At 40.8% G+C, this 57,671-nt stretch carries 50 protein-coding genes (2 of these 50 running past the window's edge); 21 read left to right on the top strand and 29 right to left on the bottom strand.

Annotated elements, in window-relative coordinates:
• A protein-coding gene (locus AB669_RS07035; protein ID WP_047798601.1) for a DEAD/DEAH box helicase crosses the window boundary here: on the bottom strand, positions 1 to 1,706 show its 5' portion. 199 nt of this gene lie to the left of the window's left edge; 1,706 of the gene's 1,905 nt are visible here — the first part of the coding sequence; it begins with the start codon at positions 1,704 to 1,706; its stop codon lies beyond the left edge, outside the window.
• A 140-nt stretch (positions 1,707 to 1,846) separates the two neighbouring features.
• Positions 1,847 to 2,314, bottom strand: a complete 468-nt coding sequence (locus AB669_RS07030; RefSeq protein WP_047798600.1) for a DUF4293 domain-containing protein — start codon at positions 2,312 to 2,314, stop codon at positions 1,847 to 1,849.
• Between the two features lie 85 nt (positions 2,315 to 2,399).
• Here AB669_RS07030 and truA point away from each other — a divergent pair, with 85 nt between their 5' ends.
• From truA to AB669_RS07015, 3 genes are read left to right on the top strand one after another with little or no spacing between them, the layout of a single operon-like run.
• On the top strand, positions 2,400 to 3,152 hold the full coding sequence (gene truA, locus AB669_RS07025) for a tRNA pseudouridine(38-40) synthase TruA (RefSeq protein WP_047798599.1): 753 nt from the start codon (positions 2,400 to 2,402) through the stop codon (positions 3,150 to 3,152).
• Between the two features lie 44 nt (positions 3,153 to 3,196).
• Positions 3,197 to 4,960: an ABC transporter ATP-binding protein gene (locus AB669_RS07020; protein ID WP_047798598.1), complete on the top strand. Its 1,764-nt coding sequence runs from the start codon at positions 3,197 to 3,199 to the stop codon at positions 4,958 to 4,960.
• 50 nt (positions 4,961 to 5,010) lie between these two features.
• Positions 5,011 to 6,036 carry an isoaspartyl peptidase/L-asparaginase family protein gene (locus tag AB669_RS07015; RefSeq protein ID WP_231582640.1) on the top strand — a complete coding sequence of 342 codons (1,026 nt, stop codon included), beginning with the start codon at positions 5,011 to 5,013 and terminating at the stop codon, positions 6,034 to 6,036.
• Between the two features lie 47 nt (positions 6,037 to 6,083).
• Here AB669_RS07015 and AB669_RS07010 read toward each other — a convergent pair whose 3' ends face one another.
• The 3 genes from AB669_RS07010 to AB669_RS07000 form a co-directional block, all read right to left on the bottom strand.
• Positions 6,084 to 7,628, bottom strand: a complete 1,545-nt coding sequence (locus AB669_RS07010) for a RagB/SusD family nutrient uptake outer membrane protein (RefSeq protein ID WP_047798596.1) — start codon at positions 7,626 to 7,628, stop codon at positions 6,084 to 6,086.
• Between the two features lie 10 nt (positions 7,629 to 7,638).
• Complete coding sequence (locus AB669_RS07005) at positions 7,639 to 10,986, bottom strand: TonB-dependent receptor (protein WP_053058319.1); 3,348 nt, start codon at positions 10,984 to 10,986, stop codon at positions 7,639 to 7,641.
• A 224-nt stretch (positions 10,987 to 11,210) separates the two neighbouring features.
• The gene (locus tag AB669_RS07000; protein ID WP_053058318.1) at positions 11,211 to 12,401 is read right to left on the bottom strand and encodes a FecR family protein; all 1,191 of its coding nucleotides are present in this window, start codon (positions 12,399 to 12,401) and stop codon (positions 11,211 to 11,213) included.
• Positions 12,402 to 12,538: 137 nt separating this feature from the next.
• Between AB669_RS07000 and AB669_RS06995 the strand changes: the two genes are divergently transcribed.
• Positions 12,539 to 13,540, top strand: coding sequence for a hypothetical protein (locus tag AB669_RS06995; RefSeq protein WP_047798595.1), 1,002 nt, complete (start codon positions 12,539 to 12,541; stop codon positions 13,538 to 13,540).
• A gap of 2 nt (positions 13,541 to 13,542) precedes the next feature.
• On the opposite strand, the gene AB669_RS06990 is transcribed toward AB669_RS06995, so the two are convergent.
• Complete coding sequence (locus AB669_RS06990; protein WP_047798594.1) at positions 13,543 to 14,139, bottom strand: RNA polymerase sigma factor; 597 nt, start codon at positions 14,137 to 14,139, stop codon at positions 13,543 to 13,545.
• 186 nt (positions 14,140 to 14,325) lie between these two features.
• Here AB669_RS06990 and dctA point away from each other — a divergent pair, with 186 nt between their 5' ends.
• The 12 genes from dctA (at position 14,326) to fabG (ending at position 26,656) form a co-directional block, all read left to right on the top strand.
• On the top strand, positions 14,326 to 15,561 hold the full coding sequence (dctA, locus tag AB669_RS06985) for a C4-dicarboxylate transporter DctA (RefSeq protein WP_047798593.1): 1,236 nt from the start codon (positions 14,326 to 14,328) through the stop codon (positions 15,559 to 15,561).
• Positions 15,562 to 15,614: 53 nt separating this feature from the next.
• Positions 15,615 to 16,580, top strand: a complete 966-nt coding sequence (gene rlmF, locus AB669_RS06980) for a 23S rRNA (adenine(1618)-N(6))-methyltransferase RlmF (protein ID WP_047798592.1) — start codon at positions 15,615 to 15,617, stop codon at positions 16,578 to 16,580.
• Positions 16,581 to 16,699: 119 nt separating this feature from the next.
• On the top strand, positions 16,700 to 17,572 hold the full coding sequence (gene sucD, locus AB669_RS06975; protein ID WP_047798591.1) for a succinate--CoA ligase subunit alpha: 873 nt from the start codon (positions 16,700 to 16,702) through the stop codon (positions 17,570 to 17,572).
• A gap of 147 nt (positions 17,573 to 17,719) precedes the next feature.
• A complete protein-coding gene (locus AB669_RS06970) occupies positions 17,720 to 18,112 on the top strand; it encodes a GxxExxY protein (RefSeq protein ID WP_047798590.1) in 393 nt (130 codons plus the stop codon).
• 170 nt (positions 18,113 to 18,282) lie between these two features.
• On the top strand, positions 18,283 to 18,786 hold the full coding sequence (locus tag AB669_RS06965; RefSeq protein WP_053058317.1) for a methionine-R-sulfoxide reductase: 504 nt from the start codon (positions 18,283 to 18,285) through the stop codon (positions 18,784 to 18,786).
• A gap of 144 nt (positions 18,787 to 18,930) precedes the next feature.
• Positions 18,931 to 19,311 carry a septal ring lytic transglycosylase RlpA family protein gene (locus tag AB669_RS06960; RefSeq protein ID WP_047798589.1) on the top strand — a complete coding sequence of 127 codons (381 nt, stop codon included), beginning with the start codon at positions 18,931 to 18,933 and terminating at the stop codon, positions 19,309 to 19,311.
• 451 nt (positions 19,312 to 19,762) lie between these two features.
• The gene (locus AB669_RS06955) at positions 19,763 to 20,734 is read left to right on the top strand and encodes a ribonucleoside-diphosphate reductase small subunit (RefSeq protein WP_047799040.1); all 972 of its coding nucleotides are present in this window, start codon (positions 19,763 to 19,765) and stop codon (positions 20,732 to 20,734) included.
• A gap of 146 nt (positions 20,735 to 20,880) precedes the next feature.
• Positions 20,881 to 23,265, top strand: coding sequence for a ribonucleoside-diphosphate reductase subunit alpha (locus AB669_RS06950; protein ID WP_047798588.1), 2,385 nt, complete (start codon positions 20,881 to 20,883; stop codon positions 23,263 to 23,265).
• A 128-nt stretch (positions 23,266 to 23,393) separates the two neighbouring features.
• The gene (locus AB669_RS21775; RefSeq protein ID WP_082120610.1) at positions 23,394 to 23,615 is read left to right on the top strand and encodes a cysteine-rich CWC family protein; all 222 of its coding nucleotides are present in this window, start codon (positions 23,394 to 23,396) and stop codon (positions 23,613 to 23,615) included.
• 236 nt (positions 23,616 to 23,851) lie between these two features.
• Positions 23,852 to 24,727: a carbon-nitrogen hydrolase gene (locus AB669_RS06945; protein ID WP_047798587.1), complete on the top strand. Its 876-nt coding sequence runs from the start codon at positions 23,852 to 23,854 to the stop codon at positions 24,725 to 24,727.
• Between the two features lie 12 nt (positions 24,728 to 24,739).
• On the top strand, positions 24,740 to 25,816 hold the full coding sequence (locus tag AB669_RS06940) for an agmatine/peptidylarginine deiminase (protein WP_047798586.1): 1,077 nt from the start codon (positions 24,740 to 24,742) through the stop codon (positions 25,814 to 25,816).
• Between the two features lie 96 nt (positions 25,817 to 25,912).
• Positions 25,913 to 26,656 carry a 3-oxoacyl-[acyl-carrier-protein] reductase gene (gene fabG / locus AB669_RS06935; protein ID WP_010599469.1) on the top strand — a complete coding sequence of 248 codons (744 nt, stop codon included), beginning with the start codon at positions 25,913 to 25,915 and terminating at the stop codon, positions 26,654 to 26,656.
• Positions 26,657 to 26,711: 55 nt separating this feature from the next.
• Here the strand turns inward: fabG and AB669_RS06930 are convergent, their stop codons facing one another.
• Positions 26,712 to 27,446, bottom strand: a complete 735-nt coding sequence (locus AB669_RS06930) for a murein L,D-transpeptidase family protein (protein WP_053058316.1) — start codon at positions 27,444 to 27,446, stop codon at positions 26,712 to 26,714.
• A 150-nt stretch (positions 27,447 to 27,596) separates the two neighbouring features.
• Between AB669_RS06930 and AB669_RS06925 the strand changes: the two genes are divergently transcribed.
• Both AB669_RS06925 and AB669_RS06920 read left to right on the top strand, forming a co-directional pair.
• Positions 27,597 to 29,681 carry a hypothetical protein gene (locus AB669_RS06925; RefSeq protein ID WP_047798585.1) on the top strand — a complete coding sequence of 695 codons (2,085 nt, stop codon included), beginning with the start codon at positions 27,597 to 27,599 and terminating at the stop codon, positions 29,679 to 29,681.
• The gene (locus AB669_RS06920) at positions 29,668 to 30,288 is read left to right on the top strand and encodes a trimeric intracellular cation channel family protein (protein ID WP_047798584.1); all 621 of its coding nucleotides are present in this window, start codon (positions 29,668 to 29,670) and stop codon (positions 30,286 to 30,288) included. The genes AB669_RS06925 and AB669_RS06920 overlap by 14 nt, the downstream gene beginning before the upstream one ends.
• Here AB669_RS06920 and AB669_RS06915 read toward each other — a convergent pair whose 3' ends face one another.
• From AB669_RS06915 to AB669_RS06895, 5 genes are all read right to left on the bottom strand, one after another.
• Positions 30,289 to 30,588, bottom strand: coding sequence for a septum formation initiator family protein (locus AB669_RS06915; protein WP_047798583.1), 300 nt, complete (start codon positions 30,586 to 30,588; stop codon positions 30,289 to 30,291).
• Between the two features lie 203 nt (positions 30,589 to 30,791).
• Positions 30,792 to 32,087, bottom strand: a complete 1,296-nt coding sequence (eno, locus tag AB669_RS06910; protein WP_047798582.1) for a phosphopyruvate hydratase — start codon at positions 32,085 to 32,087, stop codon at positions 30,792 to 30,794.
• 250 nt (positions 32,088 to 32,337) lie between these two features.
• Positions 32,338 to 33,168: an alpha/beta hydrolase gene (locus AB669_RS06905; protein ID WP_156166698.1), complete on the bottom strand. Its 831-nt coding sequence runs from the start codon at positions 33,166 to 33,168 to the stop codon at positions 32,338 to 32,340.
• Positions 33,169 to 33,264: 96 nt separating this feature from the next.
• Positions 33,265 to 34,668: a D-alanyl-D-alanine carboxypeptidase/D-alanyl-D-alanine-endopeptidase gene (gene dacB / locus AB669_RS06900; protein WP_053058315.1), complete on the bottom strand. Its 1,404-nt coding sequence runs from the start codon at positions 34,666 to 34,668 to the stop codon at positions 33,265 to 33,267.
• A gap of 73 nt (positions 34,669 to 34,741) precedes the next feature.
• A complete protein-coding gene (locus tag AB669_RS06895; protein ID WP_047798580.1) occupies positions 34,742 to 35,731 on the bottom strand; it encodes an aspartate-semialdehyde dehydrogenase in 990 nt (329 codons plus the stop codon).
• A gap of 49 nt (positions 35,732 to 35,780) precedes the next feature.
• On the opposite strand from AB669_RS06895, the gene AB669_RS06890 reads away from it, so the two are divergent.
• On the top strand, positions 35,781 to 36,788 hold the full coding sequence (locus AB669_RS06890) for a lamin tail domain-containing protein (protein ID WP_047798579.1): 1,008 nt from the start codon (positions 35,781 to 35,783) through the stop codon (positions 36,786 to 36,788).
• Between the two features lie 69 nt (positions 36,789 to 36,857).
• Here the strand turns inward: AB669_RS06890 and AB669_RS06885 are convergent, their stop codons facing one another.
• From AB669_RS06885 to AB669_RS06815, 15 genes are all read right to left on the bottom strand, one after another.
• A complete protein-coding gene (locus AB669_RS06885) occupies positions 36,858 to 37,727 on the bottom strand; it encodes a sugar phosphate isomerase/epimerase (RefSeq protein ID WP_047798578.1) in 870 nt (289 codons plus the stop codon).
• Between the two features lie 5 nt (positions 37,728 to 37,732).
• Complete coding sequence (locus AB669_RS06880; protein WP_047798577.1) at positions 37,733 to 38,605, bottom strand: sugar phosphate isomerase/epimerase; 873 nt, start codon at positions 38,603 to 38,605, stop codon at positions 37,733 to 37,735.
• A 10-nt stretch (positions 38,606 to 38,615) separates the two neighbouring features.
• Positions 38,616 to 39,500 (bottom strand): hydroxypyruvate isomerase family protein, encoded by an 885-nt coding sequence (locus tag AB669_RS06875; protein ID WP_047798576.1) that lies wholly within the window; start codon positions 39,498 to 39,500, stop codon positions 38,616 to 38,618.
• 3 nt (positions 39,501 to 39,503) lie between these two features.
• Positions 39,504 to 40,739 (bottom strand): nucleoside permease, encoded by a 1,236-nt coding sequence (locus AB669_RS06870; protein ID WP_047798575.1) that lies wholly within the window; start codon positions 40,737 to 40,739, stop codon positions 39,504 to 39,506.
• A 53-nt stretch (positions 40,740 to 40,792) separates the two neighbouring features.
• Positions 40,793 to 41,473: a DUF1080 domain-containing protein gene (locus tag AB669_RS06865; RefSeq protein WP_047798574.1), complete on the bottom strand. Its 681-nt coding sequence runs from the start codon at positions 41,471 to 41,473 to the stop codon at positions 40,793 to 40,795.
• An 84-nt stretch (positions 41,474 to 41,557) separates the two neighbouring features.
• Positions 41,558 to 43,015: a Gfo/Idh/MocA family protein gene (locus AB669_RS06860; RefSeq protein WP_047798573.1), complete on the bottom strand. Its 1,458-nt coding sequence runs from the start codon at positions 43,013 to 43,015 to the stop codon at positions 41,558 to 41,560.
• A 32-nt stretch (positions 43,016 to 43,047) separates the two neighbouring features.
• Positions 43,048 to 43,431, bottom strand: coding sequence for a c-type cytochrome (locus AB669_RS06855; protein ID WP_047798572.1), 384 nt, complete (start codon positions 43,429 to 43,431; stop codon positions 43,048 to 43,050).
• A 31-nt stretch (positions 43,432 to 43,462) separates the two neighbouring features.
• The gene (locus tag AB669_RS06850) at positions 43,463 to 44,515 is read right to left on the bottom strand and encodes a sugar phosphate isomerase/epimerase (protein WP_047798571.1); all 1,053 of its coding nucleotides are present in this window, start codon (positions 44,513 to 44,515) and stop codon (positions 43,463 to 43,465) included.
• Positions 44,516 to 44,521: 6 nt separating this feature from the next.
• Positions 44,522 to 45,679: a Gfo/Idh/MocA family protein gene (locus AB669_RS06845; protein ID WP_047798570.1), complete on the bottom strand. Its 1,158-nt coding sequence runs from the start codon at positions 45,677 to 45,679 to the stop codon at positions 44,522 to 44,524.
• 84 nt (positions 45,680 to 45,763) lie between these two features.
• Positions 45,764 to 47,464, bottom strand: coding sequence for a GMC oxidoreductase (locus AB669_RS06840; protein ID WP_197082374.1), 1,701 nt, complete (start codon positions 47,462 to 47,464; stop codon positions 45,764 to 45,766).
• Between the two features lie 26 nt (positions 47,465 to 47,490).
• Complete coding sequence (locus AB669_RS06835; protein WP_047798568.1) at positions 47,491 to 48,075, bottom strand: gluconate 2-dehydrogenase subunit 3 family protein; 585 nt, start codon at positions 48,073 to 48,075, stop codon at positions 47,491 to 47,493.
• Between the two features lie 261 nt (positions 48,076 to 48,336).
• A complete protein-coding gene (locus AB669_RS06830; protein ID WP_231582639.1) occupies positions 48,337 to 49,245 on the bottom strand; it encodes a sugar phosphate isomerase/epimerase in 909 nt (302 codons plus the stop codon).
• Positions 49,246 to 49,289: 44 nt separating this feature from the next.
• Positions 49,290 to 52,220 (bottom strand): TonB-dependent receptor, encoded by a 2,931-nt coding sequence (locus AB669_RS06825; RefSeq protein WP_047798567.1) that lies wholly within the window; start codon positions 52,218 to 52,220, stop codon positions 49,290 to 49,292.
• 199 nt (positions 52,221 to 52,419) lie between these two features.
• Positions 52,420 to 53,433, bottom strand: coding sequence for a FecR family protein (locus AB669_RS06820; protein WP_053058314.1), 1,014 nt, complete (start codon positions 53,431 to 53,433; stop codon positions 52,420 to 52,422).
• Positions 53,434 to 53,537: 104 nt separating this feature from the next.
• On the bottom strand, positions 53,538 to 54,098 hold the full coding sequence (locus AB669_RS06815; RefSeq protein ID WP_047798566.1) for a sigma-70 family RNA polymerase sigma factor: 561 nt from the start codon (positions 54,096 to 54,098) through the stop codon (positions 53,538 to 53,540).
• A gap of 200 nt (positions 54,099 to 54,298) precedes the next feature.
• Here AB669_RS06815 and AB669_RS06810 point away from each other — a divergent pair, with 200 nt between their 5' ends.
• Together AB669_RS06810 and AB669_RS06805 are read left to right on the top strand one after the other, a co-directional pair.
• Positions 54,299 to 55,246 carry an NAD-dependent epimerase/dehydratase family protein gene (locus AB669_RS06810; RefSeq protein WP_047798565.1) on the top strand — a complete coding sequence of 316 codons (948 nt, stop codon included), beginning with the start codon at positions 54,299 to 54,301 and terminating at the stop codon, positions 55,244 to 55,246.
• 131 nt (positions 55,247 to 55,377) lie between these two features.
• Positions 55,378 to 56,106, top strand: a complete 729-nt coding sequence (locus tag AB669_RS06805) for a YebC/PmpR family DNA-binding transcriptional regulator (protein WP_047799035.1) — start codon at positions 55,378 to 55,380, stop codon at positions 56,104 to 56,106.
• Positions 56,107 to 56,150: 44 nt separating this feature from the next.
• Here the strand turns inward: AB669_RS06805 and AB669_RS06800 are convergent, their stop codons facing one another.
• Positions 56,151 to 56,930 (bottom strand): prolyl oligopeptidase family serine peptidase, encoded by a 780-nt coding sequence (locus AB669_RS06800; RefSeq protein WP_047798564.1) that lies wholly within the window; start codon positions 56,928 to 56,930, stop codon positions 56,151 to 56,153.
• Between the two features lie 78 nt (positions 56,931 to 57,008).
• Positions 57,009 to 57,671: the end of a beta-glucosidase BglX gene (gene bglX / locus AB669_RS06795; RefSeq protein WP_047798563.1), read on the bottom strand. It continues 1,635 nt past the right edge of the window; 663 of the gene's 2,298 nt are visible here — the last part of the coding sequence; the start codon falls outside the window, past its right edge; its stop codon occupies positions 57,009 to 57,011.

The following is a 57,671-nucleotide window of genomic DNA, read 5'->3' as shown; positions in this document are numbered from 1 at the left end:
CCGCTTCTGCGTTCACCGCCGAAACCACCGCTACGTCTTTCTCCGCCACCGCGTCTTTCGCCAGCGCCTTCACCACGACCACCGTCTCCGCTTTTCTCAATACGAACCTGACGGCCATTGAATTCTACAGATTTAAACCCTTCGAAAACTTTATCAGCAACATCATCTTCTACTTCAAAGAAAGAGAAAACACCTTTTAAGTCGATTTTACCAACGCTTTTGCCAGCAATTTTTCCGTTGTTACAGATAAATGATAACATATCGCCGCGGGTAAATTCATCTACTGAACCTAAGTTGATGAATAAACGGGTGTAACCTTCGCTACCACGTCCGCGTCTTTCACCACGCTCACCTCTTTCGCCACGATCATCGCCAACAGCTGCATTTAAATCAGGTGCTTTAGAATAGTAGTCTAGGAAACGGTTAAACTCTAATGAAGCAAAACGTTTAATTACATCCTCTTTAGATAAATCTTTAAATTCATCCATGATGCGGGGAATGTACTGATCAATTTGCTCCACATTAACTTCTACATTATGTACTTTATGTACTAAAGAGAATAATTGTTTTTCACAAACATCAAATCCTGTTGGAAGCTCAGCTTTGGTAAATTGTTTACCAATGATACGCTCTAACTGACGGATTTTTCCTAATTCTTTAGAGTTGATGATACAGATCGAGATACCGGTTTTACCAGCACGGCCGGTACGGCCAGAACGGTGGGTATAACTTTCAATTTCATCAGGTAAAGAATAGTTTACTACGTGTGTTACGTTGTTTACATCAATACCACGTGCGGCAACATCTGTAGCAATTAATAACTGCATGTTACGCTCACGGAAACGTTGCATCACCTTATCACGTTGTTGCTGCGATAAATCGCCGTGTAAAGCATCAGCATTGTAACCATCTTTGATTAAGTGCTCAGCAACATCCTGTGTATCCAGTTTGGTTTTACAGAATACTACTGCAAAAATTTCAGGGTTGAAATCTACAATACGTTTTAAGGCCGCATATTTATCGCGGGCACGAACAATATAATATTCGTGTTCGATGTTTACGTTACCAGTGTTTTTAGTGCCCATGGTTAATTCAACAGGCTCGTTCATGTATTTTTTAGCAATACGGCGAACTTCTGCCGGCATGGTTGCCGAGAATAACCAGGTTTTTTTGTCATCAGGTGTAGTTGATAAAATGTCGTTGATGTCATCCTGGAAACCCATGTTTAACATCTCGTCAGCTTCATCAAGCACAACATATTTGACATTAGAGAAATCAATAGCTTTACGGCCAATGATGTCTAACATACGGCCGGGCGTGGCCACTACGATTTGAACGCCTTGGCGTATTTCACGTAGCTGTTGCATAATGTTCGCGCCACCATAAACGGCAACAACGTGGGCATTAGCAACGTTTTTAGAAAAGTTTTTAAGGTCGTTAGCGATCTGCAAGCATAACTCACGTGTAGGGCATAAAATCAATGCCTGTGGTTTGTTTACTTTAAAATCGATTAGTTCTAACAGCGGCAAACCAAATGCGGCTGTTTTTCCTGTTCCTGTTTGGGCCAAACCAACAAAATCATTAGTGCCTTCTAACAGTACAGGAATACTTTGCTCCTGAATAGGCGTTGGATTTTCGAATCCAAGGTCCTTTACGGCATTAACGACGTCATCACTTATCCCCAATAATTGAAATGGGTTTGTCATTCGTCTTTTTATTTTTTAATTGAGCCGCAAAGGTAAGGTTAATAATCGGTATTTTACAGATTATCAAGTAAATAGTTTTTTCTGTTAATTGGTTGACAATAAGCATTGTTCGCTTTTAGAGCCAACCGCGTGATCCTCATTTACCTTAATCTTTCTGCAGAACGAATCAACCTTTCGTCTTTATTGATCCCGAAAATGGCAAGAACAATGAACAATATTGCCACCGCCGGAAGATATGCCCCAATACCAAAACTTGCACCCTCAATACCTTCAGGCAGTTTTTTGGCGTAAATACTGCACCAGAAAGCAAAGCCTGTAACCAACACAATCGATACAATGGCCATACGTTTCTGAAAGCTTCTTTTTCTGAAGTTGAAGATGTTGAAAAAACAGATGATAATTACTGCAAAATTGGTAATCAGTAAGGGTAAAAAAGATTCGATTTTAGTGTTTTCTGCACCCTTCGCAACTGCAGTTTGATATAAACCTGATGTATATATGCCGGTTTCAGTACCTGCTACCTCTTTGGTTGCGATGGGTAAAAACAGCATTAATATCAAAACTATTGCTGCTAAAAAAAGCCAGATGGATTGTATTCTTTGTATCATGTTAACTTAATAAATTGTACAAATATATATTTAATTCCATTTTTCAGTCTTATCTAATAAAAGGAAAAAGTATTTTTGCATCGCTTTGAGTAAAAAAAGGTATTTCATACAAATCGCTTACGACGGCAGCCTATATCATGGCTGGCAAATTCAACCCAATGCAGTTACGGTACAGGAACTGTTGGATAAAGCCATGTCTACTTACTACCGTCAGCCGGTAGAAACACTGGGCTGCGGCAGAACCGATACGGGCGTGCACGCTACAGATTTTTATGCCCATTTTGATGTGGTATACATTCCGGAAGAGAAAGTGCTTTTGGCTGTAGCGGGGATCAATGCCATGCTCCCTTATCAGATTGCCGCAAAAAGCATTATTCCTGTCGCCGATGATGCACATGCACGTTTTGACGCCACATCAAGGGCTTATAAATATTATGTACATTTTGAAAAAGACCCTTTTAAACTTAACCGTTCCTGGTTGGTGAAGGACAGACTTGATGTTGATTTGATGAACCAGGCAGCAGCCTTATTGTTTGATTATACAGATTTTTCGTGTTTCAGTAAATCCAATACCCAAACTTTTACCAATAACTGCAAAATCATGCAGGCATCTTTCGAAGAAAAGGATGGCAGTTTAATTTTTACCATACAGGCCGATCGTTTTTTACGTAATATGGTCAGGGCAATAATGGGAACGCTGGTTAGGATAGGGAAGCATGAAATCGGGCTGGAAGATTTTAAAACAATCATCGAAAGCAGAAACCGCAGCAATGCAGGGCAATCGGTACCCGCCTGCGGTTTGTATCTGGTAAAGGTTGAATACCCGTATATAACGTGATTGAATGATAGATTTTAAGATTCACGCATTCAAAACTAAAAAACATGGCAGTAACAGGCGACGTATATAATTCAGGATTGCTTAAACGTATTTTTAAATATGTGAAGCCATATCGTGCCGTATTTATCTGGTCGGTTATTTTAACAATCCTCCTTGCTGCGGTATCGCCCATCCGTCCATTTTTGATTGGCTATACACTTGATAAGTTTATTTTTACCAACGACTATGATGGTTTGTTGCGCATGACTTTTTTGATGGGCTTCGTACTGATCTTGCAAACCCTGATTCAATACAGTCAAACCCTACTAACCAATACGCTTGGACAATCGGTTATTCGTGATTTGCGGATCAGTGTATTTAACCACATTACAAAACTGAGGTTAAAATATTTCGATAAAACACCAATCGGTCAACTGATCACCAGAACAGTATCTGACCTGGAGACCATAGCTGATATATTTTCTGAAGGGTTAATATCCATGATTGGTGATTCACTTCAGGTAGTAGCTGTTGTCGGCTGGATGTTATATATCGACTGGAAAGTAACGCTGGTGGTGCTTATTCCGGTTCCCTTACTCGTTATTGCCACCAGGAAGTTTCAGAAATCCATAAAGGTTGCTTTCCAGGAAGTGAGGAGTGAGGTAACCAACCTGAACACCTTTTTACAGGAGCACATTACAGGGGTTTCCATTGTTCAGTATTTCGCCAGAGAGCGCCAGGAATACAAGAAATTCTATAATATCAATAAGCGCTACCGTGATGCCAATATTCGCTCAAACTGGTATTACTCCATATTTTTTCCGGTAGTGGAACTGATCTCAGCCATGTCGCTTGCGCTATTAATCTGGTATGGGGGGAAGAGTATTTTTAGCAGTTCCATCACACCTGGGCTGATTAATCAGTTTATCCTGTACCTGGCTATGGTATACACGCCCATTCGTCAGCTGGCCGATAAGTTTAATACCCTGCAAATGGGAATGGTTGGTGCTGAACGCGTTTTTAAGGTATTGGATACGGATGAAACCACTATTAACGAGGGCACCGAAAAGCCAGTAAGGCTGGAAGGAAACATCGATTTCAAAAATGTGTGGTTTGCCTATAACGACGATCAGTACGTTTTGAAGGATTTGACTTTTCATGTGAATGCCGGTGAAACGGTTGCACTGGTTGGGGCTACGGGAGCGGGAAAATCTTCCACCATTAATATTCTCAATCGCTTTTATGAAGTGGAAAAAGGTGATATCACCGTAGATAGCATTGCGATAAAAAATTTCGATCTGGATTATCTGCGGAGCAATATTGCTACTGTTTTGCAGGATGTGTTTTTGTTTTCTGATACCATTCTGAATAACATTACTTTAAATAATCCGGAGATAGGTATAGAACAAGTGGTAGACGCTGCCAAAAAGGTTGGTGCTCATGATTTTATTGAACGTTTACCCGGAGGTTACCAGTACAATGTGATGGAAAGAGGCGCAACGTTGTCGGCCGGACAGGCGCAGCTGATTTCTTTCATTCGTGCTTTAGTACATAATCCGGCTATTTTGGTTTTAGATGAGGCCACTTCTTCTGTAGACACGGAGACAGAATTGCTGATTCAAAAAGCCATCGACAACCTGATGGACGGACGCACTTCAATTGTAATTGCACACCGGTTGTCGACCATTCAAAAAGCCAACCAGATCATTGTGCTTGATAAGGGCGAGATTAAAGAGAAAGGCACCCACCAGGAATTGCTGAAGCTTGATGGCTATTACAAGAAACTTTACGACCTTCAGTTTTCTTCTGAAGGAATTGCCAAAGCGTAATCCTGTTTATCCGGCAGATTTTCTTAATTTAACATCTTCAAACAATGAAGATGAAAACACTTAAACTATTTGTCCTGATCCTGATCTCCCTGTATGCAGGAAACCTTTCTGCACAACAGCAAAAATACGTGATGGTGATTCATGGTGGTGCGGGTACCATCCTAAAAAGGAACATGACCCCTGAAAAGGAAGCGGCCTATATCGCGGTACTTACACAGGCACTTCAGGCAGGTTATGCAAAGATTAAGGCTGGGAAAAATAGTCTGGATGCAGTTGAAGCCACTATTCACGTTCTTGAAAATGATCCGCACTTCAACGCGGGTAAAGGCGCCGTATTCACTCATGATGGAAGAAACGAACTTGATGCTGCAATAATGGATGGAAAAACGCTGATGGCCGGATCGGTCGCAGGCGTTACCACCATTAAAAATCCGATATCAGCTGCAAGGGCGGTAATGGAGAAATCTGAACATGTGATGATGGTAGGAACGGGTGCGGAACAATTTGCCAAAGAAGTCGGCCTGGAGATTGTCGACCCTAAATATTTCTGGACCAAAGATCGCTGGGAAGGTTTGCAGAAAGCCATCAAAGAAGATTCGGTTAAGGCAGTATTGGATCATGGCAGCAAAAAATCTGAACTTTTTGGTACTAAAAATCACGATTACAAATTTGGTACTGTGGGTTGTGTAGCGCTGGATAAAGCGGGTAACCTGGCGGCTGGTACCTCAACTGGCGGTATGACCAACAAAAAATATGGCAGGGTGGGTGATGCCCCGATTATTGGTGCAGGTACTTACTGCAACAATGAAACCGCAGGGATATCCTGCACGGGCTGGGGCGAATTTTATATCCGCAATGTGGTGGCCAAAACCATTTCCGACCTGATGGAATATAAAAACTTGTCTGTAGCGGAGGCCTCGAAAATTGCGCTGGATAAGGTAAGGGAAATGGGAGGAGATGGTGGCTTAATTGCGCTGGATGCCAAAGGGAATATGACCATGCCCTTTAATACAGAAGGCATGTACCGCGGAGCGGTTACTGCTGATGGTAAAATTGAGGTGAGTATTTATAAATAGTAAACTAACCTAACAGGCTGCCAGGGCGACCTGTTAGGTTAGCGATATTATGGATTCTGATCTTCAGGTCCGATGGCTTTGTTAACGTCAATTTCATCTTGCGGAATTTTGTATTCCCAAAGATTGTTTTGAGATGCCCGGGCTTTAAACAAGGTATAAGCAATATCGGTATAGGTTACTGAGGTACTCACCCTTGGGTTGTCCATTCCATTTCTATCCATATCGCTATCCGTACGTTTCAAATCGTAAAAACGGAAGCCTTCACCCCATAATTCTATCCGGCGTTGTACCATGATGTCATCAATCAAAGCCGAACCGGTTTTTGTAGATAATACGTAAGCAGGGTTTCTGTTTACAGCTAAAGGGTACAGGGCTGCAGCTGCAGCAGCGTTCTGTCCGCTCCGTGCTAACGCTTCAGCTTCAATTAGATACATTTCGGCAACCCTCATAAATGGAATATCTCCTGCCCGGCTGGTAACATCCTGTACCTTGAATTTCCTGTGCATGTATTTGATTACTTTAACACCTGATGCAGCAGTACCTGTAGCAGCATCAATAGCACCAGGAAAGTTTGCTTTATCCGCAGTGGTTCCATCCCACCACAATTTTTTACGGATATCAGTAGCCGCAATTTTGGCATACAACACCGAATTAATCATTTTAGGTTCAAGTCTGTTCCATGATGAATTGAAATTTCCTGATACATACGAATAGAAAGACCCATAAGTCGGCACCTGATCGGCGAGCTGGTTAGCTCCCCACATCCATTCTGCATTTGAGATAACCGTAAAACCACTTAGGTAATCGCTGTTTGTCATGAGTGAGAATCCTGTTCTGGCTTCTTTTGCATATTTAATCGCAGTGGTATAGTTTTGCATGGTGAGCGCTACCCTTGCTTTAAAACCCTTCGCAACGTTCACATTCACATGTGTTTTTGCCGATCTCGCTGTTGCGGTTTCCAATAAAGACATAGACTCGTCAAGGTCTTTGTTGATCTGACCATATACTGCTTCTACACTAGACCTGGGTTGATCTACACCATCTGTTGAAATGATGATGGGGATACCTGGCTGGGTATTTTGTTTTCCTGCCTCGTAACGTTTGCCATAAAGCTGAACAAGATTGAAGTGGCACCAGGCCCTCATTGCTAAACATTCCCCTTTAATGGCGGCCTTATCGTTAGCCGCACCATCTATTTTGTCAATGTTATCAATAATCATATTCGCATTACTGTTGATTCTGTAATACAGGATGTATGGGAATGATGACAATGCACTCGATGCACTTCGGTGATCTACCCACCTCAAAGCAGGTTTAAAGTAGGTATAAGTATTTCCTGACCATACAAAATCTTCACCCATTGCATCCATATTGAGCATCATGGCACCGTGTGCATCCTGCGACTGGTTGGAGATTTGCAGATACATTAATCGGTACATTCCGTTTACTGCGAGTTTTGCATTGGCAATCGATTCAAAAGCTGTGGTTTGCGCTACCTGATCGGTAGGGAAAGTTTCAAGGAAATCTTTTTTGCATGAAGTAAACAATGCTATGATAAGCATGAATACTGAAGTTATTTTACAATTTTTCATGTTTATTTTTTTAAAGCGTTACGTTTAAACCTAAAGAAATTACACGGTTCGGTGCATATGTATAACTCGAGTTTCCATTGTAGGCCTGTGAGGGGTCAAAGCCTTTACGGTACGACTTCATAAAAAGGTTTTCACCGGTAGCAAAAATCCGCGCATTGGTTATGGATAGCTTTTTAGTGAAGGCTTTTGGAAGATTATAATTGAAGTTTGCCGCTCTTAGATAAAGATAAGATGCATCGACTAACCAACGGTCACTGTCGTACATGGTACCTCCAATCGTTCTTTTTGGTACATTGGTCATGTCGCCGGGGTTTTGCCAGCGGTTCAGGGCATCAATATGTAAAGCCCTGCCATAAGTTCCATTGTACATTAATGATTGATAATCGCCGTCGAATGATTTGCCGCCAACCTGATAGATGAACCTGAAATCCAGTGAGAAGTTTTTATAGGTGAAGGTATTGTTGATTGATCCATAAAAGTCGGGAATGGACGAGCCAGCATAGTGGTAAAGGGCACCGCTTCCGCTGGTGGTTACCACGGTTCCGTCGGGCATGGTTTTAGTATTTGTTGCAGCAGGACCAGCCACGAACAGTTCACTACCATTATCAGGATCAATGCCGTAATAATCCCGCAACCAATAGTCGTAACGCGACTGGCCAACCATATATTTCTTTGTGCCATCGATAAATTCATCGTAAGGCAGTTTTGAAATTTTGTTGGTAAAGGTGGTCCAGTTTATACCCACATCCCATTTAAAGTTTTTCGATTTGATTGGTGTTCCGTCCAGCTGAATTTCAACACCGCGATTGTATAAGCTACCGAAATTCTGGTTCTGTGAGGTTAAACCTGATGATAAGGCCAGCTGAACATTAAATAATAAATTATCAGTATAACGATTGAAATATTCAATGTTACCAGAAATACGGTTTTTTAAGAAACCAAACTCAAGAGCAATATCCATGCTGTTGGTTGATTCCCATTGTATATCCTGATTTCCCAATATCAATGATTGTTTGATTCCTGCCTCATTTCCGTTTTTGAAACCTGTATCGTAGAAAGTCTGATAAAGATAATAGCTTCCCAGATCATCTGAACCAACCTGTCCGTAAGATGCCCGTAACTTCAAATTATCAACCCAGCTTACTTTGAAGAATTTTTCTTTACTGATTTGCCAACCTGCACCTACCGACCAGAAACTGCCCCAACGGTTCGCAGGTGAGAATTTTGAAGAACCATCAGTACGGTAGGATGCGGATGCAAAATATCTTCCATCATAGTCATATTGCAGCCTTCCAAAATATGATTCGATACTGTAATTATCCTGATAGGAAGTGAGAGATAGGATATTGGCAAAATTTTTCAGCTCCGTAGAACCTGAAACAATCTGTCCGGCAGCACTGCCAAAGTTATAGTCGTAGCGGCGCTGGTAGGATTCGTGACCTCCCAGCACATCGACATTATGATCTCCAAAAGACCGGTTATAGTTCAGGAGCTGATTGATATTGATCGTTCTTGTTGTCGAATTGGTACGGTTGCTTCTTCCATTGGAGGTTAATCCGTCGCCAATTATCGGACTATCAAACGCGTTAAACTTGTAATTATTTAAGTCTAAACTGAAGTTTGTTGTGAATTTAAAGTTCTTTAAAAAAGAAATTTCTGCAAACGTTCTTCCACTTAAAAAGTTACGTTCGGTAAAGTTTTCATTATATTCAGTTTCTGCAAGTACATTTCTTCCGGGTGCAATAGGCCTTGTATATCCTTCATCATAAACCTGGTTTCCCAAGGCATCTAAAATATAGCTTCCATCTGTATTGTGTTTATGCACAGCATAAATAGGCGCAAAAATCAGGTCGGTGTAAAACGGATTTTCCCAGATGCCGCTCGATTCGTTGCCAACCTTTGTTTTCTGTACAGAACCGGAGAGGTTGATTCCTGTTTTAATCCATTTTTTAACCTGCGTATTCATATTTACCCTTCCGCTATACCGGTTAAAATCAGTTAAAACAGAATAACCCTCATCTTTCAGATAGGCCAGTGATCCGAAAAAATCACTTTTGTTGCTTGCGCCGCTATAGTTTACATTGTACTCACTTCTCAGTCCGGTTCGTCGTAATTGATCTTTCCAGTCGAGATCTTCGGGATATATCAGCGATGCTGCAGGGTTTATCGTTCCGTTAGTGAGTACAACCTGGTTATCAGGCACATTAAAAGGATTGGAAATCAGCGAACCCACAATGTTATTCGATGCCTGTGTATTCGCGGCATCAAGGGTTGCACCTCCCGAAACGAGGCTGTTACGCATGGATTCCCATAAGAGCGGATAATATTGGTAAGCGTCAACTTTTTCGTAGTCAGAAAGTCCTCTGGAGTTTAATCCTTGTGTAGTTTTGAAGCTTAATTTGGCTGCACCATCTTTACCTTTTTTGGTGGTGATAAGGATGACGCCGTTTGCGGCTCTGGCGCCATATAGGGCCGACGCAGAAGCATCTTTGAGTATGGAAATACTCTCCACATCATCAGGATTGAGGTTATTTAAAGCGCCTTCATACGGTGCGCCGTCTACAACATATAAAGGGTCAGAACCACCGTTTATAGTACCAAAGCCGCGAACTCTAACGCTTGGACCGGCACCTGGCTGGCCACTTCCGGTTGTGGTTTGAATACCCGGAGCAGCACCTACAAGTGCCGTAGCCAGATTTGAAATTGGTCTGGATTCCAGCTCTTTGGCACTGATTGTAGAAACCGCATTGGTTAGTGCACCTTTTCTTACCGTTCCATAAGCCTGTACAACAACCTCTTCGAGCTGTTTATTTTCTACTGCTAATTGTACATTTAAAGTGCTGTTTGTACTAACTGTAACTTCTTTTGTGGTGTATCCCAGATATGAAAAAACCAGTATGTTTTCACCCTCTGGTAAATTGATGCTATATTTACCATCTGAATTTGTAATCACGCCGGTTACTTTCCCCTTCACACGCACTGAAACACCCGGCAGCGTGGTGTTGTCGTCTGCACTAATCACCACACCGGTAATTATCCGATCTACCCGAAGTACCGTAGAGGTGGTTTTTAAACTGATCACAATGGTCTTGTCTTCAATTGAATAGCTGAGTGGTTGTTTGCTGAAGATCTCTTTTAACAAATCTTCCAATTGCTTATCTTTCACATTCACATTTACCAGTTTCGATTCTTCAAGTACCTCATTGCTGTAGATGAAGAAGTAGCCTGTCTGCTTTCTGATTTCCTTAAAAATAGTTTTTAAGGAAGCATTATTGGCCGTAAGGGTGATTTTCTGTGCCATCGTTCTTCCACTAACCTGCAGTGCTAAGCAAAAAATGATTATCGCAGTAAGTTTCATGATCAAAAAAGCTCTAAACGCATAACTTGTTCTTTCTAGTTTTGTAATTGGTTTGGGCATGGGGGTGCCCGTTTGAGATTGTAGACAATCTTTCATAAGTTTGTTTTGGTTTTGGTTTATTGATAAGTTGATAAATTTTTGTAGCCCAAAACTGCTGCTTGCAGCTTTAACGAATCTTCCCGGCTGCAACCGGGTAGATTTTTTGCTATCTGAGTCTCTTGTATCTATTTCATTTTCGCCTGCTGATTAGTCTTTACTTCTATTGTTTTGTTGTTGATGTTAAATTCTATATTCCCTGCTGCCCGCAGAAATTTCAATAATTTTGAGACATTGTTGTTGCGGCTTACTATACCATTGAATTTTATTGCAGGGACTTTGCCGACGTATTTAACATCTACATCATACCATCTTTCCACCTGCCGCATCACTTCGGTAATATTTGCATCCTCGAATATAAACAGGCCGTTTTTCCAGTCAACGACATTTTCAGTATCAACATTTCTAAGTTGAATCTGACTTCCGTTTGCTTCGAAAACTGCTTGTTGTCCAGGCTGGAGAATCCTTGAACTGTGGTTGTTTTTTAATCTTACAGATCCCTCAAGCAGCGTGACTGCTGACTGAACCTCATTTGGATAAACATTAACATTGAAATGAGTACCCAGAACTTCAACGGTAGTATTTTGATTTTCTACCATAAAGGGTTTGGATTTATCTTTAGACACTTCGAAGTAAACCTCGCCGGTAACGGACACTTTCCGGTACTGACCGGTAAAAGCAGTGGGGAAAGTAATGGATGATTCGGCATTAAGCCACACCTGGCTATGATCCGGTAATTCCAGGCGATATTGCCCTCCGCGTGGGGTTGTCAGTACATTTGTAAATACCCTGGTTTCTTTACGCTCATTAGCGGCATAAGAAATTAATCCCTCATTCTCCTTATTGATAACCGATGAGCCCTGCTGTGACAGTTTTCCGGTTTGGGCATCATTCAAAATGATTTCTGTACCATCTCCCAACTTTAATATTGCTTTATTCCCTCCTGGGGCTAAATCAGCTTTAACCGTTTTACCTGTGGTTTGCTGCATGCTTTTACCCAGATAAGTATGGTATGCAATATAACCCACGGCAACTAATGATGCAGCGATGGTTATTTTTTTCGCAAAGTCAATTACAATAGCTGTTCTTGACTTTTCTTTTTTGTCTACAATATTATTATACATGTGTTGCCAGTCCACATGGTGAACATCTGCATCAGGAAGTGTAAGCTTGTCTGAATATTTCATGTAATCATCCAGAACATGTTTGTATTCATCTTTGCTGATGTATTGAAACAATTCTATAAAATCATCTTCTCCGATGGTTTTATGAACATATTTATCGAGCAACTCGTTAATTCGATCGTTTTTATCAGGCATGTTGGTTAAGGCATAAAATGCGCCTTTAAAACATAGACCAAAATGCGGAAGCGTAGGACCGCATTTATCAAAAAATATTTTTTAACGGTCCTTGTCTGTAAACGAATAGTCTATTGTCAAAACCCAGACCCAAAAAGATGTACAAAAAAATCACATACCTCATTGTTTGTTTGTTCGCTATTGCCTCAATAAACCAGTCGGCGAAAGCATTACCAACGTTAAGCGTTCAAGACACCATTCTGCGATATGTACCCGGACAGCGTTACATATTTAAAGTTTCCGATTCCAGTGGAGCCTATGCAACGGCAATTGAGTATATTCCCGGCGATTCAAAGTCTAAATTGATACTAACTTCTCCGCATGGCGGTAATTTAAAACCTGAATTTATCCGTACACGAACCAAAGACTATGTCGCAACACAGGATGAAAAAGACTATGGCGATACAGAAAGCTTCTCGGCAGTGTCAGATAGTAAAACCCTGGAGCTTACAATGGAACTTGCTGATGAAATAAAACGCTTAACAGGATTGAGACCGCATGTCGTTTTAAACCATTTACACCGGAGTAAACTCGATGCCAACAGGGGTATGTCACTGGCGGCTCAAGGAGACCGCAACGCGGAACTGGCATGGAAAGCTTTCCACCAGTATATTGATGCAGCCCGCGTTCTGGTATTAAAAAATGGCGAGGGCCTCTTGCTTGATATACATGGGAATGCGCACAGGCCGCAAAGAACTGAGGTAGGGCTATTGCTTAAGGCTAAGGATTTCTTATCAGATAATCTGGAACAGTATGCTGATCAGTCTAGTGTAAAAGCACTGGTGAAGGGTGGCAAAGCGACGATGACTGATTTGGTTAAAGGCAAATATGCGCTTGGTACACTGCTTAGTGATGAGCAGATATTGGCTGTTCCAGGCAGGTCTATACCAAATCCGACTGACAAAACGGTCTTTCCGGATGGTAAATATTTTAACGGAGGCTATAACACGGCAAGGCATGGCTCTAAATTCGGAGGACTGCTTTCGGCTATCCAGCTTGAATTTAATTCAGATGTAAGAATGGATGATCGTAAACGGCCTGAGTATGTGAAGCACATAGCCAAGGCTATTCATCAATTCATGGATAAATATTATAATTAATATCAGGAAAACAAGTAGCCCAGGAAGCCTGCCAAAGTGATCTTTAGCGTGTGCTTCGAAAGGTAGTGGCGAAGGTATTTTAGGATATCCACAATAAGGTTTTTTACCCTGCTTTTTGACAAGCCCATCTCTTGTGCAATTTCTTCATGGCTGAGACCATCTACACGGCTCATTTTGAAAATCTGTTGCTTTTGCAATGATAGATTAGCCAAGCCATTTTTAATAAGAAGCTCACTATCTTTAAAATTAGTGAGCTCTTCAACCGGATTGCTTTCGGTTTGCATATTGGCCCAGATCTGTGAAAGGTTTTTTTGATTTTTCGCCGCCTGGTTCAGATAGTCGTAGGTTTTGTTTCTAACGATGGTGTAAATATAATTCCTTGGGTGTTCGATATTAGGCAGCATTTCTTTTTTTTGCCATATCGTAAAGAATGTATCCTGAACAATTTCTTCGGCGTCAGCTTTAGAATGCACAAATTTGACCACAAAACAGTAAATTTTGTTTTTGTATAACTCAAAAACGTGTTTAAACGCTAATTCATCTCCATCAGCAATTTTTTGCAGCAATATTTTTTCCGCTGTGAGGCTATAAACTGACATTAGGGATGAATTGGCTTGTTTGGGTTGGCTAAATATATGAATTACTGTATAATAAAGCGAGGTTTGAAAAAAAATGGTAAAAAACGTGTTTGATCTCGATCAACATTTTGATCATGATGAACCTTTTAGTCGAAATTAAAGCGCAAAACGAAAAAATGTTTTATATTTCATTTCCAAAACAGTAAGATGAAATCACTCTTTAGCAATTTAACGTTCCAGGTATTAGTAGCGATTACCATTGGTATAATCGTTGGCGCGTATTTTCCGGGCTTTGCACCTTCAGCTAAACTTATTAGTCAGGGTTTTATCAACCTCATTAGTATGCTCATTGCACCGATCATTTTCTTCACCATTGTGTTGGGGATTGCACATATGGGGGATATGAAGAAGGTGGGAAGAGTCGGAGGTAAAGCACTTCTGTATTTTGAAATTGTGAGCACCGTAGCCATTGCCATTGGATTACTGGTGGCCAATGTGCTGAAACCAGGAGCGGGGATGATTACCCAAGGAGGTGACGCAACAAAAGTTGCCGGCTACGCTGAACAGGCCAAAGAAATGAACTGGGCTGAATTCTTTCTGCACATCATTCCGCATAATGTGATCGCCGCCTTCGCCGAAGGAAATATTCTGCAGATTTTACTCTTCGCCATTCTCTTTGGCTATGGTCTGAACAAACTGGGAGGGGAAGGTGCATCTGTCCTGAATGCTTTTGATAAAATTTCGAAAGTGCTGTTCAAAATTATGAAAGTGATTATGCGTCTGGCGCCAATAGGCGCATTCGGTGGAATGGCATTTAGTATTGGTACGCATGGCTTAAGCAGTATTCTGGGTATGGCCAAGCTTATGGGCTCAGTTTACCTTACCTGCATTCTTTTCATTTTTGTCGTCCTGAACGGCATTTGCCGATACTATCATTTCAGTTTATGGAAGTATCTGAAATTTATTCGTCAGGAAATTTTGATTGTTTTAGGGACTTCTTCGTCAGAATCAGCGCTGCCGAGTATGATGCAGAAAATGGAAGCTTTTGGTTGCGAAAAATCGGTAGTGGGCCTGGTGATTCCAACCGGGTATTCTTTTAACCTTGATGGAACGGCAATCTATCTGGCCATGGCTGTAATTTTTCTCTGTCAGGTTTTTCATGTTGATTTATCATTGGGCCAGCAAATCACAGTATTAGGTGTATTGATGGTGACTTCAAAAGGAGCAGCAGGGGTAACGGGAAGCGGATTTATTGTATTGGTATCTACCCTTACCGCACTGAAAATTATGCCCATTGAGCATATTTCAATTTTAATTGGGGTAGACCGTTTTATGAGCGAAGCCAGGGCAATAACGAATGTGATCGGGAATGGTATTGCTACAATCGTTATCGCCAAAAGTGAAAACCAGTTTGATGAAGCGAAGTATTCACAGATTATTTAACTTACCTTTGCAGGGAAACGTACACACAGTACGTTTACTTAATCCAGATCACATTGGCTCAAGAAGAACAAAATAACCGCAAGGAAAAAAGCGAGTTACACCCCCGCAACAAACACAGGTCGCGTTATAATTTTAAACAACTTACCGCATCATCGAAAGAACTAAAACGTTTTGTTTTTAAAAACGAACACAACGACGATTCGATTGATTTCGCTGATCAGAATGCTGTGAAAGCATTGAACCGCGCTTTGTTAAAACAATTTTACGATATTTCCCAATGGGATATTCCCCAGGATTTTCTTTGTCCCCCTATCCCGGGACGGGCAGACTATATCCACTATGTTGCTGATCTTTTAGGATCGAGTAATAAGGGTAAAAACCCGAAAGGAGCCAACGTAAATGTGCTGGATATTGGTGTGGGTGCCAACTGCATTTATCCCATTATCGGTCACCAGGAATACGGCTGGCATTTTGTAGGGTCTGAAATCGATCCGCTTTCTGTGGAGTCGGCGAAACGTATTGTGGATACCAATAAACCCTTGCAGGGTGCAATAGAAATCCGTCAGCAATCTTCAAAAATGGGTATCTTTAGAGGTATTGTAGGACGGACCGAGCGTTTTGATGCTGTGGTTTGCAATCCTCCTTTCCATGCTTCGTTAAAAGAGGCAGAGCAAGGAACCCGACAAAAATGGCGCAATCTGGGCGGAAATGAAAAAGAAGTAAAGCATGTATTAAACTTTGGTGGTAATAAGGCTGAGCTTTGGTGTCCGGGTGGTGAACGTGCCTTTGTTGAGCAGATGATTATCCAGAGTGCACAGATAAAAAATCAGGTCCTTTGGTTTACATCTTTGGTTTCGAAAAGTGCCAACTTAAAAAGCATTTATAACGCATTGGTGAAATCAAATGCTTTTGAGGTGCGGACGGTACAAATGAGTCAGGGACAAAAAATAAGTCGTTTTGTGGCGTGGACCTATCAGGATGACCAGGCACAGGCCGAGTGGGCAAAAGGATGGAAATAAGCTGTTGTTCTCAAGAAGTATTTAAAATAACATTTTCGTGAAAAATCGCCCTAAATAATATGCTTTTAGGTTTGACTTTCCACTCAATAATATTAGCTTTGCACAAAAAAAATTGATACATGAGCGTTTTAGTTAACAAAGATTCTAAGGTTATCGTTCAGGGTTTTACCGGAAACGAAGGAACTTACCACGCTGAGCAGATGCTGGCATATGGTACAAACGTAGTTGGTGGTGTAACTCCTGGCAAAGGTGGGCAATTACATTTAGATAAGCCTGTTTTTAATACTGTTAAAGATGCCGTTGATCAAACGGGAGCAAATGTATCTATCATTTTCGTTCCACCGGCGTTTGCTGCTGATGCGATTATGGAAGCTGCTGAAGGCGGAATTAAAGTGATCGTTTGTATCACTGAAGGTATTCCAACTAAAGATATGATTCAGGTTAAAGAATATATCTCTGACCGTGATGTGACGTTAATTGGTCCGAACTGTCCGGGTATCATTACTGCTGATGAAGCTAAAATTGGTATCATGCCAGGGTTTATCTTCAAGAAAGGTAACGTTGGTGTAGTTTCCAAATCAGGAACTTTAACTTATGAAGCAGTAGATCAGGTAGTAAAAGCTGGTTTAGGTATTACAACTGCTATCGGTATCGGTGGCGACCCGATTATTGGCACACCAACTGTTGAAGCTGTAAAATTATTAATGAACGATCCGGAAACTCACGGTATCATCATGATTGGTGAAATTGGTGGTGGTATGGAAGCTGAAGCTGCGCGCTGGATTAAAGAACACGGTACTAAACCTGTTGTTGGTTTCATCGCTGGTCAAACTGCGCCTCCGGGACGTAGAATGGGTCACGCAGGTGCTATTGTAGGTGGTGCAGATGATACTGCTGCTGCTAAAATGAAAATCATGGCAGAATGTGGTATTCGCGTTGTAGAGAGCCCGGCTGAAATTGGTGCTGCAATGGCAGAAGAACTGGCAAAGTAAGACTTTAAAATTTACATAAATGAAAGCGTTCCGAATATTCGGGGCGCTTTTTTGTTGTCGGAGTTTTTTTGCCACGGAAACACAGAAGACACGGAAATAAATGGGGAAAAAAGAGAAATTTGATTAGATTAGTTTAAAATTTTCTATATGGATTATCAAATAAGACAAGATAATCTTCCCTATAAGAATGAAACTGATTTAATTATTAACGCCGCAATTGAAGTTCATAAGAATTTGGGTTGCGGTTTTCTTGAAATTGTTTACAAGGATGCGCTTTGTATCGAATTTGATAGCCGGGGATATTTCTACGAAAGAGAAAAATATTATCCTGTTTATTATAAAGACAATCTGTTGCCGCATAGCTTTTATGCAGACTTTATTGTTTTTGATTCGGTAATTTTAGAAATTAAAGGTAAAAGTGGAATAGCAAATGAAGATTTAGCTCAAACGATTAACTATTTAAAATGCTCAGAATGTAAGGTTGGTTTGGTGCTAAATTTCGGTAAAACAACTTTAGAAATTAGGCGCGTTATTCTATAATATCAATTCCGTGTATTCTGTGTTTCTGTGGCAACTATGCGATAGGCATTTAAGTTGAACTAATTTCAGTTTGTTCCTTCTGCTTCAATGAGAATATCATCCCTTTGTAAACACTAGACCAAACAATAGCTTCTACAAACCAAAACAAAATTTACAGCGTATATGGTTATATGAAAACGATGTTAAATAAACTATTTTTGGTCTCTGCTGTTGTTCTTATAACAGGTTTATCTGCTTGTGCACAAAAGCAGGATAAGAAAGAAAAGAAACAGGCAGAGCAATCGGAAAATATCATACCAAAGAAAAAGATGAACTGGAATCCATTAACACCCGAAGAAGAAAGAGTAATTGTAAATAAAGGCACTGAGTATCCTGGTACAGGTAAATATGAACACACTACAGAAAAGGGTACATATACCTGTAAACGCTGTAATGCCGCGCTATACAGATCGGAAAGTAAGTTTGATGCGCATTGCGGATGGCCGGCTTTCGATGATGAAATTAAAGGCGCTGTAAAACGCATTCCTGATGCAGACGGCTCACGTACAGAAATTGTTTGCGCCAATTGCGGAGCACACTTAGGACACGTATTTTTAGGAGAAGGATTTACGAATAAAGACACCCGTCACTGCGTAAATTCTATCTCTATGAATTTCGTTCCGGATAAGAAATAAGGTGGATATAGTTGGGTTAGGTTTGGGCGTACGACAGCAAGTTGTACGCCCTTTTTTTTGCCTGCAATTTAACTGTTTTTCCACAAATTGCTGATTATAAACTAAATGCTTATATTTGCAGGCGCAATAAAGAAATGTTAGCCTATGAAGTATCTGTTGTTATTAAGTTTTTGTTTCCTGTTTTTACAAGGTAAAGCACAAAAATCCGACCCATCAAATGAGCCGGATAGTATCAAAAAAACAGTTCTCGCTACTTACTACCACAGAAAATTCGAAGGCCGCCGAACCACAAGCGGCGCAAAATACAGAGCCAAGAAATTTACTGCAGCTCACCGCACTTTACCCATGGGTACGCTAGTTACCGTAACCAATCCCGACAATGGAAAATCTGTTATTGTAAAGGTGAACGACCGGGGTCCTTATTCCAAAAAACTGGCGATTGATCTGTCAGAAAGTGCTGCCAAAGAGATTGGTATATACCACAAAGGGATTGCGAAAGTTAGTCTCGCTTACACGGTAGAGTAGTATTCCATTTCGCTATAATCTGCCCATCGTATTCCCCTCAAATTTAAGTTATTAACACTTTTTTCAGTTCGTTAAGCGCTCCAAAACAATCGATTAGCTTTTTTTTCACTTGAAAATGATATTGTGCTGATCGTTTTTCCCCAGTTATGGGTTAGGGTGTTAACAACTTTGATTCACAAAAAAGGCCTGCCGTATCTATATTTGTTATAACAAAGTTCTTTAACTTCCTGCGTTCGAAAACAAATATAAAAGCTTAGTTTTTAGTAGTTTAATGGTGCATCTCTCAGATCACTTTTCAAATTTTTATCACTAAAAACCCGGTAGTTCTTTAACGTTGGGGTTAGCACTTTCACTAGAGTTTCAATACATCACATTTCAATCGCCTGTTAACACCGGCGGTTGCGGGGTTTTGTCGGCTCTGATTAGAACAATAAAAAATAAAGTATCAGCTATGGAACAGGAATTATTACTACAAGAAAACAAAGACAGATTTGTGCTTTTGCCAATCAAATATCCGGCAATCTGGGAAATGTATAAAAAGACCGAAGCTAGTTTCTGGACGGCAGAAGAGATCGATCTTTCTGACGACCAAAAACACTGGGATAATTTGAACGATGGAGAAAGACATTTTATTTCTCATATCCTTGCTTTCTTTTCTGCTAGTGATGGTATTGTTAATGAAAACCTGGCTGTAAATTTCATGAGTGAAGTACAGTTGCCGGAAGCGCGTTGTTTCTATGGTTTCCAGATTATGATGGAAAATATACATGCTGAAACCTATGCATTATTGATCGATACTTATATTAAAGACCCTGAGGAAAAGGATCGCCTTTTCCATGCCATTGATACCGTTCCAGCTGTGAAAAGAAAAGCAGAATGGGCACTGAGGTGGATCGAGAACGGGACTTTTGCTGAACGGTTGGTGGCATTTGCTGCGGTTGAAGGTATTTTCTTTAGCGGAAGCTTCTGCTCTATATTCTGGTTAAAAAAGCGTGGCTTAATGCCGGGCCTCACCTTTAGCAACGAGCTGATTTCACGGGACGAGGGCTCACACTGTGAATTTGCATGTTTGTTGTACAGCATGTTGAGTAACAAACTGAGCGAAGAGCAGGTTCATTCGATCATTAGCGATGCAGTGGAAATTGAAAAAGAATTCGTTACTGATGCTTTGCCAGTTGCCTTAATTGGGATGAATGCGAAGTTAATGAGTCAGTACATCGAATTCGTGGCCGACAGATGGTTACAGGAATTGGGCTACAAAAAGATCTACAATGCCACAAACCCATTCGATTTCATGGAGATGATTTCATTGCAGGGTAAAACTAACTTCTTCGAAAAACGTGTTGGTGATTATCAGAAAAGCGGTGTGTTAACATCGGCAGATAATAAAGCACAGGCATTTTCATTGGATGAAGACTTTTAAGGTAGAAGGATAAAAGGTTGAAGGAATAAGGTCTTGATATCTGATACTTACAACTTGATACTAGAATAAACAGAAATTATAAACGCGACACTCAAGTCTTGATATTTGATGCTCGCTATTGATACTAAAAATTAATCTCATAAAATATGTTCGTACTAAAAAGAGATGGCCGGAAAGAGCCGGTGCAATTTGACAAGATTACAGCTCGTATTCAAAAGTTATGCTACAGTTTGAATTCCGACCTTGTAGATCCGATAGACGTTGCCAAAAAGGTAATCGAAGGATTATATGATGGCGTTACCACGTCGGAACTGGATAACCTTGCAGCAGAGACTGCTGCGTCGCTCACTACAAAGCACCCTGATTATGCTTTGCTGGCTTCGCGTATAGCGGTATCCAACCTGCATAAAAATACAACCAAGTCATTCTCGGGTACAATGAAAATGTTGTACGAATATTTTGACCCGAAAGCACAGAAAGCGGCACCGCTTATTGCTGATGATGTTTATGAGATCATTGAAAAAAACAAGGATATTTTAGATAGTTCGATCATTTACGATCGGGATTTCGGCTTTGATTACTTCGGTTTCAAAACGCTGGAAAAATCATATCTGTTAAAAGTTAACGGTGCAATTGTAGAGCGCCCTCAGCACTTATTCATGCGTGTATCGGTTGGTATCCATAAAGAAGATATTGAAAGTGCAATCAAAACCTATAATTTAATGAGTGAGCGTTGGTTTACACATGCTACACCAACATTATTTAACGCTGCCACACCGAAACCACAAATGTCTTCATGCTTCCTTTTAACCATGCAGGATGACAGCATTGAAGGTATTTATGATACGCTAAAACAAACTGCCAAAATCTCTCAGAGTGCCGGTGGTATTGGTTTAAGTATTCACAATATCCGTGCAACTGGTTCATACATCGGTGGTACAAACGGAACAAGTAATGGTATCATCCCAATGTTACGTGTATTTAATGATACGGCACGTTACGTAGATCAGGGTGGAGGTAAACGTAAAGGTGCTTTTGCAATTTATTTAGAGCCTTGGCATGCTGATGTTTTCGAGTTCCTTGATTTACGTAAAAACCACGGTAAAGAAGAGATGCGTGCCCGCGATTTATTCTATGCACTCTGGATCAATGATTTGTTTATGCAACGTGTTAAAGATAATGGCGACTGGACATTATTCTGCCCGCATGAAGCACCAGGTTTAGCAGATTGTTTCGGTAAGGAGTTTGAAGCGCTTTATGCTAAATATGAAGCAGAAGGCCGCGGAAGAAAGACCGTTAAAGCCCAGGAACTTTGGTTTGCAATATTAGATTCGCAAATTGAAACAGGTACGCCTTACATGTTGTTTAAAGATGCGGCGAACAGCAAATCGAATCAGCAGAATTTAGGAACCATTAAAAGTTCTAACTTGTGTACTGAAATTATCGAGTATACATCTAAAGACGAAGTAGCAGTTTGTAACCTGGCTTCGTTAGCACTTCCACGCTTTGTCATTAACGGCGCTTTTGACCACCAGAAATTATATGATGTAACTTATCAGGCTACTTTAAACCTGAATAAAATCATCGATCATAACTATTATCCGGTTCAGGAAGCAGAAAACTCTAATATGCGCCACCGTCCGGTTGGTTTAGGTGTACAGGGTTTAGCTGATGCCTTTATTTTATTGCGTTTACCATTTGAAAGTGATGAAGCAAAACGTTTAAACAAAGACATCTTCGAAACGATTTATTTCGCATCGATGACAGCTTCACATGATCTGGCAGTGAAAAACGGCCCTTACCAGACTTTCAAAGGATCGCCTTTATCTAAAGGTCAGTTCCAGTTTGATTTATGGAACGTAACGCCTGATAGTGGTCGTTGGGACTGGGATGCATTACGTAAAAAAGTAGTTAAAGATGGTGTGTACAACTCACTATTGGTAGCACCAATGCCAACAGCATCTACGTCTCAAATTTTGGGTAATAACGAATGTTTTGAGCCATATACCTCTAACATCTATACCCGCCGTGTGTTGAGTGGAGAATTCGTAGTGGTAAACAAACATCTATTGAAAGACCTGGTAGCACTGGGTTTATGGAATAATGATATGAAAAATCAGATCATTCTGGCTAACGGTTCAATCCAGGCTATTCCATCTATTCCTGATTATATCAAAGAACTATACAAAACGGTTTGGGAAATTAAGATGCGTAATATCATCGATATGGCTGCCGACCGTGGTGCTTACATTTGCCAGTCGCAATCATTAAACTTGTTCGTAAATGCGCCAAATACTTCAAAACTAACTTCAATGCACTTTTATGCATGGGAAAAAGGATTGAAAACAGGTATGTACTATCTACGTACTCAAGCTGCATCTCAGGCTGTTAAATTTACAGTTGAAAATCAGGGTGGTAAAGCCATTGAAGCGGTTATCCCTGCTCAGATGACACCAGATCAGGTTGCAGAAGAAATTGTAGACGGACCAGTTTGTTCAATGGAGGAAGGCTGTATCAGCTGTTCAGGTTAAACCCCCTGAATGCTGAAGGCAACTTTGGAAACGCAATAATATCGTAAGGTTTTGGGCTAGGGCTCAAAACCTTATTTTTTGTTCCTATTTTTGTAATGCAATTGGACTATCCTTAAGCATTATACCTTATGCCTTCAATCTTAAAACATAGCAAACACGAAATCATTCCCTGCGAAAGATGCGGAACAGCTATTGAATGCAAAGCAAATTCGTACACTAAATGCCAGTGCAGTGTGGTGCAACTCAGCATTAATGAAGTTCAGTACATCTCCGAGCTATTTGATGGATGTCTTTGTGCCAAATGCTTATTTGAACTCCAGCAGGAGTACCGAGAAGAAATCAGCATGTAGGTCTTCACCATACGAGCTCTTCCGGAGTAAGATCATTTCTGATTTCTAATCGAAATAATATCTGTACAGCAGACAAACCAGTCAGCAAAAACATTTACACAATTATGCCCTTGTCTTTTTTGTAAAATAGTAACTTTGCGCATTAATTTCGAATAAGTGAATTTTGAGTGAATGCGTTTGTATTGCGTAATAAACATTCAATTAGTCACCGATTTATTAATCTATCATTTGAAGACATGAAGAAAGTAAAAGTTGGTCTGGTACAAATGACTTGTACTAAAGATAAGCAGGAAAATTTAAATAAAGCGATTGTGAAGGTGAGAGAAGCAGCGGCAAAAGGCGCACAGATTGTGTGTTTGCAGGAGCTTTTTACCTCTTTGTATTTCTGTGATGTTGAGGATTACGATAATTTTGAATTGGCCGAAGCTATTCCCGGACCTTCAACTGATGCCTTGCAGGTGGTGGCCAAAGAACTTGGCGTTGTCATCATTGCTTCCTTATTTGAGAAGCGCACTGCTGGTTTATACCATAATACTACGGCAGTTTTGGACGCAGATGGATCGTATCTAGGTAAATACCGCAAAATGCATATTCCTGACGATCCGGCTTTTTACGAAAAATTCTATTTTACTCCCGGTGATCTGGGCTATAAAGTTTTTGAAACGAAGTTTGCCAAAATCGGGATTTTGATTTGCTGGGATCAATGGTATCCTGAAGCATCCCGCATCACGGCCTTAATGGGTGCAGACATTATGTTCTACCCAACGGCCATTGGCTGGGCAACCGATCAGGATGAAGAAACCAATCAGGATCAATACAATGCATGGCAAACCATTCAACGCTCGCATTCCGTTGCTAATGGCGTTCCCGTAGTAAGTGTAAACCGCGTGGGTTTCGAACAGGATGGCGCTATGAAATTCTGGGGCGGAAGTTTTGCCACTAACGCTCAGGGTAAGCTGCTTTACCTGGCTTCCCACGATCAGGAAGAAACTGAAGTGGTGGAACTGGATCTGGATCAAAGCGATTTTATGCGTAAGCACTGGCCTTTCCTGAGAGACAGACGAATTGATTCTTACCAGCCGATTACCAAAAGATTTATTGATAACGACTAAGCAGGTAAACCCATGTCAAATTTTCCTCCTAAAGAATACTTAAATATCAATCAGTTTGATTACTCCCCTAAGAAACAGGGATATTCCTTTCCTGCAGAATGGGCAAAACATGAAGCCACATGGTTAAGCTGGCCGCATAAAGAGGCAAGCTGGCCTGGAAAAATTGAAACCATTTATGAGCCTTATTGCCAGTTTATTAAAGCAGTGGCCGAAGGTGAAAAAGTGCGCATCAATGTTAAGGATGAAGCCATGAAGGCTTTTGCAACTTCAGAGTTGACGAAGGTTGATGCCGATCTATCGCAGATTGAATTTTACTTCAATGAAACCAATGATGCCTGGTGCCGCGACCACGGACCGGCTTTTTTACTGAAAGGTAATGAAAAGGCTGTGGTTGACTGGGGTTATAATGCGTGGGGGGGTAAATACCCACCGTTCGACCTGGATGATGTAGTACCCACTAAAATCGCGAAAGAGTTTAATTTGCCTTTGTTTAACCCCGACATTGTAATGGAAGGTGGATCGGTAGAGTTCAATGGTGCCGGGACAATTTTAACTACTACGGCATGTTTACTGAACGAGAACCGGAACCCACATTTAAGCAAAGAACAAATTGAAAAGTATTTACTGGAGTATTACGGACAGGAACAGGTGTTATGGTTGGGCGATGGAATTGTAGGTGACGATACGGATGGTCACATTGACGATATTACCCGTTTTGTTAATGAGGATACCGTTCTAACTGTAGTGGAAAGTAATCCATTAGATGAAAACTACCTTCTGCTACAGGAAAATCTGGAAGCCTTAAAAGCCATGAAACTGAAAGACGGCCGCTCATTGAATATCGTTGAACTGCCGATGCCATCACCGGTAATTTTCGACGACACCCGTTTACCAGCTTCTTATGCTAATTTTTATATCGCAAATTCGGCGGTAATTGTTCCTGTTTTCAATGATGTGAATGATCAGAAAGCTTTAGATATTATTCAGCAATGTTTTCCGGATCGAAAAGTGATCGGTATCAATTCGGTAGATATTATCTGGGGATTGGGAAGCTTCCATTGCCTGAGTCAGCAGGAGCCTGCCATTTAATTCTGAGCCGGAAGTCATGGAAACAATTTAACGATATCTTCACGAGAGTTGTTAACTTTACAACATTAAAATATTTCAACTTTACAACATTTCATAATGAAATTATTAGAAGGAAAAACAGCATTGATTACGGGTGCTTCAAAAGGTATCGGTCGTAAAATAGCTGAAAAATTTGCTGAGCAAGGGGCTAATGTGGCTTTTACATACTTATCATCAGTAGAAAAGGGCGAAGCATTAGAACAGGAACTGCAAAGCTTCGGAACAAAGGTTAAAGGCTATCGTTCTGATGCATCGAAATTCGATCAGGCAGAGCAGTTAATCAATGATATTGTGGCCGAGTTCGGAACGATTGACATCGTTGTCAATAATGCTGGTATTACCAAAGACGGTTTGCTTATGCGTATGAGTGAAGAAAACTGGGATGATGTAATCAATATCAACCTGAAGTCGATCTTCAACGTAACCAAAGCGGCTTCAAAAGTAATGATGAAGGCCCGTAAAGGCGTATTTATCAATATGAGTTCGGTTGTTGGTGTGCAGGGCAACGCTGGTCAGGCCAATTATGCTGCTTCAAAAGCCGGAATTATTGGTTTTACTAAATCAGTGGCGAAGGAATTGGGTTCAAGAAATATCCGCGCCAATGTGGTTGCACCTGGTTTCATCCGTACTGAAATGACTGAGGTTTTAGACCCTGCGGTTGTTGCCGGATGGGAAAAGGATATTCCTTTAAAACGTGCTGGTGAAACTGAAGATATTGCGAATGTTTGTGTGTTCCTGGCTTCAGATATGAGTGCTTATGTAACCGGACAAACCTTATCCGTTTGCGGCGGAATGCTATAGGTAAGACTAAATATAAAAATTTAAATCCTGCGGGTTGAAAAGCCAGCAGGATTTTTTATTTAATAACATATTTGCCTTTAAATTCTTTTATATCAGGGAGACTTCTGTCCCTTTCAAACCATCTGTACCCCTTTTGCAGTGTTTTCCAGAAGTTGAGCTGCATAGGGTATTGCCGAGCATAATTCTTCAGGTTTTCATTGGTCATTCTGAAAGGGTAGATGTTTACCGCTATTCGTTCCTGTCCTGCATTTCTTGCTTCTACGCTAAGTATAAAAACCTCTTTGATCTTTTCATCTGTTAAAGGGATACAGCCAACGGTAACACAATTGCCATGGATGTAGATATCATTACCTGGCTTTCTGTCTTTACCTGTCCGCTCCAAATCCACTGAATTGGGATAGTTTATGCCGAGCGACAAGTGATAACTACTCATCGGATTAAAGGCATTGAGGTAATAAAATCCTTCAGGGGTTTGTTTATCTCCTTCCATTACCTTTGGTCCCAGTGTACCTGAATGCGCACAAAAGTCGTACGTTTTGAATAGGGAATATTTTTTATCTGCTTTTCCGCTTAACCATACCTCCAGTTTTCCTTCTGATTTGTAGGCGTTGATGATCATCGAAAAACCATCACCCAAACCAGCAGCCTTTAAGAATTTCTCCAATGTTTCCCATTTTTCAGCATAGGCCTTTTCAACCCGCTCAAATTTAGTTTGTGTTGTCCTGAAGTTATTTTGCGCGTGAGCCATTATACTGATGAAAAGAAGTATAGTTAAACAGGTTAATTTCATGATGTTTGGTTTAGATAAAGCTAATCATTTCAAGTAAATTCTGGTATGGAAAGCATGGTATCTCTTTTGTATGTTTAAGTGCTTCTGCCGCAAATTTAAATCTACTGCGGCCTTTGCGGTTAATCGTCAAAATTAGCATCTTTATAAAATATGAACAGCTTTTTTGCCGGTACTTCTATTTTGTATTTTCTATGTTGCCTTGCTTTAGGGATTCTTTATGCCTGGTTGCTGTACCGGGGGAATAAAAATCTCGACAGAAAGCTCCATTATGGCTTAACGGCGCTTAGGGTGCTGGCTGTTACCGCAATTGCCTGGCTGTTGTTCTCGCCGCTGATTAAAACACTGACTTATACGCTCGATAAACCTGTAATCATTATTGGTCAGGATAATTCCCTTTCTGTTGGTCAGGTTAAAGCACAAGGTTTCGACCAAATATTGTTTGAGCGAAACCTAAAAATCCTGCAGGATAAACTGTCCGATAAATACGAGGTGAAAACCTACAATTTTGGTGATTCGGTTGCCGAAGGTTTTAATTTTGGTTATCAGGGCAAACTTACTAATGGTGCTGCTTTCTTTCAGAAGATCAGAGATGAATATACTAACAGGAATGTTGGGGCAATTGTTCTGGCAACTGATGGTATTTTTAATGGTGGGGGAAACCCTTTATATAGCATCAATCAGATCAATGCTCCGGTTTATACGGTAGCTTTGGGCGATAGTGTTCCAAAGCGTGATGTTTTGATTTCGAATGTAAACTACAACAACATGGTTTACCTGGATGATGACTTTACCATTGAAGTACAGGTTCAGGCTTTTCAAAGTGATGGGGAGCAGACCGCTTTAACAGTTAGTGCAAACGGGACTAAAGTGGCACAGCAAACTGTAGCCATCAATGCGAATGCTTTTGTAAAAACCATTCCCGTGAAGCTGCACGCTGGCAAAACCGGCGTTCAGCAATACACGGTTCAATTGGGTAAGCTTCAAAACGAAATTACCACCAGAAATAATGCGTATACCTTTTATGTAGAGGTCATCGACGGAAGACAAAAAGTATTGCTGGCTGCCGCGGGCCCACATCCTGATTTGGGGATATTGAAAGACGCTATAGCGATGAATAAGCATTATGAAGCTAAGTTGGTCCTGGCAGATGATTTGAGCGCCGTAGAGCCTTCAAAGTTTGATCTGATCGTACTTTATCAGTTGCCGGATGCTCAGCAGACTTCCGCTCCATTTTTGCAGAAAGTGATTGCCGCTAAAAAGCCTTTATGGTATATTTTGGGTGCGCAAAGCAATCCCAATGCGTTTAATCAAATTCAAAATCAGGTTAACTTATCTTCGGCAAATGGTTCCACTCAGGAAGTTTATGCTGATATTTCAAATGGCTTCACCAGTTTTAATATTGCTGAAGAAGACAAAAAGCAGTTTACCTCATTTGATCCCTTGATTTGCCCATTTGGGAGGCTCACCGTTAATGCCAGCGTTGCAGCCATTTTTAACCAGCGTGTTGGTAAAGTAAGTACCCAGCAGCCATTAATGTTTTTTGCAAATGAAAATGGGTTAAAAACAGGTTATCTGATGGGAGAGGGACTTTGGCGCTGGAAGTTATCAGAACCTGAAAGCCAGAACGAGCAATCAGCGGTAAATGATTTAATTTCAAAAACCATTCAGTATCTGTCGGTAAAGGATGATAGAAGAAGATTTAAAGTGTTTACCTCAAAACCCGCTTACGATGAAAATGAATCCATTCAGTTCAATGGAACGCTTTATAATGAAAGTTACCAGCCCGTAAACGAACCGGAGGTTAATCTTCAGGTGAAAAACGGTGCAGGAAAAGTATTTAACTATGTTTTCTCTAAAACTGAAAATGCCTATCAGCTGGATGCAGGGATTATGCCGGCGGGAAGTTATTCATACGTTGCCAGCACATCAATGGGTGGGCAGAAATTTACTGCTACAGGTAGTTTTTACGTGAATGCTTTAATTGCGGAATTTCAGCAAACCACCGCGAATCATCAGTTACTGAATACAATTGCCAGACAAACTAATGGAAAGCTATTCATGCCTGCAGACTTAATAAAAATTGCTGATGAGATTCTCAGGAATGATAACATCAAAACCATTAGCTACGAAGACCGTAAATATAATGAGCTGATTAATATGAAGTGGTTATTTGCAGTTATTATGCTGTTGTTAAGCATGGAGTGGTTTTTACGTAAACGAAATGGTGAACTTTAACATTTCTACATCTGAAGTCATTGAGGTTTTGGGTACTATTGCCTTCGCCATTTCCGGTACGTTTACTGCAATGCAACGTAAGCTCGACCCGTTTGGGGTGCTAATTATTGCCTTTGTTACAGCCATAGGTGGCGGAACGGTTCGTGATTTATTAATAGGGGATACCCCTGTTGCCTGGATGCGGGATATGCAAACCTGTTTGCTGATTTTATTTACGGCACTGATTACGATGTTTTTTAAAACCCACGTACAGAAAATGAAGATTACACTTTTTCTGTTCGATAGCCTGGGACTGGGCTTATTCACGATGGTTGGATTGTTAAAAGGAATTGCTTTCGGTTTGAATCCGGGAATTTGTATTACACTGGGTACAATTACCGGTTGCTTTGGTGGAATCATCAGAGATACCCTACTAAACACCATTCCCCTGGTTTTCAGAAGAGAGATATATGCATCTGCCTGTATTTTGGGCGGTATGCTTTATTACCTGCTCATTAAAATTAATGTTGAGAGTGTGGTAGCGAAACTTGCTGTCGTGGCTTTTATATTCGTGTTCAGGATTATTGCCGTTAAGTTTAAACTTTCACTGCCAAAGTTTGAGTACTGATTAGTCTTTTTTCTCTTCCCTGATAATTACAAAAACGTCTTCATTATCTTTTTTCATGAAGTATTTCTCGCGGGCAAACTTTTCTGCTGTGTTCAGGTTAGTGCTGAGTTCGTTTAAATCTTTTTTAACCTGGGCGGTTTCTTTTTCAAAGTATTCCTTTTCTTCCTGTAATTTATTGGCCTGACTGCGGTATTCGTATTGCGACATCATATCGTTTTTATCGAAAAACAGCATCCATACAGCAAAGGCAGCGGTTGCAAGAAAATATTTGTTCCGGAAAAGGTCTATTAAACGTTTCATGGTTTGTTCTCAAAATCGTCATTGCGAAGTACGAAGTAATCTTACCTAAAAAATTGCTTCGTACCTCGCAATGACGTAAATGTATAAAAAAACATCCGAAGATTTTAAATGTCCGGATGTTCTTCAAATAAGTTTTTCAACTTCTTAACACGCAGGGCAAAAATACTGCCTTGGTTTTCTTAATTCCTTTAAAGGAATAAGGTTTATTTTTTAGCGTATTTGAATTTAGAACCGATAAAACGTGCGTTCTCACCTAATTCTTCTTCGATACGTAATAATTGATTGTATTTTGCAATCCTGTCTGAACGTGAAGCAGAACCTGTTTTAATCTGACCGCAGTTTAAGGCAACAGCTAAATCAGCGATGGTTACATCTTCAGTTTCGCCAGAACGGTGACTCATTACCGAAGTATAACCACTGTTTTGAGCTAAAGTAACCGCATTGATGGTTTCAGTTAATGAACCGATCTGGTTTACTTTTACTAAGATAGAGTTTGCTGTGTCTTCGTCGATACCACGTTGTAAACGGGTTACATTGGTTACGAATAAGTCATCACCCACTAATTGAACGTGATCGCCAATTTTGTCGGTTAAGCTTTTCCAGCCAGTCCAGTCGTTTTCATCCATACCATCCTCAATAGAAATGATTGGATATTTCGCAGAAAGGTCAGCTAAATATTGTGCTTGTTCTTCGCTTGAACGAATTACGCCTGTAGCACCTTCAAATTTAGTATAATCGTACTTACCATCCTTGTAGAACTCAGATGAAGCACAGTCTAATGCTAAACAAATTTGCGAACCTGGTTTATAACCAGCAGTTTCAATAGCTTTTAATACTGTTTCAATTGCATCTTCAGTACCATCAAATGTCGGAGCGAAACCACCTTCATCACCTACAGCGGTAGATAATCCTCTGTCGTGAAGGATTTTCTTTAAGCTATGGAATACTTCAGTACCCCAACGTAAAGCTTCAGAAAAAGAAGGTGCACCAACTGGCATAATCATAAACTCCTGAAATGCGATAGGCGCATCAGAGTGAGAACCTCCATTGATGATGTTCATCATTGGAATTGGTAACGTGTTGGCGTTTACACCACCGATGTAACGGTATAGAGGTTGACCAATTTCATCAGCAGCAGCTTTAGCAACTGCTAAAGAAACCCCTAAAATTGCGTTTGCACCTAAGTTACCTTTGTTTTCAGTACCATCAAGTTCTAACATTAATTTATCGATAGCGTTTTGCTCAAAAACATCGATACCTCTTAAAGCCTCAGCGATTTTAGTATTTACATTTTCAACAGCTTTTAAAACGCCTTTACCTAAATATGTAGATTTATCTCCGTCACGTAATTCAACAGCTTCATATTGTCCGGTAGATGCACCGCTTGGTACAGCTGCACGGCCAAAAGCGCCTGCTTCTGTAACTACTTCTACTTCTACTGTTGGATTACCCCTTGAATCGAGGATTTGTCTTGCATGGACATTAACAATTATGCTCATTTTTATTTGATTTTTTGTTGATTTTTTAACCTGCTTAGTGTATAAAATACAATTACTAAGCGCAACATCAAAGTTAGTATTATTTTTAAATAAATAAAGCGTTTTGAGCGTTAATGTTAGGATAGTGGTCTTGCTTAATTATACATTAACTTTAAATTAATACAGAAGGGTTTTGATCACCGGAAACAAGTAACCATAATGGATCGAATACGTCTTGATCTGTTTTTGTAAGCGGTGGGTCAGGATGAATTTACTGTGCAATAAACCGATAGAAAGTAACGAACTCCCGGTGCCAAAACCATTCAGTATGTTTGCCGTCTTCTTTTTCAATAAATACAATATTGGGGTTGGTGGTATCCGGGCTTAATAGATTATAGGCTTTTCTGACATTATCAATCATTTTTGATCCTTCCTTATCTCCGGCAACAAAAAAGATTTTGCTTTTTTTAAGAGCACTTAAATGATCCTCAACCTCGTTAAAGATATCCGGTGCCACCCAAAATGAAGGGCTGAAAATGCCGGCAGCTCCAAATATTCCCGGGTAAGCTGATATGGCATACATGGATATCAATCCGCCCATTGAGCTGCCTGCAATAGTGGTATTTTTGACATCTGATAAAGTTCTGTAGGTTGAATCAATATAGGGTTTTAATGTTTCAGCAATAAATTGAGCATAAGCTTTTCCTTCTCCTTTTCCATGCTCACTATCATATGGGTTGTATTCATTCATCCTGTCCTGGTCTCCGTGATCAATCCCCACAACAATCATTTCCTTTTCCCCATCCCGAATAAGGCCATCTATTACTGAATCTACTGCCCACTCATCGTTTCTGGGAGGTGTAGCATGGAACAGATTTTGCCCGTCGTGCATATAAAGCACAGGGTATTTTTTGCTGGAATGTTTGTAGCTTTTTGGTAGGTAGATCCAGATTTTTCGGTGCTTACCAAGCTGTGGCATAAAAAAGGCATCGTCAACAACATGGACGTGATCGCCAAATGTATATGTCACATTATCCTCTTTAGATTGGTTGTTTTGCTTCGATACGGTAATATCCATGGTAATATCAACATCTAAATTCAAAATTCTGTTTGCAATGGTTTTACAATTAGATTTTTTTGAATGAAAACTTCCCTGTATAGGTTCAGTTTTTAATTGGTTCAGGACCGAAACATCAATTTATTTCAACTCATCTAAAACTTTGAACAGCTTTTTGTTAATGCCGCTTCCACTGTAATTGTTGATGTTAATTACCACTATATATTTATTACCTGATGCATCTGTATGATAACCTGCAAATGCAGATACATCGTTTATCGTTCCGCTTTTAATTTTCATCCCGTTGTATTCGGGTAAGGCTTTGTAGAAATCAGGAAACCAGGTTTCTTTCTGAACCTGAAATAAAACCGCTGCCATTGCTGAAGTGGTGATGCGGTCTCCTGGCGATAATCCACTACCATCAATGATATTTAAAGCCGATTTATCAATGCCTTTATCTGCCCAGAAGTTTATTTCAGTTTCGGCGCCTTTGGCCGTTGTTGCGGGCTTACCGGATTTTAAAGCCATGGTTTTAAGCAGGCTTTCTCCGTAAAGATTGATACTCTTTTTTAGAAACCAATAAGCAATTTCACTTAAAGGGGGAGAGGTGATGGTACTGATTTTCTGAGTGACTGATGGGATAGGCAGTTTTTTTAAGCTCATCAATCTGCTGGTTGTAGGCTCCTGGCTTACGGAAACGCCGAGCCTTTTCAATGTATCCTGTAAGCGGTAGGCACAATCATAGGCAGGATCTGGAAGAGCGACGGAGATGCCTGATTTGCCAATACCCATACCCCAGCTACCGCGCAGGTAAGCAATATTGCTGTAGGGAGGGAGGAAAGCGTAGGCTCTGTCGCCTGTTCCCGATGCCCCGGTTTTTAGTTCATTTACAATTTGTATGTATGGGGTTTGAGGTACAGACTTGATGATTTTAACCTCCTCAGCAGTCCCGGTACCTGGTTTCAGGTGTATGTCAAACTGATTCTCTCTCCAGGCCAGGCCTGATGTGCCCGCGCCATAATAATTACCAATGTCTTGCCATACCCAACCCTCAGCGGTCGTCTGCGTACCAAAAATGCGGTCGTCGCCAATGATGGCGCCTTCTATTTTTGTTATGCCGGCAGATTTAATTGCTGAAACCCATTGCGTTAAAACATTGTTTTCTTTGTTTTGATAGCGCCATGATCCCAAAGTGGGGTCGCCGCTCCCAATGATGATCAGGTTTCCGTTTAAAGTTCCGCCTGTAATGCTGCCTGTATAGGCAAGTGTAGTCTGGTACTGGAAATCTTTTCCTAAAATGCTAAATGCCGTAGCTGCAGTAATCGTTTTAAGCGTTGAGGCTGTAGCCAGACCAATCTGCTCATTTTTCGCAAAAAGGGTTTTGCCGGTATTGGCATCTAACACACATAGCGAAGTGATGGCATGCCTCGCCTGATCATCAGCTAATAAAATGTTGAAGGCTTTTTCCAGGTTTTGAATTTTGCTTTGTGCATTCGCTGTGGCAAAAGAAAAGACACATAGGACTAATAGATTGAAAAATTTCATTTCGTGATTGACTTCATTTTGGAGAGCGCATAAAAAAGCCCTTCAATTTTAATTTGAAGGGCTCTTGTTTATTTTAAACTAACTCTTTTTGAATTAAGTATTCAGCAATCTGAACTGCGTTTGTTGCAGCGCCTTTACGCAAATTGTCGGCTACAATCCAAAGATTTAAAGCTTTAGGTGCAGATTCATCCCTGCGGATTCGACCTACAAATACTTCATCTTTTTCATGTGCATCTTTCGGCATCGGGTATTTTAAGTTGGCAACATCATCTACTACGATTACACCCGGTGCTTTTTCTAAAATACTACGCACTTCCGCCAGGTCGAAATCATTCTCGAACTCAATGTTTACTGATTCAGAGTGACCACCCATTACCGGAATACGAACGGTAGTTGCAGTAACCTTAATGCTGTTATCGCTCATGATTTTGTTCGTTTCCTTTACCATTTTCATTTCCTCTTTCGTGTAACCGTTATCCATGAAAACATCGATATGGGGAAGGACATTCAGATCAATTTCGTACGGATAAGCTTTAGGCCCATCAATACCTGCACGCTCGTTCATTAACTGATCAACAGCCTTAACGCCTGTTCCTGTAACGGATTGATAAGTAGATACCACTACACGTTTGATTTTGTATTTGTCGTGTAAAGGTTTTAAAACCACCACCATCTGGATGGTAGAACAGTTTGGGTTTGCGATAATCTTATTGTCAATCGACAGCTCGTGTGCATTCACTTCCGGAACGATAAGTTTAACTGCAGGATCCATTCTCCAGGCAGATGAATTATCAATTACCGTTGTTCCAGCTTCTTTAAAGCGTGGTGCATGTTCCAATGAAGTATTTCCACCGGCAGAAAACAATGCGATATCAGGTTTCATGCCAATTGCAGTGTCCATGCTAACGATTGGGAACTTCTTACCCTTAAAAGTAATTTCCTTACCAACACTCTTTTCTGATGCTACGGGAATCAACTCTGTCAAAGGGAAATTTCTTTCCTCCAATACTTTTAACATTACGGTACCAACCAATCCGGTTGCACCTACTACTGCTACTTTCATTTTAAATTTTAATTATTATATTTATTAAACATTTGATATAAGTCCAAATATGGTAAAAATTAAGCTTATATCCCTATTGTTACACGTTAATTTTGCTTTAAATATTCTCAATCCGGTTTCTGCTAACGAACAGGAGGATAGAATGATCCGGCCACCCATCCCAGAAAAGCTGGTCCACAGAAGCTGCCTGAAGCCTGATATTCCTCTGCGGATAATCAGTAAAGGCGATATTCTGATTTCTGAAGTATTGTTTAATCCGCGGCCCGGTGGGGTTGATTTTGTCGAAATATACAACAATACCAGTCATGAAATAGATTTGAAGGATCTTCAGCTGGCCAACATAAATTCTGCAGGTGAACCAGCGAGCATTAAAAGTGTTTCTGCAGTTAGGCTGATGATCCCGGCAGGAAGTTATTATGTGATTACGAGTAATCAAGCCAATATCAAAGAAAATTATTATACGAAATTCCCAGCTCAGTTTGTACAAATTGGTAGTCTGCCTGCTTTTAGTAACGATAAGGGCTCGGTAGTGCTCTTAAGTAACAATGTGATCATCGACCGGTTAAACTACAATGCAAAGGTTCATCATCCCCTTATTCAGGATGAAGACGGGATATCGATAGAACGGGTTTCTTTCAGTGTGGATACTAATGACCCTGCCAATTTTAAATCTGCAGCTGCGGTAGCAGGTTGCGCTACACCGACTTACAAAAATTCTCAGGAAGCCTCAGGAGAAGAAAACTTTGTACGGTTAGCGCGTAAAACCTTTTCACCCGATGGAGATGGTTATGACGACATCCTAAACCTGGATTATCAGTTTGCAGAAAATTCGATGCTGGCAACAGTCAACATTTACACTGACAGGGGGAGGCTGATCCGTAAGCTGTTGAAAAATCAAACGATAGGTACCAGCGGAACTTTGAGCTGGGATGGACTTGATGATAGCGGATTAAAAGCCGGCATCGGAATCTATGTTGTGGTATTTGACGTTTTTGACCTGAACGGTTCCACAAAACGTTTTAAAAATACCTGTGTACTGGCGGGGAAGCTAAACTAGTTGAGCGTATTATATTTCCGCAAATCAAAAGCACTGGTCCCAAACTTTAGCTAAGACCAGTGCTTTTTACTATATCAGATTGGCTTTAATGTAGGCACAACTTGTGGTAATCGACCCGATCTGATCTGGCTGATAATTGTTCTCGTGCTCAACAAAAAAGTTTTGCATTCCTGATAATTTAGCCTGCGCAAATATTTTTTTGAAATCGATTGAACCTTTACCAACTTCTGTATTTAATTCTGGCTTAGCTTTATCCATATCTTTCACATGCCACATTGGGAAGCGGCCAGGATATTTCTTAAACAATGCCAGGGGATCGTTGCCAGATCGGACTACCCAGTACAAATCCATTTCGAAGCTCACCAGGTTTTTATCGGTTTCCTGAAGGTAAACATCGTATCCTGTAGTATCTCCCAGCTTTTTGAACTCGAAATCGTGGTTGTGATAGGCAAATTTTAAGCCTGAAGCTTTTGCAATTTCTGCAACCTTATTGAAGTCAGCAGCAGTTTTCTTAAAGCCATCTGCACCCTTCGTCATATCCACATGAGCCCCTGCAATGGTAAAATATTTGCCTCCAAGAGCAGCTGAAGATTCAATGTCTGCTTTTAGTTTATCGGTACTGCCTGTTTTCATAAAATCGTCCATTCCGTAATGACCGCTTGGTGCTTTTAAGCCATTGGCATCTAATAATGATTTAAATTCCTTAGTAGTTAAATTCCAGAATTTTCCGTTCGAGAAACCGTAAGTTTCAACTTCTTTATAACCTGCCTGCGCAACTTTTTCAATTACACCTGTTACATCTTTAGGCAAAAGGTCTCTCAATGTATACAATTGCAAGCCAACATTTTTACTCGCTTTATCGAATGCAAAAGAGGGGATAAGCAAAGCAGCACCAGCGGCAAAGCTTGCCTGCTTAATAAAGTTTCTTCTAGAATTCATAGTATTTAAATTAATTCTTTTTTAACGTATGCGCAGCTTGCTGCTACAGATTCCATAGGATTTGGCTTATAATTACTCTCGTGCTCTATAAAAAAGTGTTTCATGCCAGAAAGTTTTGCATCCGCAAAAATGGGCTTAAAATCAATCGAGCCGGTTCCAACCTCAGCATTTAAAGCCGGATCTGTTTTGTCCATGTCTTTGACATGCCACATGGTGAAACGTCCCGGGTTTTCTTTAAATAATTTAAGCGGGTCGTTACCAGAACGAACCACCCAGTATAAATCCAGTTCAAAGTCTACCAGATTTTTGTCTGTTTCACTTAGCAAAATCTGATACCCGGTGGTATCACCTTGTTTATCGAACTCGAAATTGTGGTTATGATAGGCTACCCTTAATCCGGCATCTTTACACATTTTACCGGCAAGGTTTAAGCGTTTAGCTAATGTCTTGTAATCATCTGCATTTTTACGGATACTTTCTTCAAGCCAGGGCACGGTAACGTAGTCGCTTCCCAACACTTTAGCCGCAGCAATAGCAGCTTCCAGTTCTTCGGTTTTACCTTCTGATAAAAAACTGGTTAAGCTGTAATGACCGCTTGGCATGGTTAAGTTATTCGCTTCCAGCAATTTATTAAAGTCTACCGGCGATAAGCCCCAGAATTGATCCTTAATGGAAAAACCGTACGATTCTATTTGAGTGAAGCCAGCTTTTGCAACTTTTTCAATCGTTCCTTTAACATCTTTTGGTAGCTCATCCCTTAGCGACCAGAGCTGCAATCCTACGTTTTTCTTTTCACCTGAGCAGGCAAAAGACGGGATTAATAATGCTGCTGCGGCAGCCATACTGCTACTTAGTATAAAACTTCTTCTTGTTAACATAATGCCAGACTTAAATATCACAGATGGCTATTGCTTTTTTTAATGAGCCCAGTTTATCTGCATTTTTTGGTATAAATTCCTGCGCCACATAACCTTTGAAACCGGTTTCGGCAATAGCTTTCATTATCGCCGGGTAATAAAGCTCCTGACTTTCATCGATCTCATTCCTTCCCGGAACCCCAGCGGTATGGTAGTGGGCAATGTACTGATGGTTTTCTTTGATTGTCCTGATCACATCGCCTTCATCAATTTGCATGTGATAGATATCGTAAAGCAGTTTGAAGTTTTCAGACCCCAGACGTTTACAAAGTTCAACTCCCCAGGCGGTTTTATCACACTGGTAATCTTTATGATTTATTTTGCTGTTGAGCAATTCCATAACCAGCACCACCCCATGTTTTTCTGCCAATGGCATCAATTGTTTCAGGCCTTCAACGCAATTATTCCATCCAGTTTCATCGTCTTTTCCCCTTCTGTTTCCACTAAAACAAATTAGGTTTTTATACCCGGCTTGTGCTATCAGTGGAATCATTGCAGAATAGTTTTTAATCAGCGTTTCATGAAATTGCTTGTCGTTAAAACCATCAACCAGATTAATTTCGGCGCCGTTGCACATGGTGGATACCAGGCCATGTTTTTTAAGTATCGGCCAGTCTTTAGGACCAACCAGATCAATGCCTTTGATGCCGATGTTCTTAGCTTCAGTACATAGCGTTTCCACATCCAAAGTGCTAAAACACCAGCGGCATACAGCATGATTGATATTTCCTTTCAAAGCTTCGGTTTTATTGACATCTGGCTGTTCTGCTGCTAAAGCAGTTAAACCGGAAGAAACACCAATTGCAGCAGTTCCTGCAATGATGTTCTTTAATGCATTTCTTCTGTTCAGGCTCATGGATTATGCAGCTACCGTTTCCGATTTACTTTTATCATTAAACAATACAGCAAATAGCAGGAATACAACTGCGGCAATTCCAGCTGGAATGATCCAAACCATTTTCCAGTCCATTACACCCTCTGCTGATTTATAGGCATCCGATATTTTACCCGCAACAGCAAAACCAATTAACATACCAACACCATAAGTTGCCAGTGTGATTAGTCCCTGTGCAGCGCTTTTAAACTTTTCGCCTGCCTTAGAGTTGGTGTAAATCTGACCAGAAACGAAGAAGAAATCGTAACATACTCCGTGTAAAGCAATACCAATAAGCAGCATAAAACTTAAATCACCGGCATTTCCAAAGGCGAACAAAACGTATCGGATAGCCCAGGCCAGCATACCTACCAAAATGGTTTTTTTGAAACCGTATTTTGAAAAGAATACCGGGATAGCCAACAAAAATAAGGCTTCTGAAACCTGGCCAATTGCCATTTTTCCCGTTGGATTTTCTACCTTGATATCAGCCAGGAATAAACCGGCGTTCTGGTAATAAAAGGCCAGTGGAATACAAATTAAAATAGAAGAAATGAAAAAGACTGCAAAGTTTTTATCCTTCAATAGTTTCAGCGCATCTAAACCCAGGATGTCGCTTACTTTTATTTTCTCACCTTTAGCCACTTTTGGTGGTGTAGCAGGTAGTGTGAAACTAAATAGCCCTAAGCCTAGTGAAACAATTCCTGCCATCAGGAATGTGCTTTTTAGTAAGCCTGATTGAATACCTTCCGGTGAATCCCAATGGAATGCATAGCTGATGAGCAAGCCAGCAACGATCCAGCCGATTGTTCCAAACACCCTGATATTCGCAAATTCCTTTTCAGGATCCTGCATCTGATTAAAAGAAACCGAGTTCACCAATGCAAGTGTTGGCATGAAAAGAATCATGTAGGCCAGTACATATGGGTAGAATACGCTAACATCCGTTGCATTATACATTTGATACATCAGAATGGCACCAATGATATGTAGCACGCCTAATATTTTTTCCGCATTGAAATATCGGTCGGCAATTAACCCGATGATGAAAGGCGCAATAATAGCTCCCCATGATTGGGTAGAAAATACAGCGCCTGTTTCGGCGCCTGTAGCTTTCAGGTTGTTGGCTAAAAATGTGCCCAGGGTTACAAACCATGCACCCCAGATAAAAAATTCCAGGAACATCATGGTGGAGAGTTTGAAACGTGTGATGGTATTCATTTGGCTAGTAATTATTATTTTATGTAAGATGGTTAAGGTACAAAATCAATGATTTAAAGTTCTTTTATAGAGATGTTTTTATACCACACTTCATCGCCATGATCTTGCAAAGCAATTTTACCGGTTTTGAAAGTACCCCAGTCTTTCCAGGTGGCAAACTTACTGCCTGCAACAATCGTTTTCCAGTTTGCATCCCATAGGGTAGTTTCCACAACGGTTACACCATTCAAAATTAAAGTCAATTTACCTTTTTTACTGATAATTTCCGCTTTGTTCCAATCGCCTACAGGCTTAACCGGTTCAGATTTACTTTTTACCAGATCGTACAAATCACCGGCACGGTGTTTAGGGAACTTTCCATCAGCATGACCATCATTGTCAATCACCTGCATTTCCAGTCCTGTAGAGTAGGTAGCGTGATATTGAGGATCTTCATGAACGTAAAAAATGACTCCGCTATTTGCTTTAGGTGCAACCTTCCAGTCGTATTTTAAATGGAAATCGCCATATTCTTTATCCGTAACCAGGTCGCCACCGCCATCATTTCCTTTTGTCGCCAGATCGAGATGCAGGGCGCCATCCTGAACTTGCCATGCACTTCCTACACCTGTTTTGTTATAAGTGTGCCATCCCTTAGTGGTTTTGCCATCAAATAATGGCTTAAACCCTTTCTGAGCCTGTGCGATTTGCGTAACCGCTAAAAGGATACAAGCTGATATGAAGATTTTTTTCATTGTATAATCAAGTTATCGTCATTGCGAGGTACGAAGCAATCTTATTAGTGAGCTTGCTTCGTACCTCGTAATGACGGAATTATTTTAAAGAGTTAAATTATTCCAGCCTTTACGGTATTCGCGTTTTACGAACTGATTGGCTTCATCGAAATTGGTGATTTTCATATTGTTGTTATCCCAAAGCATTTTCATATAGCGGCCCGGATAGGTTGTTTTATTATTCACTGTTTTTTGAATATCAAAACTTCTGATTGCCAGGTTCGCCATCAATAAGGCCTCTGTTAAGGGACCGGCGATTTCAAACGGTGAGCTCACTTCCTGCTTACCATATCCGGCAATAGCAGCTTCTACCCATTGTTTATAATGCCCGTTGGCACCATCGGGAACGCGCTTGTACTTCTGTGCTACCTTGATGTCCTTGTTCCGGCTAAGTGGCAATAATTTTGGGTTTGCACTATAGGTTTCCGACATCATTTTGCCCTTGGTACCAATAAATAAAGTTCCGTTTCCGCCGTCACCAAATGTTTCATTTGCTTCCAGCTCTTCCGGACGTTCAGGCTGTATGCCTCCGTCCATCCAATGGAGGGTTACATCACCTTTGGTTTTATCCGTTTTAGGGAATTTCAGGGTCACATGGCTTGAAGGAGGGCAGCTTTCAGGGAAATATCCACGTTTGAACTCGTCAACGTAAACAGAACCCACACTGGCTTCTACTTCTTTAGCATATTTAAGATTTAATACACTGAATGGTGCCTCAATCAGGTGGCAACCCATATCCCCCAATGCACCCGTTCCGTAATCCCACCAGCCACGCCAGTTAAAAGGAACTAGTTTATCAACGTAATCCTGATCTGGTGCAGTTCCCAGCCATAAGTTCCAGTCCAGTTCCTTAGGAATCTCGGCTTTTTTATCCGGCCATGGAATACCCTGAGGCCAAACCGGACGGTTTGTCCAGGCATATACCGTGTGTACATCGCCAATTAACCCGGCTTCGTACCATTCTTTCATTTGACGCGGACCATCATTGGATGCGCCCTGGTTACCCATTTGCGTAACCACTTTATATTTCTTAGCAGCAGCAGTTAAAATACGCGCTTCATGTATATCGTGCGTTAATGGCTTCTGAACATAAACATGTTTTCCCAGCTGCATGGCTGCCAATGCTTGTATGGCGTGATTATGGTCGGGTGTTGATACCGATACTGCATCGAAGTTTTTATGCTCTTTGTCCAGCATCTCACGCCAGTCTTTATAGTACTTTGCTTTTGGAAAGGCTTTCACGCTATTTGCGGCGCGGCGATCATCTACATCACAAAGAAAGGCGATATCCGCTTTTCCGCTTTTGTAAAACATGTCAATATCGCTTTGGCCTTTACCACCAACACCAATACCAGCTATCAGTAAACGATCGCTTGGCGCTAAATATCCTGGACCACCCAGTACGTGGCGGGGAACAATCATAAACGCAGCAGCCGCAATGGCTGAAGTTTTAATAAAATCACGGCGGTTACTCGTGTTTTTATCGTTTTGCTCTGTTTTCATAGTAAGTAAATCGATTTGCTAATTAGGTTTGATTATTTTTTCTTTAAAGATAAGATATACTTCACCATTAATTTCGCATCATCTTTCTTCAACGAAGCATGTGCGGTCATTGGCATCGAACCCCAAACACCTGTTCCTCCTTTGATGATTTTATCTGCCAGTAAGTTGATGTTTTTTTCAGTTGCCGGGTATTTTTTGGCGATATCTACGTAAGCAGGGCCAATGATCTTATTAAGCTTGTTATGGCAACCGATACAGTCTGATTTATTGATCAGCTTTTCGCCCGCGCTCACTTGCATTTCGTGGTTAGCCACTGTTGCCGTTGCAACAATTGTTTTCTCTTTCTCCAGATCGGCCTTTGAAAAAGACGCCATAAATATCACTACCGCGCCTAAAATTAAAAATGTTTTTTTCATGTGTTTATTGTTTTACTTGTGTGTGTTAATCTTATAGTCCCAATATTTTTTTATTGAAGTTGCTGTCACTTCCTGATGCTGCAAAATCGTCAAAAGCTTTTTCCGTTACGTTGATAATGTTTTTCTTGATAAATTCTGCACCTTCTCTGGCACCATCTTCCTGGTTCTTAATGCAGCATTCCCATTCCATTACTGCCCAACCTTTAAAATCGTACTGAGCCAATTTACTAAAAATGGTTTTAAAATCAACCTGGCCATCACCCGGTGAACGGTATCTACCTGCACGGTTGGCCCAGCTTTGATAACCTCCAAAAGTACCCTGCTTGCCGGTTGGATTAAATTCAGCATCTTTAACATGGAAAGCTTTTATGCGCTCGTGGTAAAAATCAATATACTGAATATAATCCAGTTGCTGTAATACAAAGTGCGACGGATCATAAAGCAGACAGGCACGAGGATGATTATTAACGGCTTTTAAAAACATTTCATATGTCTCCCCGTCGAATAAATCTTCCCCCGGATGAATTTCATAGCATACATCCACACCGCATTGATCAAATTCATTTAAGATAGGTGTCCAGCGTTTAGCCAGTTCTGCAAAGCCTTCTTCTACCAATCCAGCAGGGCGTTGGGGCCATGGATGGAAATATTGCCATAAAAGGGAGCCGCTAAAAGTAGCGTGGGCATTTAAACCCAGGTTTTCAGAAGCTTTTGCTGCAAACTTTAATTGTTGAACTGCCCATTCTGTTCTCGCTTTTGGGTTTTTATGTAATTCTTTCGGTGCGAAGGCATCAAACAAATCGTCATAGGCCGGGTGTACGGCTACCAGCTGACCCTGAAGGTGGGTGGAAAGTTCAGTAATCTCTAAACCGTACGAAGCGATTTTGCCTTTTAACTCATCTGCATAGGTTTTACTTTCCGCAGCTTTCTGCAAATCAATAAAGCGTGTATCAAGGGTAGGCATTTGAATACCTTTAAAACCTAAGCCCTTTGCCCATTCGCAGATGTTCTCGAGCGAATTAAATGGTGCTTCATCACTGATAAACTGAGCTAAGAATACAGCAGGCCCTTTAATCGTAGTCATATCTGATTATATTTTAAAGTCTAACCATTTTTCAGTCGATGCACTCGATTCTACAACGTTTTCAATAAATGCCATCCCACGGATACCATCATTTACATTTGGAAAATCAAGCATTTCTGCTGTAGGAGTTTCATGATTTAATTTCGCACTAACGGTAAGGGCGAAGTTGCGGTAAATGTTGGCGAAAGCTTCCAGATAACCTTCAGGGTGCCCCCCAGGGGTACGTGTATTGTGAGCTGCTGCGGTGCTTAGATAACCATTTCCGGCACGGTAAATCTGAGCAGGTGCAGTTTGCCATTTCGCAATCAGGGTATTCGGCTCCATCTGGTGCCATTCCAAACCTCCTTTTTCACCGTAAATTTTAATTTTTAATGCGTTTTCTTCTCCTGCTGCAATTTGTGAGGCAATTAATACCCCGTTTGCTCCATTGTCGAATTTCAACAGCACATTACCATCATCGTCGATCTGGCGTCCCTCTACTACAATGTTTAAATCGGCACAAACCTTTGAAATCTGCAAGCCGGAGATGTATTCAGCCAATTGGGCAGCATGGGTGCCAATGTCGCCCATTGAACCGCTTTTTCCAGATTTTTTGGGATCCGTACGCCATGCGGCCTGTGCATTGCCTTCTCTTTCGGAAAGCGTACTTAACCAGCCTTGCGGATACTCTACCATGATTTTTCTGATTTTACCTAAAGCACCATCTTTAACCATCTGACGGGCTTGCTTCACCATCGGGTAACCCGAATAGGTATGGGTTAAGCACAAAGTTAAACCAGTTTCATCAACCTTTTGCTTCAGCTGTTTAGCTTCTTCAAGGGTTAAAGTGATCGGTTTTTCTATCACTACATTGAAACCATAATCAAGTGCCATCATTGCAGGTGCAAAATGCGCAAAATTAGGGGTTACAATGGTTACGAAATCTATTTTCTGATCTGCAGGAAGTTCACTTTCTGCTTTCAACATTTCCTCATAGTTGAGGTACGTACGGTTTTCTGCTAAAAAAAGAATCTTTCCTGATTCAATTGCAGTTTCCGGGTTTACGCTAAGCGCCCCGGCAACCAATTCAATTAAACCGTCCATATTGGCTGCCAAGCGGTGAACAGCGCCTATAAAAGCGTCTTTTCCACCACCAATCATGCCCATTCTAAGTTTTCTGTTCATGCTAAAGGGATAGGGTTTAAGGCAAGAGGTATAAGGTTATGGATAATAACATCCTAAACCTTATACCTCACACCTGTAACCTTTTTAAATATTGTTTTTCTTCAGTTCTTTTACTGCATAATCTGCAGCACGGGCAGTTAATGCCATAAATGTTAACGAAGGATTCTGGCAGGCAATAGAAGGCATGCACGAACCGTCGGTTACGAAAACATTGCTCACCTCATGCATTTGGTTCCACTTGTTCAATACTGAAGTTTTTGGATCTTTACCCATTCTCGCAGTACCCATTTCATGGATAGCCATACCAGGATAGCAGCCATTATCGTATGTTTTGATGTTTTTCATGCCGGCTTTCTCTAACATTTCAGCTGCATCATTCATCATATCCACACGCATTTTTTTCTCGTTTTCCTTGTATTCGCAATCAATAGCCAACACCGGTTGTCCCCATTTATCTTTTTTGGTTTTATCGATGTACACTTTGTTTTCATAGTAAGGCAGCATCTCTCCAAAACCACCAAGACCCATGGTCCATTTACCAGGTTTGGTCATCTTTTCTTTCAGGCCTGAACCAAAAGAAAGTTCTGCTACATCACTTTGCCAGTTGGCCCGGCTTGCACCGCCCTGGTAACCAAAGCCACGCAGATAATCGCGTTTATCATTACCAATATTCTGGTATCTTGGAACATAAATACCGTTGGCACGGCGCCCGTAAGTATATTTATCATCAAAACCTTCTGCTTCGCCCGATGCGCCGCAACGGAAGTGGTGATCCATCAGGTTGTGACCTAATTGTCCGCTACCATTACCTAATCCATTTGGATGTGCTTCTGAAGTGGAGTTTAATAGGATGAAAGTAGAACCTAGTGTCGAACCGTTAACAAATACAATTTTGGCATAAAACTCCATTGTTTTGTTTGTTTCCGCATCGATTACCATTACACCTTTGGCTTTTTTGGTGTCCTTATCATAAATGATATGGTTCACAATAGAGTAAGGTCTTACCGTTAAGCGTTTGGTAGCCATTGCCGCTGGCAGGGTAGATGATTGTGTACTAAAATACGCACCAAACGGACATCCGCGGCTGCAGAGGTTACGGTACTGGCAGTTTCCACGGCCTTTGTGGGGAACAGTCAAATTGGCAACGCGGCCAATCATCATAATCCGCTCTCTTTTATAGTGCTCTTCTATACGGGCTTTAACCGATTTTTCAACAATGTTTAAATCCATTGGAGGCAAGAATTGCCCGTCAGGACAAGTCGACCAGTTTTCTTTTGAACCACTGATCCCTGCAAACCGCTCAGCATAGTCATACCATGGAGAAAGTTCTGCATAGCGAACAGGCCAGTCTGCCCCATGACCGTCCTTCGCGTTATCTTCAAAGTTATGGTCACTCAGGCGATAACTTTGGCGGCCCCACATCAATGATTTACCACCTACGTGGAAACCGCGGTACCAGTCAAATCTTTTATCTTCTGTATAAGGACAGTCTAAATCATTTACCCACCATTTTTCGTTTGCTTCCTGATAAGGATAATCTCTCTTTTGAACTGGGTGAGTTCGTTTCTGCTCTTCTGTTAAACGGCCGGCATGCTGAAATTCCCATGGACTTTTCATTGCGGTTTCGTAACCGGTGATGTGTTCGATATTCATACCTCTTTCGAGCATCAGAACACGTAAGCCTTTTTCAGTCAGTTCTTTTGCAGCCCAGCCGCCACTGATACCCGATCCTATAACGATAGCATCGTAGGTATTCTCCTCTTTTAAATTTGTATTTAAATTCATGATGTTTTGTCGTTGTATTTTAGAAATTAGGTTGCCCAGGATTTTTGACCTGGTTTCAGTTTTGCATTGCCGTCATATCTGCCTGGAACAAGAACATATTCGCGGGCTTTTGTGCATCCTATTTCCGAAGAATAATAACCCAGTAAAGTAAGGTCTCTTGCGGTGATAAAGAAGTACTCCAGGTCTTTGTTCTCCGGTAACTTACTTTCTTTCGGTGCAATTGCCATTAATCGTAAATCTACCATGAGCTTGGTTCTTTCCGGAACGGTTAGCGCCAGGTACGACTTTCCGAAATCTTTCATTGATTTATCCTGAAGTGCGGTAAAGCCTTTTGCGAATGAGCTTTGCATTTCCTTTGGATAACAGTCCTGAATCATCATCGGGATAAACTTGCCTAAGCCTGCAGCTTTGGCTCCGGCAGATGTTTTGGTGGTTGGTACAATGATGTCAGCAAATTCTGCGAAAATCTTTTCATCTCCGGCAGCAAATGATACGAAGTTCTTCTCGTTCTCAGGGAGCGTGAAACTTTCGAATAAAACGCCCATCGTACTCGCTGAGATTGCTCCCCCCAGTAAAAATGCAACGTTTTTGAGTGCTTCTCTTCTGTGCATTGTTTTATGATTTTATATTTTGGTTACTTATGTGTTGAATGAGTAATATTAGAAAATATATGTGGTAAAAATGAATATTGATCCCCCAAAATAAGGTCTGCAATGCGATTGTTACCACGTAGAATTATTCTAAATAAAGCAGTTTTATGCGTCTTAATAACGTTTAAATAATGTTTTTTATCCCAAAATACTTCGTGTAAAAAGTACATTTAGTAACCAGGAATTTATCCATCACAAATTCTTCATTTGTCGTTTTCTGACTTAAACCAAATGATTTTTGATATAATTATAGCTTTCGGTTACGCTTTCGAAAGGTTCCTTTTTAATCAAATCCTGTTCTGCGAATAAGTATTCCAAACCTGCTGTTTTGGAAGCAGCAAAAATTTCCTTGAAATTGATTACACCTGTTCCTACTTCGGTAAAAACAGATTTGTCCTGCTTATCCATATCCTTCACATGAAACATTTTGTACCGTCCGGGATTTTTCTTAAACATTTCTACCGGATTCAAACCTGCGTTCACCGCCCAGAAGATATCAAGTTCAAAGCCAACCAGTTTCGCATCTGTTTCATTCAGCAGAATATCATAGCCTGTGGCGCCGTTTCCCTGGTCCTTAAATTCGAAGTTATGATTGTGATAGGCCAGTTTCATACCGGCATCCTTACACCATTCTGCCGCGGTATTGAACTTTGCCGCCATTTTTTTATAATCATCCAGAGATCCGTTTGTTCTCACATCCGTAGGTAATGCAGGGATCACGAAGTATTTCTGACCAACACTGTTTGCCACCTCGATATGTGTCTTTAAAACTTTGTCATTGCCCGTTGATAAGAATTCGGTTGTATTATAATGTCCGCTTGGCGAGGTAAGTTGGTTGGCTTTAAGCAAAGCATTGAAGTCTTTTGCTTCCAGTCCCCAAAAGCCTTTTACTTCATATTTGCCCGGGTAACCATAATAAGTTTCTACCTGGTTGTAGCCAATTTTTGCTACATGTTCAATAGTGGCTTTTACGTCGGCTGTTAGTTGCTCCCTTAGCGTGAAAAGTCCAAGGCCGATTTTCGAAACTTTGGGATACTGTGCCAGCGCTGAGGTAATTACCGATGGACTTAATAAGGCAGCAGCGCTCGCTAATCCTGCTTTCTGTAAAAATGATCTTCTTGTTGTCATCATGTTTTTTAAATTAAAAAGCCGGAGCATAACCCCGGCTTTGTTTGTTAAAATGAATAGGCCAATGATCCCCAGAAAGTACGTTGAAGTAAAGTTCTGCCAATCATCAGTTGACCAGGAGTTACAGTCGAGAAGTTTCTGAACTGATCTCCGCGTACGTCACCCTCGGTCAGCACTTTTGCATTTAACAAGTTGTCTGCCCAAAATCTTAATGCTATTTTTTTAGTGAAGTTGTAACCTGCTCCGGCTTTCATCACTACATAAGCCGGTAATTCATAACTGTCGCTTGGAGAAGTATAACGACTACCCACATAATTAGCAGCAACGTATAAATTGAAGTTTTTATATTCATAATTAGCGCCTAGTTCAGTATTCAGAACTGGTACCCTTTCGGTTCTGTTACCAGTAAAGCTATAAATGCGGTTGCCGAATTCTGCGGCAACGGCAGCGTTTCCGGCAGTGTTGGCTTCGTAATCTGTATATTTTGAGTCTTGTAGGGTACCAGTAAGCCTTAAACTTAACGGCTTGGCAATTTTGTATGAAACCTCGTATTCAGCACTCCAGGTACGGGTTGAGCCGAATGCAACCAAAGCTTGCAGACCCGCTGCTGTTGTAGGGACATTGATGGTTAATGAGGTATTTTTAATAGCTGAATAACTGCCTGATGCAAAAATAGCCAGGTTGTTCTTCGCGTATTTAAAACCGATTTCACCTAAGTATACGGGACGCTTTTTGATGTTGGCAGCATTGTAGGCCGAAGCATTATAGTCGCCAATGTTAGGTGCGTTGTAAGCTTTTGTCGCACGGGCAAAAACACTTGAAGTATTACTGATCTTATAGTTTGCACCAACTGAAGCTGCCCAATTGGTTAAAGTTTCATCATAAGCCGTGTAACCCAGAATATTCGGCGTGGCGGAGGCTGTGATGTTTACCGTACCATTTGCATTTAACGCATAATAAGGTCTGTCGCCTTTCACATTCTGGTTGTCGATGCGTGCACCGATATCCAAACGGAATTTCTCTGAGATTTTGATCTCATCACCTGCATACAAGGAAAGTGTCCGGGTATCACCAATGAAAGTGTTTTTAGTCTGAATAGTTCTTTCTAAGGCGGTAGGTGACTGCAGAATGATGCTTGGATGTTCTTTAAATTCTGTATAGGAACGGAAAGCATAACGTTGATCGTCACGGTTATACTGATGTATTCCGGCACCTATATTTAAACTATGGTTTCTGATGGTTTTTCTCAAATCAAGGTAATCAACTACCTGAACATCCTTATTGATCTGTCCTTGTGCATTAGAGGTAATCACATAGTCTCCCGCAATAAAAGGCGCTACTGCACCACCCGGATAATAATACGGGGTAGCCGCTGTTCTGGCTGCAATTCCTGCGGCAGCAGTGTAAGTAGAATTGGTATGCGTGTTCTGATAACGGAAGTTGTTTACAATTTGCCATCCGCCATCGGTGGTGTAGTTGAACTGAAATCCAGCTGAACCTAATTTGGTATGTATACCATCAGTTAAACTGAAATTATGGGCACCTGTTACCGGATCGTTATAACTCCATTCGGTTTGAACGGGAACGATTGATTGCGTGGCCATATTGTAATCGCGGTAGGTTGTTGGTTTGCCCGTTCCATCGTATGGATAATAGCTGGTTAATAAAAACTGAACCTTGTCATTTAAATATTTGCCATACACCCGAAAGAAACCTTTGTTATTCTTAAAATTAAAAGTCATGTTGCCTTTAATCTGCCCGCCCTGGTTTGCCGGATTGAAGCCCTGGTCAACCACACCATTATCGGTACGGTAAAATCCTCCTATGTTATACTTAATATTATTGCTAATCTTTCCTCCTGTATTGCCGTCAAAACGGTATAGACCCTGTGAGAAACCGGTAGTGAACTTGAACTGCCCATATTGCTTGTCGGCGCCCACATAACTGATGTTGTTTACCACAGCACCCGGTGTATTGGCCTGAACAATAGATGCATTTCCTCCTCTTATCGCTTCAATATTCTGAATCGTTAAATCGGTTTTGTAATATTGATCAACCGATGGGTTGGTATTGAAGCCGGTAGGCAATAAGGGTAAACCATCCTCCTGAATACCCAGGAATATGTATCCGCCTTGCTGCGGAAATCCACGCACCCAAACGTTACCCGGACCGTCGCCACCTGTACTTTCAACTGTTAAGCCCGGTATGGCTTTCAATAAATCAGTACTGTTTAACGGAGCCCTGTTAGTGATGTCTTTGTTGCTTACCGAAGTTAAGGCCACACTGCTTTCCAGTTTTTTCTTCGGATTACCCCCGGTAACCATTACACTTTCCAGCTGAAGATTATCTTCAGATAAGCTTATATTTAGGTTTTCATCAGCATTGCCTGGCGAAAGGGTAATTTCTTTGGAAATAAAGCCCACAAACCTCACTACCAAAACACGGCTGTCGACAGTTAAGCCTTTGAGGGAAAAGTTACCGTTCGCATCAGTGGTTGTACCAATGGTTTTACCTTTCACGGTAACAGATACTCCCGGAATAGCCTCACCTTTACTGTCGGTTACCTTACCGGTTACAATACCTTCAAAAGCCTTCAAAAGTTCCAGGTTGTTATTTGCAGGAATAGAATAGAGCAGTATCTGGTCCTTTACTATCCTATATCCTACATCATAACGTTTTAGCGAATTCTCAAGAAAGTATTTAAGTTTTTGATTAACGACGTTAATCGATATTTTTCTATCTGAGTTGATTAGTTGCGGACTATAAACAAACTTCACGTTTGCCAGTAATTCCGTTTTTTCTATAATTGATTTAATATCGGTTTGATCAGCCTTGATCGATATGGATTTATTCAAAAATTCCTGAGCGTCGACATTTTTAGCAAATGCGCCACAGGTAAAAATTACTATTGCAAGTATTTGGTAAATCGAAACTTTCATTGCATATATCGCCAGTGAAATAAGTTGATTTTTTTTCATAAATTTGGTTATTGTTCATTAAATGATTGGATTTATTGGACATAGGAATACCATGAATACATTTCAATGTATTTAACTCGCCGGCAATGCCCCACATTGTCGGCTTTGTTTTTAGAAAAGTAATATGGAAAGTGCAGCCGCGGCTATGGACTGTGGTGGTAGTTTTCTCTCTTCATAATTTTTATATATTTTGGTTAGTTTACTTAGAAACCAATATCATGGTTCCCTGTATGGTATATTTGCTGGAAAGTGTGCCACAAATAAGATCCAGCTGCTCATAAAGCCCTTTTTTACTTAAATCTCCTGTGAAAGTATACTGTAAAATCTGCTCATCATCAGATTTTATTTCAATTCCATAAGCATCTGTTAGGGTTTTGAAAATCTTCTCAACGCTTTCTTCTTTAAAATTGTAACTTAAGCTCGATGGCACATGGTAAGCCTCTGCCAGGGGAATAGGCTTACTTACGAGTGTTTTGTTGAGGTTATGACTGCTAAAAATGCCTTTTTGATTGGGTGTGAGCAGTATAGGGGTAGCCAGTTTTTCATCAGTGCTAAATAACGAGCTGTTTTTATTCTCAGCCACCTGAACCTTTCCTGTTCTCACCGCAACCTGCGCAGGTAGTACATTTGTAGATGATTTAACCCAAAAGCTGGTGCCTAAAACCCGTACCACAAGATTTTGATTATACACATAAAAAGGCCGTTTTGCATTTTTGCTTACCGTAAAGAAAGCAGCACCTTTAAGATAAACCATTCGCTTCTTTGCAGCAAAAACTTTAGGATATAGAATATTGGCTTTTGGTTTTAACATCACGGTACTGTTGTCACTTAACGACAGTGTAATCAGACTATCAGTTTCATTTGTTTTACTGATCAGTTCCAAGTCCCCATTATCGCTTATAAAGGATTGCTCGCTGGCATTGTAGTTGAGCAAGTATAAACCTCCGAGTAAAAATGCTATGATAACTGAAGCGGCAATGGCAAACTTCGGCCACATTTTTCTGATTTTGAATTTGTTCTCGGCTACTGGCTTTGTTTGATTGATTTTCAACCAGATCTGATCCTGCATTTCTTCTAGTTCGTTTGAAGAAAGATCGGTGATGTTTTTATGATTTAAATTATGATACCACTTATCAACCCAAAGCATTTCTGCTTCAGTGCAACGCCCGGTTTGGTAACGGGATAACAAATCGTTGAGTAACTGTTGATTCATAAGAAAAATATTTGGCTCTATATATACAAGTAACGCAAGCAGGGCTAACCCCTAAAGAGAAATGCTTTAAAATTTAAAAATATTTTTAAGTCGTTGATATTCAACTACAAAAAGATGTAAAAATTCTTAATGTATTCTTTAATTCTCTTGATTGAACGGGTAATGTGGTACTCAACCGCTTTTTCAGAGATGTTGAGTTCGGCAGAGATGTCTTTGGTGGAATGGTTTTGATAGCGGCTCAGCCTGAATACTTCCTGTGTTTTTTCCGGCAATGAATTAATACTTTTTTCGATAATGGATGTCAGGTCATGCAAGTCGACCAGGTTGCTGGTCTCTTCATGATGCTCAGAATAGGTCAAAGTCTGGTACTCCATGTACTTATTTGCGCTTACCAGGCTTCTGATGTGATTAATCACGCTCAGCTTTAATGCGCCGAACAGCCAGGCATTAAGGTTGTTGATTTCCAGCTCTGCATGTTTCTCCCAAAGCGATATAAAAATGTTCTGAACCAGCTCCTCTGCAACTACCTTATCACCAGTTTTCCTGTATGCCGTAATCAGTAATGCTTTTGAAAAAGAGAAATAAATTTGTTCGTACGCCAGCTGATCGCCTCGCTTAAGACGCTCCACTAAATCTATTGACTTTTCAGGCGCTAGAGGAGTCATTTATTTATTTGGTTATCAGGGTGACTGACTGTAAAAGTAATAAAATATTTTATTCTCAACTGTTAACGTAGCAAAATACCCAACACCGCAGGTGTTTAAATGTTGAGGTTGAAAAAATATAGTTAAAGCTACGTACTTAGCTTAAATATTTTATAGCCCTTTTCTATCAAATTTTTACCTTTGCGAAATCTATAAACATTATGCAAGAAAAAATTATTGTTTTGGGTTCCAACGGACAAATCGGTACCGAGTTGGTGACCACACTACGCAAGATATATGGTGAAGATCATGTTGTGGCCTGCGACATCCGCAGACCAGATTACGACATCAAAAATTCTGCGCCATTCGAGTTTGTGAACGTGCTCGACAAGGAAATGATTAATGGCATTTTCAAAAAGTACAAACCCACTCAGGTTTATCTGTTGGCCGCATTGTTATCTGCAACAGGAGAGCAAAATCCTAAACTGGCATGGGACCTGAATATGAACGGTCTTTTGAACGTTTTGGATTTAGCACTGGAATATAAGGTAGCCAAAGTGTATTGGCCAAGCTCAATCGCCGTTTTCGGACCTAATTCTCCAAAAGATAATACCTCACAATATTGTGTGATGGATCCAAATACTGTTTATGGCATCAGTAAGCTTGCCGGCGAACGCTGGTGTGAATATTATAACCAAAAGTACGGACTGGACGTTCGGAGCATTCGGTATCCGGGATTAATCAGCTGGAAAGCTGCACCTGGTGGGGGAACAACAGATTATGCTATCCATATTTTTCACGAAGCATTGAAAAAAGGCAGTTACCAAAGCTTTCTTAGTGCGGGAACCGAACTTCCTATGATGTATATGGATGATGCCATCCGTGGTACGATCGAGTTAATGGATGCTCCTGCAGATCAGATTTCAGTGAGAAGCAGTTATAACTTCGGCGGAGTGAGCTTCACTCCGGAAGTACTGGCGGCAGAAATTAGAAAACATATTCCCGATTTTAAGTTAACTTACGCCGATAATGATCCCCGTCAGCAAATTGCAAACAGCTGGCCAAGATCAATTGATGATCAGTTCGCCGCGAAAGACTGGGGGTGGAAACCAGAATTCGATTTATCGAAAATGACAACAGATATGTTAAATAATTTAAAAAAGAGCTAAAAACTAAAGCAAAATAATAAAGCTGAAACAATAAAGCGGAATAGAAAATAAATAAAATTGATCGTGTTTTTCAGGCATACATTTCTTGATGTCTGATACAAATGCCTGATATAAAATATTTCATACTAACAATGGGAAGAGCATTCGAATTTAGAAAAGAGAGAAAATTTAAGCGTTGGGCCAAAATGGCTGTTCAGTTTACGCGTATTGGAAAAGATATTGTAATGGCCGTTAAGGAATCGGGACCTCATCCTGAAACGAACTCGCGCCTGCGTACGGCTATGCAAAACGCTAAAGCAGTAAACATGCCAAAAGATAGGGTGGAGGCTGCGATCAAGCGTGCCTCTGATAAATCTATGGCCAATTATGAAGAGATTGTTTACGAAGGTTACGCACCTCACGGTGTTGCAGTACTTATCGAAACAGCCACAGATAATACTAATCGTACGGTGGCTAACGTGCGTAGCTATTTCAACAAAACTGATGGCTCACTGGGTAAAACCGGTTCATTAGACTTTGTTTTCAATCGCAAGTCTATTTTTCGTTTCGTACCTGCAGAAGGACTGGATCTGGAAGAACTGGAGTTTGAATTGATCGATGCAGGTTTGGAAGAACTCTATGTAGAGGCCGATGAAGAAGGAAACGATGTTGCTGTTGCACAAGGTGCTTTCGAAAATTTCGGATCTCTGCAAAAAGCATTGGAAGAAAAAGGTATTGAACTGAAAAGCTCAAAATTAGAGCGTATCGCATTGTCACATCACGAGGTTACTGAAGAGCAGGCAGCTGACGTACTGAAACTGATCGACAAATTAGAAGAGGACGATGACGTACAGGCGGTTTATCATAATATGGCCGAATAAATCACAATAAAAAACCTCAGCTTACATAAGCTGAGGTTTTTTTATTACTTCTTATGGCTAAATAACCAGGGCAATAAGCCCGGCTCTCCAAAGGCACTATCCCAGCTGTTGTGATTTGCATTCGGATAAAGCGTAAACTTGACTTCCTGTCCAACCATCTTCAAACGTTCTGAAATGGCAATAGAATAAGCCGGATCTACAACATCATCTTTCGCTCCGTGAAAAATCCATAAGGGCACCGTTTCATACTTTTTAATGTTATTGGTATTATCACCCCCGCAAATGGCAAACGCTGCGGCGAAGGTTCGCCGTTGCCTCCTTAATAATTCATAAGTGCCCATTCCACCCATGGATAACCCTCCAACATAAACCTGTTGTTTGTTTACAAAAGGCTTCTTTAAAAAGTCTTTTACCATTCGCTGTAAGGCATGCATGGCCTTTGTTGGTTTACCTCCCTCAACAAAGCTGAAATTCCTTTTGCCTTTGTCATTAGTGGTAATGTTTACATTGGCCCAGTAATCATTTGCTGCACACTGGGGGAAAACCACGATGGCTGGGAAGGTCTTCCTGACATCAGCAGTCAAAAAAAGTTTAGCCCCATGCGTTAACTGTTTCTCGTTGTCACTGCCACTCTCTCCACGACCATGAAGTACAAATAACACCGGATATTTTTGTTTTGGGTCGAACTGCTCGGGGAAAAGGATTCTATAGTAAATGGAATCCGTCCCCTTCACATAGCTTCCCCAATCATATTTCTTAAAATCCTGAGCGTTAAGAGCGTTTGCTGTAATCAGCAGGCAGATGGCCAGAAAAATCTTTTTCATACAACAAAAATAGAAAACCCTGACTATTTTACAATAGCACAGGGTTCCATAACACTAACCTAACAATTTGTGAATTGATTATTTTAAAGCAAATGCCGCTTCTTTAACATCTCTTGAATTGGTACCAATAAACACCTGGAAATCTCCAGGCTCGGCAACAAATTTTAAATCTGAATTATAAAATTTAAGGTCATTTTCTGAAATATTGAAAGTAATGGTCTTGCTTTCGCCAGCCTTCAGGCTTACTTTCTGAAAACCTTTTAATTCTTTTACCGGGCGGGTTATGCTGCCAACCAAATCGCGGAGATATAATTGTACAACTTCTTTACCATCGTATTTTCCACTGTTGGTCAACGTAACCGAAGCCGTAATTGATTTACCTTTGGTTAAGGTATTTGAGCTCAGTTTAACATCGCTGTAGGTAAATGTAGTGTAGCTTAAACCGAAACCGAAAGGATACAACGGATCATTGCTTACATCTAAATAATTGGAGCGGAACTTTTCAAACCATTTGCCCTCTGCCAGGGGACGGCCGGTATTCTTGTGTGCGTAGTATAATGGCACCTGACCAACGTTTTGGGGGAAGGTTGCACTCAGTTTACCTGAAGGATTTACCTTTCCAAAAAGCACGTCGGCAATGGAATTCCCAGCTTCGCTTCCAGGGAACCATACATTTAAAATGGCTGGTATGTTTTCCGACTCCCACTTCAATGCCAGCGGACGTCCGGTGAACAACACCAA

Source organism: Pedobacter sp. BMA (assembly GCF_001027745.1).
In the GTDB taxonomy this organism is placed as follows: Bacteria; Bacteroidota; Bacteroidia; order Sphingobacteriales; family Sphingobacteriaceae; genus Pedobacter.
Note: the sequence above shows the minus strand (reverse complement) of the source record. Positions and strands in the feature narration are given on the sequence as shown.

Coding starts and splice junctions, on each gene's coding strand:
- AB669_RS07030 (WP_047798600.1), bottom strand. CDS start 2,314: ATGATACAAAGAATACAATCCATCTGGCTTTTTTTAGCAGCAATAGTT.
- AB669_RS07020 (WP_047798598.1), top strand. CDS start 3,197: ATGGCAGTAACAGGCGACGTATATAATTCAGGATTGCTTAAACGTATT.
- AB669_RS07015 (WP_231582640.1), top strand. CDS start 5,011: ATGAAAACACTTAAACTATTTGTCCTGATCCTGATCTCCCTGTATGCA.
- AB669_RS07010 (WP_047798596.1), bottom strand. CDS start 7,628: ATGAAAAATTGTAAAATAACTTCAGTATTCATGCTTATCATAGCATTG.
- AB669_RS07005 (WP_053058319.1), bottom strand. CDS start 10,986: ATGAAACTTACTGCGATAATCATTTTTTGCTTAGCACTGCAGGTTAGT.
- AB669_RS07000 (WP_053058318.1), bottom strand. CDS start 12,401: ATGCCTGATAAAAACGATCGAATTAACGAGTTGCTCGATAAATATGTT.
- AB669_RS06995 (WP_047798595.1), top strand. CDS start 12,539: ATGTACAAAAAAATCACATACCTCATTGTTTGTTTGTTCGCTATTGCC.
- AB669_RS06990 (WP_047798594.1), bottom strand. CDS start 14,139: ATGTCAGTTTATAGCCTCACAGCGGAAAAAATATTGCTGCAAAAAATT.
- dctA (WP_047798593.1), top strand. CDS start 14,326: ATGAAATCACTCTTTAGCAATTTAACGTTCCAGGTATTAGTAGCGATT.
- sucD (WP_047798591.1), top strand. CDS start 16,700: ATGAGCGTTTTAGTTAACAAAGATTCTAAGGTTATCGTTCAGGGTTTT.
- AB669_RS06970 (WP_047798590.1), top strand. CDS start 17,720: ATGGATTATCAAATAAGACAAGATAATCTTCCCTATAAGAATGAAACT.
- AB669_RS06965 (WP_053058317.1), top strand. CDS start 18,283: ATGAAAACGATGTTAAATAAACTATTTTTGGTCTCTGCTGTTGTTCTT.
- AB669_RS06960 (WP_047798589.1), top strand. CDS start 18,931: ATGAAGTATCTGTTGTTATTAAGTTTTTGTTTCCTGTTTTTACAAGGT.
- AB669_RS06955 (WP_047799040.1), top strand. CDS start 19,763: ATGGAACAGGAATTATTACTACAAGAAAACAAAGACAGATTTGTGCTT.
- AB669_RS06950 (WP_047798588.1), top strand. CDS start 20,881: ATGTTCGTACTAAAAAGAGATGGCCGGAAAGAGCCGGTGCAATTTGAC.
- AB669_RS21775 (WP_082120610.1), top strand. CDS start 23,394: ATGCCTTCAATCTTAAAACATAGCAAACACGAAATCATTCCCTGCGAA.
- AB669_RS06945 (WP_047798587.1), top strand. CDS start 23,852: ATGAAGAAAGTAAAAGTTGGTCTGGTACAAATGACTTGTACTAAAGAT.
- AB669_RS06940 (WP_047798586.1), top strand. CDS start 24,740: ATGTCAAATTTTCCTCCTAAAGAATACTTAAATATCAATCAGTTTGAT.
- fabG (WP_010599469.1), top strand. CDS start 25,913: ATGAAATTATTAGAAGGAAAAACAGCATTGATTACGGGTGCTTCAAAA.
- AB669_RS06930 (WP_053058316.1), bottom strand. CDS start 27,446: ATGAAATTAACCTGTTTAACTATACTTCTTTTCATCAGTATAATGGCT.
- AB669_RS06925 (WP_047798585.1), top strand. CDS start 27,597: ATGAACAGCTTTTTTGCCGGTACTTCTATTTTGTATTTTCTATGTTGC.
- AB669_RS06920 (WP_047798584.1), top strand. CDS start 29,668: ATGGTGAACTTTAACATTTCTACATCTGAAGTCATTGAGGTTTTGGGT.
- AB669_RS06915 (WP_047798583.1), bottom strand. CDS start 30,588: ATGAAACGTTTAATAGACCTTTTCCGGAACAAATATTTTCTTGCAACC.
- eno (WP_047798582.1), bottom strand. CDS start 32,087: ATGAGCATAATTGTTAATGTCCATGCAAGACAAATCCTCGATTCAAGG.
- dacB (WP_053058315.1), bottom strand. CDS start 34,668: ATGAAATTTTTCAATCTATTAGTCCTATGTGTCTTTTCTTTTGCCACA.
- AB669_RS06895 (WP_047798580.1), bottom strand. CDS start 35,731: ATGAAAGTAGCAGTAGTAGGTGCAACCGGATTGGTTGGTACCGTAATG.
- AB669_RS06890 (WP_047798579.1), top strand. CDS start 35,781: ATGGTAAAAATTAAGCTTATATCCCTATTGTTACACGTTAATTTTGCT.
- AB669_RS06885 (WP_047798578.1), bottom strand. CDS start 37,727: ATGAATTCTAGAAGAAACTTTATTAAGCAGGCAAGCTTTGCCGCTGGT.
- AB669_RS06880 (WP_047798577.1), bottom strand. CDS start 38,605: ATGTTAACAAGAAGAAGTTTTATACTAAGTAGCAGTATGGCTGCCGCA.
- AB669_RS06875 (WP_047798576.1), bottom strand. CDS start 39,500: ATGAGCCTGAACAGAAGAAATGCATTAAAGAACATCATTGCAGGAACT.
- AB669_RS06870 (WP_047798575.1), bottom strand. CDS start 40,739: ATGAATACCATCACACGTTTCAAACTCTCCACCATGATGTTCCTGGAA.
- AB669_RS06865 (WP_047798574.1), bottom strand. CDS start 41,473: ATGAAAAAAATCTTCATATCAGCTTGTATCCTTTTAGCGGTTACGCAA.
- AB669_RS06860 (WP_047798573.1), bottom strand. CDS start 43,015: ATGAAAACAGAGCAAAACGATAAAAACACGAGTAACCGCCGTGATTTT.
- AB669_RS06855 (WP_047798572.1), bottom strand. CDS start 43,431: ATGAAAAAAACATTTTTAATTTTAGGCGCGGTAGTGATATTTATGGCG.
- AB669_RS06850 (WP_047798571.1), bottom strand. CDS start 44,515: ATGACTACGATTAAAGGGCCTGCTGTATTCTTAGCTCAGTTTATCAGT.
- AB669_RS06845 (WP_047798570.1), bottom strand. CDS start 45,679: ATGAACAGAAAACTTAGAATGGGCATGATTGGTGGTGGAAAAGACGCT.
- AB669_RS06840 (WP_197082374.1), bottom strand. CDS start 47,464: ATGAATTTAAATACAAATTTAAAAGAGGAGAATACCTACGATGCTATC.
- AB669_RS06835 (WP_047798568.1), bottom strand. CDS start 48,075: ATGCACAGAAGAGAAGCACTCAAAAACGTTGCATTTTTACTGGGGGGA.
- AB669_RS06830 (WP_231582639.1), bottom strand. CDS start 49,245: ATGATGACAACAAGAAGATCATTTTTACAGAAAGCAGGATTAGCGAGC.
- AB669_RS06825 (WP_047798567.1), bottom strand. CDS start 52,220: ATGAAAAAAAATCAACTTATTTCACTGGCGATATATGCAATGAAAGTT.
- AB669_RS06820 (WP_053058314.1), bottom strand. CDS start 53,433: ATGAATCAACAGTTACTCAACGATTTGTTATCCCGTTACCAAACCGGG.
- AB669_RS06815 (WP_047798566.1), bottom strand. CDS start 54,098: ATGACTCCTCTAGCGCCTGAAAAGTCAATAGATTTAGTGGAGCGTCTT.
- AB669_RS06810 (WP_047798565.1), top strand. CDS start 54,299: ATGCAAGAAAAAATTATTGTTTTGGGTTCCAACGGACAAATCGGTACC.
- AB669_RS06805 (WP_047799035.1), top strand. CDS start 55,378: ATGGGAAGAGCATTCGAATTTAGAAAAGAGAGAAAATTTAAGCGTTGG.
- AB669_RS06800 (WP_047798564.1), bottom strand. CDS start 56,930: ATGAAAAAGATTTTTCTGGCCATCTGCCTGCTGATTACAGCAAACGCT.